The 57,671-nt window shown below is 68.5% G+C and carries 53 protein-coding genes and 1 riboswitch (1 of these 54 running past the window's edge); of the genes, 34 read left to right on the top strand and 19 right to left on the bottom strand.

The genetic code is table 11. The features are described from left to right. The 3 genes from wecB to AC1DDO_RS21900 form a co-directional block, all read right to left on the bottom strand. A protein-coding gene (gene wecB, locus AC1DDO_RS21910; RefSeq protein ID WP_476868946.1) for a non-hydrolyzing UDP-N-acetylglucosamine 2-epimerase crosses the window boundary here: on the bottom strand, positions 1–1,103 show its 5' portion. The gene continues 43 nt to the left of window position 1, outside the view; the window shows 1,103 of its 1,146 coding nt (coding positions 1–1,103); it begins with the start codon at positions 1,101–1,103; the stop codon falls past the left edge of the window. A 50-nt stretch (positions 1,104–1,153) separates the two neighbouring features. Continuing rightward, positions 1,154–1,396: a hypothetical protein gene (locus AC1DDO_RS21905; RefSeq protein ID WP_476868945.1), complete on the bottom strand. Its 243-nt coding sequence runs from the start codon at positions 1,394–1,396 to the stop codon at positions 1,154–1,156. 145 nt (positions 1,397–1,541) lie between these two features. After that, on the bottom strand, positions 1,542–2,117 hold the full coding sequence (locus AC1DDO_RS21900; RefSeq protein ID WP_476868944.1) for a YdcF family protein: 576 nt from the start codon (positions 2,115–2,117) through the stop codon (positions 1,542–1,544). Positions 2,118–2,327: 210 nt separating this feature from the next. On the opposite strand from AC1DDO_RS21900, the gene AC1DDO_RS21895 reads away from it, so the two are divergent. The 5 genes from AC1DDO_RS21895 to rsmD all read left to right on the top strand — a co-directional run bounded on the left by AC1DDO_RS21895 (position 2,328) and on the right by rsmD (position 10,205). After that, complete coding sequence (locus AC1DDO_RS21895) at positions 2,328–4,982, top strand: hypothetical protein (protein WP_476868943.1); 2,655 nt, start codon at positions 2,328–2,330, stop codon at positions 4,980–4,982. Between the two features lie 118 nt (positions 4,983–5,100). After that, the gene (gene thiL / locus AC1DDO_RS21890) at positions 5,101–6,171 is read left to right on the top strand and encodes a thiamine-phosphate kinase (protein WP_476972742.1); all 1,071 of its coding nucleotides are present in this window, start codon (positions 5,101–5,103) and stop codon (positions 6,169–6,171) included. A gap of 22 nt (positions 6,172–6,193) precedes the next feature. After that, positions 6,194–7,282, top strand: coding sequence for a DAK2 domain-containing protein (locus AC1DDO_RS21885; RefSeq protein WP_476972747.1), 1,089 nt, complete (start codon positions 6,194–6,196; stop codon positions 7,280–7,282). Then, positions 7,272–9,545, top strand: coding sequence for an ATP-dependent DNA helicase RecG (locus AC1DDO_RS21880; RefSeq protein ID WP_476972741.1), 2,274 nt, complete (start codon positions 7,272–7,274; stop codon positions 9,543–9,545). Before AC1DDO_RS21885 ends, AC1DDO_RS21880 begins: the two co-directional genes overlap by 11 nt. 24 nt (positions 9,546–9,569) lie before the next feature. Continuing rightward, the gene (gene rsmD / locus AC1DDO_RS21875; RefSeq protein ID WP_476972740.1) at positions 9,570–10,205 is read left to right on the top strand and encodes a 16S rRNA (guanine(966)-N(2))-methyltransferase RsmD; all 636 of its coding nucleotides are present in this window, start codon (positions 9,570–9,572) and stop codon (positions 10,203–10,205) included. 13 nt (positions 10,206–10,218) lie between these two features. Here the strand turns inward: rsmD and AC1DDO_RS21870 are convergent, their stop codons facing one another. After that, entirely contained in the window at positions 10,219–11,004 is a 786-nt protein-coding gene (locus tag AC1DDO_RS21870; protein WP_476972739.1) for a spermidine synthase, read from the bottom strand. Between the two features lie 2 nt (positions 11,005–11,006). Continuing rightward, positions 11,007–12,218, bottom strand: a complete 1,212-nt coding sequence (locus tag AC1DDO_RS21865; RefSeq protein WP_476972738.1) for an aminotransferase class I/II-fold pyridoxal phosphate-dependent enzyme — start codon at positions 12,216–12,218, stop codon at positions 11,007–11,009. A gap of 48 nt (positions 12,219–12,266) precedes the next feature. Between AC1DDO_RS21865 and coaD the strand changes: the two genes are divergently transcribed. The 5 genes from coaD (at position 12,267) to mutM (ending at position 15,448) form a co-directional block, all read left to right on the top strand. Further along, positions 12,267–12,767: a pantetheine-phosphate adenylyltransferase gene (gene coaD, locus AC1DDO_RS21860; RefSeq protein WP_390204783.1), complete on the top strand. Its 501-nt coding sequence runs from the start codon at positions 12,267–12,269 to the stop codon at positions 12,765–12,767. Between the two features lie 174 nt (positions 12,768–12,941). Then, entirely contained in the window at positions 12,942–13,466 is a 525-nt protein-coding gene (locus AC1DDO_RS21855) for a YceD family protein (protein ID WP_441407623.1), read from the top strand. Positions 13,467–13,502: 36 nt separating this feature from the next. Beyond that, positions 13,503–13,706 carry a 50S ribosomal protein L32 gene (gene rpmF, locus AC1DDO_RS21850; protein WP_056738282.1) on the top strand — a complete coding sequence of 68 codons (204 nt, stop codon included), beginning with the start codon at positions 13,503–13,505 and terminating at the stop codon, positions 13,704–13,706. Positions 13,707–13,727: 21 nt separating this feature from the next. After that, positions 13,728–14,450, top strand: coding sequence for a ribonuclease III (gene rnc / locus AC1DDO_RS21845; protein WP_441407624.1), 723 nt, complete (start codon positions 13,728–13,730; stop codon positions 14,448–14,450). Between the two features lie 8 nt (positions 14,451–14,458). Further along, positions 14,459–15,448 (top strand): bifunctional DNA-formamidopyrimidine glycosylase/DNA-(apurinic or apyrimidinic site) lyase, encoded by a 990-nt coding sequence (gene mutM / locus AC1DDO_RS21840; RefSeq protein WP_476972737.1) that lies wholly within the window; start codon positions 14,459–14,461, stop codon positions 15,446–15,448. Here mutM and AC1DDO_RS21835 read toward each other — a convergent pair. The 3 genes from AC1DDO_RS21835 to AC1DDO_RS21825 are packed head-to-tail and all read right to left on the bottom strand — an operon-like array spanning position 15,384 to position 20,142. Further along, positions 15,384–16,463 carry an NAD-dependent epimerase/dehydratase family protein gene (locus tag AC1DDO_RS21835; protein WP_476972736.1) on the bottom strand — a complete coding sequence of 360 codons (1,080 nt, stop codon included), beginning with the start codon at positions 16,461–16,463 and terminating at the stop codon, positions 15,384–15,386. The genes mutM and AC1DDO_RS21835 overlap by 65 nt on opposite strands. Further along, positions 16,460–19,126, bottom strand: a complete 2,667-nt coding sequence (locus tag AC1DDO_RS21830) for an alpha/beta fold hydrolase (protein WP_476868938.1) — start codon at positions 19,124–19,126, stop codon at positions 16,460–16,462. Before AC1DDO_RS21830 ends, AC1DDO_RS21835 begins: the two co-directional genes overlap by 4 nt. Beyond that, positions 19,120–20,142 (bottom strand): 3-oxoacyl-ACP synthase III, encoded by a 1,023-nt coding sequence (locus AC1DDO_RS21825; protein ID WP_476868937.1) that lies wholly within the window; start codon positions 20,140–20,142, stop codon positions 19,120–19,122. The genes AC1DDO_RS21830 and AC1DDO_RS21825 overlap by 7 nt, the downstream gene beginning before the upstream one ends. Before the next feature lie 269 nt (positions 20,143–20,411). On the opposite strand from AC1DDO_RS21825, the gene smc reads away from it, so the two are divergent. Beyond that, positions 20,412–24,026: a chromosome segregation protein SMC gene (smc, locus tag AC1DDO_RS21820; protein ID WP_476868936.1), complete on the top strand. Its 3,615-nt coding sequence runs from the start codon at positions 20,412–20,414 to the stop codon at positions 24,024–24,026. Positions 24,027–24,080: 54 nt separating this feature from the next. Continuing rightward, the gene (gene ftsY / locus AC1DDO_RS21815) at positions 24,081–25,298 is read left to right on the top strand and encodes a signal recognition particle-docking protein FtsY (RefSeq protein WP_476868935.1); all 1,218 of its coding nucleotides are present in this window, start codon (positions 24,081–24,083) and stop codon (positions 25,296–25,298) included. A gap of 98 nt (positions 25,299–25,396) precedes the next feature. Here ftsY and AC1DDO_RS21810 read toward each other — a convergent pair whose 3' ends face one another. Both AC1DDO_RS21810 and AC1DDO_RS21805 read right to left on the bottom strand, forming a co-directional pair. After that, positions 25,397–27,109 carry a hypothetical protein gene (locus AC1DDO_RS21810; protein ID WP_476868934.1) on the bottom strand — a complete coding sequence of 571 codons (1,713 nt, stop codon included), beginning with the start codon at positions 27,107–27,109 and terminating at the stop codon, positions 25,397–25,399. Between the two features lie 161 nt (positions 27,110–27,270). After that, the gene (locus AC1DDO_RS21805) at positions 27,271–28,521 is read right to left on the bottom strand and encodes an MFS transporter (protein ID WP_476972735.1); all 1,251 of its coding nucleotides are present in this window, start codon (positions 28,519–28,521) and stop codon (positions 27,271–27,273) included. Between the two features lie 248 nt (positions 28,522–28,769). On the opposite strand from AC1DDO_RS21805, the gene AC1DDO_RS21800 reads away from it, so the two are divergent. Continuing rightward, on the top strand, positions 28,770–30,140 hold the full coding sequence (locus tag AC1DDO_RS21800; protein ID WP_476868932.1) for an ammonium transporter: 1,371 nt from the start codon (positions 28,770–28,772) through the stop codon (positions 30,138–30,140). Next, positions 30,137–30,475 carry a P-II family nitrogen regulator gene (locus tag AC1DDO_RS21795; RefSeq protein WP_028276847.1) on the top strand — a complete coding sequence of 113 codons (339 nt, stop codon included), beginning with the start codon at positions 30,137–30,139 and terminating at the stop codon, positions 30,473–30,475. Before AC1DDO_RS21800 ends, AC1DDO_RS21795 begins: the two co-directional genes overlap by 4 nt. Before the next feature lie 129 nt (positions 30,476–30,604). Here the strand turns inward: AC1DDO_RS21795 and AC1DDO_RS21790 are convergent, their stop codons facing one another. Next, complete coding sequence (locus AC1DDO_RS21790) at positions 30,605–31,993, bottom strand: glucose-6-phosphate dehydrogenase (protein ID WP_476868931.1); 1,389 nt, start codon at positions 31,991–31,993, stop codon at positions 30,605–30,607. Positions 31,994–32,145: 152 nt separating this feature from the next. On the opposite strand from AC1DDO_RS21790, the gene ffh reads away from it, so the two are divergent. Next, positions 32,146–33,735 carry a signal recognition particle protein gene (gene ffh / locus AC1DDO_RS21785; protein ID WP_441407635.1) on the top strand — a complete coding sequence of 530 codons (1,590 nt, stop codon included), beginning with the start codon at positions 32,146–32,148 and terminating at the stop codon, positions 33,733–33,735. 70 nt (positions 33,736–33,805) lie between these two features. Beyond that, positions 33,806–34,540: an alpha/beta fold hydrolase gene (locus tag AC1DDO_RS21780; RefSeq protein ID WP_476868929.1), complete on the top strand. Its 735-nt coding sequence runs from the start codon at positions 33,806–33,808 to the stop codon at positions 34,538–34,540. On the opposite strand, the gene thiC is transcribed toward AC1DDO_RS21780, so the two are convergent. Further along, positions 34,537–36,357, bottom strand: coding sequence for a phosphomethylpyrimidine synthase ThiC (gene thiC / locus AC1DDO_RS21775; RefSeq protein WP_476972734.1), 1,821 nt, complete (start codon positions 36,355–36,357; stop codon positions 34,537–34,539). The two genes, AC1DDO_RS21780 and thiC, sit on opposite strands and share 4 nt — an antisense overlap. Then, positions 36,353–36,460: riboswitch (TPP riboswitch) on the bottom strand. (Overlaps the previous gene by 5 nt.) Before the next feature lie 77 nt (positions 36,461–36,537). On the opposite strand from thiC, the gene AC1DDO_RS21770 reads away from it, so the two are divergent. From AC1DDO_RS21770 to AC1DDO_RS21710, 13 genes are all read left to right on the top strand, one after another. Then, positions 36,538–37,038 carry a GNAT family N-acetyltransferase gene (locus tag AC1DDO_RS21770; RefSeq protein ID WP_476972733.1) on the top strand — a complete coding sequence of 167 codons (501 nt, stop codon included), beginning with the start codon at positions 36,538–36,540 and terminating at the stop codon, positions 37,036–37,038. Between the two features lie 3 nt (positions 37,039–37,041). After that, positions 37,042–38,124 carry an amidohydrolase family protein gene (locus AC1DDO_RS21765; RefSeq protein WP_476972732.1) on the top strand — a complete coding sequence of 361 codons (1,083 nt, stop codon included), beginning with the start codon at positions 37,042–37,044 and terminating at the stop codon, positions 38,122–38,124. An 80-nt stretch (positions 38,125–38,204) separates the two neighbouring features. After that, positions 38,205–39,080: a VOC family protein gene (locus AC1DDO_RS21760; protein WP_476972731.1), complete on the top strand. Its 876-nt coding sequence runs from the start codon at positions 38,205–38,207 to the stop codon at positions 39,078–39,080. 432 nt (positions 39,081–39,512) lie between these two features. Beyond that, positions 39,513–39,950 carry a hypothetical protein gene (locus AC1DDO_RS21755; RefSeq protein ID WP_476868924.1) on the top strand — a complete coding sequence of 146 codons (438 nt, stop codon included), beginning with the start codon at positions 39,513–39,515 and terminating at the stop codon, positions 39,948–39,950. 218 nt (positions 39,951–40,168) lie between these two features. After that, complete coding sequence (gene rpsP, locus AC1DDO_RS21750; protein WP_026266438.1) at positions 40,169–40,594, top strand: 30S ribosomal protein S16; 426 nt, start codon at positions 40,169–40,171, stop codon at positions 40,592–40,594. A 1-nt stretch (position 40,595) separates the two neighbouring features. Then, a complete protein-coding gene (locus AC1DDO_RS21745) occupies positions 40,596–40,838 on the top strand; it encodes an RNA-binding protein (protein ID WP_018773450.1) in 243 nt (80 codons plus the stop codon). A gap of 135 nt (positions 40,839–40,973) precedes the next feature. Beyond that, on the top strand, positions 40,974–41,561 hold the full coding sequence (gene rimM, locus AC1DDO_RS21740) for a ribosome maturation factor RimM (protein ID WP_476868922.1): 588 nt from the start codon (positions 40,974–40,976) through the stop codon (positions 41,559–41,561). Continuing rightward, entirely contained in the window at positions 41,562–42,431 is an 870-nt protein-coding gene (gene trmD / locus AC1DDO_RS21735) for a tRNA (guanosine(37)-N1)-methyltransferase TrmD (protein WP_476868921.1), read from the top strand. Positions 42,432–42,665: 234 nt separating this feature from the next. After that, the gene (gene rplS / locus AC1DDO_RS21730) at positions 42,666–43,025 is read left to right on the top strand and encodes a 50S ribosomal protein L19 (RefSeq protein ID WP_441407644.1); all 360 of its coding nucleotides are present in this window, start codon (positions 42,666–42,668) and stop codon (positions 43,023–43,025) included. A gap of 107 nt (positions 43,026–43,132) precedes the next feature. Beyond that, positions 43,133–43,813, top strand: coding sequence for a signal peptidase I (lepB, locus tag AC1DDO_RS21725; protein WP_476972730.1), 681 nt, complete (start codon positions 43,133–43,135; stop codon positions 43,811–43,813). Next, the gene (lepB, locus tag AC1DDO_RS21720; protein WP_476972729.1) at positions 43,814–44,842 is read left to right on the top strand and encodes a signal peptidase I; all 1,029 of its coding nucleotides are present in this window, start codon (positions 43,814–43,816) and stop codon (positions 44,840–44,842) included. It abuts the gene before it with no gap. A gap of 10 nt (positions 44,843–44,852) precedes the next feature. Further along, complete coding sequence (locus tag AC1DDO_RS21715) at positions 44,853–45,518, top strand: ribonuclease HII (protein ID WP_476972728.1); 666 nt, start codon at positions 44,853–44,855, stop codon at positions 45,516–45,518. 151 nt (positions 45,519–45,669) lie between these two features. Then, the gene (locus AC1DDO_RS21710; RefSeq protein ID WP_018773443.1) at positions 45,670–45,996 is read left to right on the top strand and encodes a DUF2469 domain-containing protein; all 327 of its coding nucleotides are present in this window, start codon (positions 45,670–45,672) and stop codon (positions 45,994–45,996) included. 100 nt (positions 45,997–46,096) lie between these two features. On the opposite strand, the gene AC1DDO_RS21705 is transcribed toward AC1DDO_RS21710, so the two are convergent. Continuing rightward, positions 46,097–46,519, bottom strand: coding sequence for an HAD domain-containing protein (locus AC1DDO_RS21705; RefSeq protein ID WP_476868917.1), 423 nt, complete (start codon positions 46,517–46,519; stop codon positions 46,097–46,099). Positions 46,520–46,773: 254 nt separating this feature from the next. On the opposite strand from AC1DDO_RS21705, the gene AC1DDO_RS21700 reads away from it, so the two are divergent. From AC1DDO_RS21700 to AC1DDO_RS21680, 5 genes are all read left to right on the top strand, one after another. Further along, positions 46,774–47,130 carry a YraN family protein gene (locus AC1DDO_RS21700; protein ID WP_476972727.1) on the top strand — a complete coding sequence of 119 codons (357 nt, stop codon included), beginning with the start codon at positions 46,774–46,776 and terminating at the stop codon, positions 47,128–47,130. Next, positions 47,131–48,675, top strand: a complete 1,545-nt coding sequence (locus AC1DDO_RS21695) for a YifB family Mg chelatase-like AAA ATPase (protein ID WP_476868915.1) — start codon at positions 47,131–47,133, stop codon at positions 48,673–48,675. 48 nt (positions 48,676–48,723) lie between these two features. Beyond that, a complete protein-coding gene (gene dprA / locus AC1DDO_RS21690) occupies positions 48,724–49,911 on the top strand; it encodes a DNA-processing protein DprA (RefSeq protein ID WP_476868914.1) in 1,188 nt (395 codons plus the stop codon). Between the two features lie 78 nt (positions 49,912–49,989). Beyond that, positions 49,990–50,916: a tyrosine recombinase XerC gene (locus AC1DDO_RS21685; RefSeq protein ID WP_476972726.1), complete on the top strand. Its 927-nt coding sequence runs from the start codon at positions 49,990–49,992 to the stop codon at positions 50,914–50,916. A 416-nt stretch (positions 50,917–51,332) separates the two neighbouring features. Next, complete coding sequence (locus AC1DDO_RS21680) at positions 51,333–51,836, top strand: DUF3145 domain-containing protein (RefSeq protein ID WP_091561164.1); 504 nt, start codon at positions 51,333–51,335, stop codon at positions 51,834–51,836. Positions 51,837–52,078: 242 nt separating this feature from the next. On the opposite strand, the gene fabF is transcribed toward AC1DDO_RS21680, so the two are convergent. From fabF to AC1DDO_RS21650, 6 genes are all read right to left on the bottom strand, one after another. Then, positions 52,079–53,314, bottom strand: coding sequence for a beta-ketoacyl-ACP synthase II (gene fabF, locus AC1DDO_RS21675; protein ID WP_476972725.1), 1,236 nt, complete (start codon positions 53,312–53,314; stop codon positions 52,079–52,081). Positions 53,315–53,481: 167 nt separating this feature from the next. Further along, positions 53,482–53,727: an acyl carrier protein gene (locus AC1DDO_RS21670; protein WP_079554778.1), complete on the bottom strand. Its 246-nt coding sequence runs from the start codon at positions 53,725–53,727 to the stop codon at positions 53,482–53,484. Between the two features lie 202 nt (positions 53,728–53,929). Beyond that, positions 53,930–54,991: a beta-ketoacyl-ACP synthase III gene (locus tag AC1DDO_RS21665; protein ID WP_476868910.1), complete on the bottom strand. Its 1,062-nt coding sequence runs from the start codon at positions 54,989–54,991 to the stop codon at positions 53,930–53,932. Next, positions 54,988–55,917 carry an ACP S-malonyltransferase gene (locus AC1DDO_RS21660; protein ID WP_476868909.1) on the bottom strand — a complete coding sequence of 310 codons (930 nt, stop codon included), beginning with the start codon at positions 55,915–55,917 and terminating at the stop codon, positions 54,988–54,990. The genes AC1DDO_RS21665 and AC1DDO_RS21660 overlap by 4 nt, the downstream gene beginning before the upstream one ends. 87 nt (positions 55,918–56,004) lie before the next feature. After that, positions 56,005–57,249, bottom strand: a complete 1,245-nt coding sequence (locus tag AC1DDO_RS21655) for a PucR family transcriptional regulator (protein ID WP_441407656.1) — start codon at positions 57,247–57,249, stop codon at positions 56,005–56,007. A gap of 199 nt (positions 57,250–57,448) precedes the next feature. Beyond that, positions 57,449–57,671 (bottom strand): hypothetical protein (locus AC1DDO_RS21650; RefSeq protein ID WP_476972724.1); only part of this gene is annotated, 223 nt, incomplete at its 5' end.

Here is a 57,671-nt window from a genome sequence, read left to right as displayed (position 1 = left end):
AGCTCCTCGATCGCTGCCACAGTGCGGGCGGCGGCCTTGCCGTCGCCGTAGGGGTTCACGGCGTTGGCCATAGTGGCAAAGTGCGAGGAATCGTGCATGAGACGAGTCACCTCGGCAAAAATCCGCTCTTCGTCGGTGCCGATCAGCTTCACGGTGCCGGCTTCAAGGGCCTCGGGCCGCTCCGTGTTCTCCCGCATCACCAGGACCGGCTTGCCGAGGCTGGGGGCCTCCTCCTGTACTCCGCCGGAGTCCGTCAGGACGATGTGGGCTCGGGACAGCAACCGGGTGAATTCGCCATAGGCCAGCGGCTCCGTCACCAGCACATTGGCCTTGCCCTCCAGCGCGGGAAGCACGGCCTCGCGCACCACCGGATTCTTGTGGGCAGGCAGCACAATCACCAGGTCCGGCTCGGCGTCGGCGATCCGGGCCAGCGCCCGCCCCACGCTGCGCATGGATTCACCCTGGTTTTCGCGCCGGTGTGTAGTGACCAGCAGGATCTGGCGGCCGCTGGCGTCCAGTTCTTCCAGCTGGGGGTCCGTGAAGGGGAGCTGCTTGTCCACGGTGGCGAGGAGGGCGTCAATCACGGTGTTCCCGGTGACCACGATGTCCTCGGCGCTGATGCCTTCTTTCAGCAGGTTCTCCCTGCTGGTGGAGGTGGGCGCCAGATGCAGCCGGGTGATCTGGCTGGTGATCTTGCGGTTGGCTTCCTCGGGGAACGGCGAGAGCAGGTCTCCACTACGCAGCCCTGCCTCGACGTGTACCACCGGAATGCCGTGGTAGAACGCCGCGATGGCGGCGGCTGTGGAAGTGGTGGTGTCACCCTGGACCACGACGGCGTCCGGGCGGGTGGAGGCGAAGAGCTTTTCCAGCCCGTCGATGGTCCGCGTCATGATGGCCGAAAGGGACTGCCCCTGCTGGAGGATGTTCAGGTCATGGTCGGGAACGATGCCGAATAGTTCGTTGACCTGGTCCAGCATTTCGCGGTGCTGGCCGGTGACCGTCACTATGCAGCGGAAGAGTGGAGACTCCTGCAATGCGCTGACAATCGGCGCCATCTTGATGGCCTCTGGCCTGGTTCCGAAGATCGGCATGATGCTGTGCATGGTTATTCCCCAAGGGTGAGCGAGCGGTTGGAATGGTTGGTGGCCCGGATTTAGGCGAGCAGCAACGCTAGCGCGATGACCGGCACCGCGATAAGGACAAAGAGAACGGCCAGAAGGGCCACCCGCCGTTTGCGCCGGTTCAGCCTGTCGCGGGCGAGTTGCTGGGACTCGTTGTCCTGGCGGTTCTTTAGGTTGGCGTCGTCGTCTGCCTGAGCCGACGCTGGCGGTGGAGCGGTGACCGGAACCGGCTCCACGCCGGGCATCAGGAGGGTGTCCGGGATCTCCGTGTGCATGCGCCGCCTGCGCAGGTGCCGGGGGGCGGCAATCAGCGGGGGAGCGCCGTCGGGAGAGTGTTCCAGCGTGTCCTCCTCGCCTCGGTCAGATGCCCGAACCGGCTGGCCGGTTCCATCGGATGAGGTTCAATTGTTACATTTCCGCTCACCGTTTCGCGCATTCCGGTCTGAGGGAAGCGTCGATCAGGCCCCCCGTTTCGATCACAAACCGCCGTATCCATTGGCCCGGGTCAAGGTCCGGATGTGAGGCAACCATCTGTACATCCGCGCCCGTGCACTGTTTGATTAGCCGGCCCGCGCGGGTGACGTGGTAGCTCGAGGTCACAACCGTGACGGACCTCCAGGCGTTGGCCTTGATCAAGCGGGAGATGGCCTGGGCCTCGCCCCGTGTGTCCATGTCCGGGGGGCGGAAGCAGATGACGCTGGGGTTCGGAAAGACTGTGGAATTGCACGTCTCATCCGCCGCACGGTTGCCGAACGTATCCGTGTGGGAGATCACCAAAACCGGGATGTTGTATTCAGCCTGGATCTGGCGGGCCACCGGAAGGCGTTCGCTGGCTGCGCCGCCGAGCATGATGACGGCGTCGGTCCGGTGGACGCTGAGCGGATCCACGTTGACGAAGAGTTGAACGGCAATGACCAGGTACAGGATGAGGCCACCGACGGCGAAGGCAAGCACCCTGCGGGTGGCGGTATTCACCGCGGTGACGGAATGAGGCACGGCTAAGAGTTTGGCACGCAGTTTTCGGGTGGCGAAATGGTGCGCAGATCCTGCGCAAGAACTTGCTAAGAAAAATGCGTGATGCAGTTGTGATTACAGGGATCAAAGTTAGTGGGGTGACAGACGTGAATTGGCGTTTATGCTGTAGGCACCTTCCGTCGCTCCCACCGCCAGGTCACCACCTGAGGTCCCACCCCTAAGCGAGCAATCTTGCGAAAACTGAACATAGCGGCAACCTTGATTGCCGCCGTGATGCTGGCAGCAGCCTTGCCCCAGACCGCTGTGGCCGCAGTGCAAGTTCCGGCCACGCAGTTGGTGGTCCCGGCGTCGACGGCTGCGCATTCCACGGGCGCTGCATCGGTGGGCGCTGTTCCGGCGGTGTCGGACCCGAGTCCCCAGGGACAGGCGGTGGATGACTTTGTCCGGCCCGAACCGCCGGCCAACCGGGCGAAGGCGGAATACACCTACGTCAGCGCTCCGCTGGCGGGCACCTTGAAGACCACCCTGGTGACGGTGCAGTTGGCCGATAAGACGGCAGCGGAAACGGACGCGGCCGTGCCGATCGCCGCGGCGAAGGCTTCCCTTAGTGCGGCCAACCGGTACTGGGCACACGCCACCGCGGGCAGGGTGGACATTGCCCTGACCTCCACCCGCGTACTTCACAAGTCCGCCGCGAGATCCACCCAGACGCCGGCGCAGATCGTGGACACGGTCTCGCAGGAACTGGGGTGGACGCAGCGCGCCTATACCGCGCTGGTGATCTTCATCCCCGGCGCTTACCTGAGCAACGGCACCGCGGGCATGACCTACAGCAACGGGACCACGGGCGGGCGCATCCTGATGCCGCAGAACAGCCGGCTGGCAACCCCGGTGCTGACGCATGAGTTCGGGCACGCCCTGGGCATGGACCACGCCAACAGCCTGCTGTGCGGCAGCGGGGCCATGGACGTCGCCGCCGGGCCTTTTGCAGGGTTCGCCGATCCCACCTGCAGCATCAAGACGTACGGGGACAACCTGGACCTCATGGGGATCTCGCACTGGGACCTGATGCCGGAAATCAGTGCCAGCCTGTGGGAAATGGGCCGGTTCGGCAACGGTAACGAGATCACCAACCTGGGCGCGGTGGCCGGACCCCGCAAGGTGACCCTGAAGCCCTGGGCCGGCGACGACGCGAACCGGGCCGTGAAGTTCACGGACCCGAAATCCGGCGAGGTCTACTACCTCGAGCTCCGGGCTCCCGTGGGCTATGACGCCGTGATCGCGCAGGCCGGAAACCGAGGCGTGAAGATCACCCAGCAGGGCGGAGGCAACTCCTCGATCCTGCTGCCGCCCGATACCCGAGCCTCCGCCTTCAACGGCTACTATTCGAACACTCAGGCCTGGCAGGCCGGGCAGACATTCACTACCCACGCCGGCACCAAGGTGAGCATCGATTCGGTGACCAACACCGCAGCCACCGTCACCATCCGTCCGCCGGGGGCGCCTGCCAAGGGCTACGTCGAATCGATGGCCATCAACCGTTCCGGCACCAAGGCCAGCCTGGACGTCGCCGGCTGGGCGTACGATTCCGCCAATTCCTCGGCATCGTCCACCGTCCACATCTACGTGACCCCGCCGGGCGGCACCGCAACGGGCTACGCCGTGGCCGCCAACCAGGCCCGCGCCGACGTCAACAAAATCATGCAGGTGACCGGCAACCACGGGTTCACCCGCTCGTTCAACCTGACCCAGGCCGGGGTATATAAGGTCTGCGTCTACGCGCTGGGCAGCGTCGAGACCGCGGACCTGGGCTGCCGGTCCCTGACCCTGGCCGGGTCGGCTCCGACCGGCGGATATCTCGAGTCGCTGGTGCTCACCCGGGCCAACGGGGTGACGGTGCTGCGGGCGACGGGCTGGAGCTATGACCCCGGGACTTCCGCGGCGTCCATCCCGGTCCACCTGTATGTGACGGACCCGGCTGGCAAGACGACATCGAAGGCCATCACAGCCAACAAGAGCCGCAGCGACGTCAACAAGGTGATGTCCGTCACCGGGAACCACGGCTTCACCTCGGACATCCCCGTGACGATGAGCGGGGCGTACAAGGTGTGCGCCTACGGCATCGCCGTCACCGCGTTCAGCCAGGGCAACAGCCTCCTGGGCTGCACAACCGTGACGACGACTGCAACCCCCGCGCCCTCCGGCTTCCTGGAGAGCACCGTGGTCAAGACAGACGCGCCAACGGCAACCATCACCGTCACGGGGTGGACCTTGGATCGCGGAACCCCGGCCGCGTCCATCCCGGTGGACTTCTACGTCACCGACCCCAAGGGAGTGACCAAGAGCTCCGCCTATACCGCCAACCAGTCCCGCGCGGACGTCAACCAGGTCATGGGAACCACGGGAAACCACGGCTACCGGGTGGCGCTGCCGGTCACCATACCGGGCAACTACAAAATCTGCGCCTACGGCATCGCGGTCAGCGTCTTCCCACTGGGCAACAGCCTCCTCGGCTGCTCCACAGTGAGTGTTGCCGCCACCCCCGCGCCGGTCGGGTACCTGGAGTCCGTCAAGGTCCAGCTCGGCGGCACGGGATCCGCGCTGGTGGCCAGCGGCTGGGCCCTGGACCCGGGAATGACGCGTGCGAACGCTCCCGTCCATCTATATGTCACCTCGCCTGACGGCACCACCAAGGGCACGGCCTACGTGGCCAGCCGGTACCGGGCCGACGTCAACTCGATTTTCCAGGTCTCCGGCAACCATGGCTACCGGATTGTCATTCCGGTGACCAAGCGCGGCGTGTACACGGTGTGCGCGTGGGGGCTGGGCGTCGCGGGGATGTCGTCCGGGAACACCCGGCTCGGCTGCCTCAAGGCGACCTTCTAGCCCGTTGCGGCCGGTGTCCTTGCCGGCCGCACAGCCGTTCGGCGGTGTCGGTGCCTCGCGGTAGCGTAGGGCTGTGCCTGAAACTCCTGTGCCTGATATTCCTGTACCTGAAATTCCTGTGCCCCAATCCGTGCCGGCGGACACCGCCTTGACCGTTGCGGACCTCTCGGAGTCCCAGCTGCTGGAGCGCATCTTCCCGCGCCTCAGGGCCGTGGATCCCGCCTTCTCGGAGTCCACCGGCGCGACGGAGCCGGCGGCGTACCTGCTGCTGGGGCCGGGGGACGACGCCGCCATTGTCGCCGCGCCGGACGGGAGGACCGTGGTGAGCATCGACACCCAGGTGGTGGACCAGGACTTCCGGCTCGAATGGAACAACGGCTACCGGACCACCGGGTACGATGTCGGCTGGAAGGCCGCCGCCCAAAACCTCAGTGACATCAATGCCATGGGAGCCCGGGCCACGTCCTTGGTGGTGAGCCTGACCATGCCGCCGGAAACCCCCGTCTCCTGGGTGGAAGATTTCGCCGACGGCCTCATGGCCGGAATCAGGGGGCTGGGTGCGGAAGCCTGCGCGGTGGCCGGGGGAGACCTGGGCCGTGGCCGCGAACTGGCGGTCAGTGTGGCGATCCTGGGGACCCTTGACGGCGGGGAAGCCGTACTGCGGTCCGGAGCCCGGCCCGGCGACACTCTGGCCCTGGCAGGAACAGTGGGCCGGGCCGCCGCCGGGCTGGCGCTGCTGGAATCCGACATCCCGGTGGGGGACCTGACCGCCGGCCAGCGCTCCCTCCTGGACACCCAGTGCAAGCCGCAGCCGCCGCTCGCGGCCGGACCCCTGGCGCGTGGAGCCGGCGCAACAGCCATGATGGACATCTCGGACGGACTGGTCCGGGACGGAAACCGCCTGGCGGCCGCCAGCCACGCAATGCTGAACCTTGACGCCGCAGCCATGAAGGAGTTGGCCGTTGCGCTGCTGCCTGCGTCGGAGCTGCTGGGAGCAGACCCGCTGTCCTGGGTCCTCGGCGGCGGCGAAGACCACGGGCTGCTGGCCACATTCCCCCAGGAGGTTCAGCTCCCTCCCGGTTTCACTGCGATAGGCTCGGTAGAGGCCCCTGCACCAACCGAAAGCACGGGAGTAACGATCGCGGGCAGGCCCGCTGACGCTGTGGGATGGGATCACTTTGCAGACTAAGATTGCCGCCAACGCGCAAGCGATGAAGCGGTGGTTGGGCAAGGCGGAGACAACGCTCGGGAACCACAGCGACCGCCTCAACGCCATCAACATCTTTCCCGTGGCAGACGGTGACACCGGCACAAACCTCTACCTCACTGTCCGTGCCGCGGCCCACGCCGCGGACGCCGTCGTCGAAGGTGGCGCAGCCCCGACGTCGGCCCCGGCCGCTGCCCAGTCCCACCACGCGGCGCCGGACCCGTCCCTGCACGACGTCGGTGCCGTCTTGGCGCGGGCCGGCCAGGTTGCCATGGAACAAGCCCGCGGCAACTCCGGAACCCTGTTTGCCGTGTTCCTCTGCGCCGCCGCCGAACCGCTGGCCGGGCACACCCGGATCAGCTCGCCGCTGCTGGCCGCAGCACTGAACCGGGCCCAGATCCGGGCCTGGTCCGCGCTGAGCGATCCGGTGCCAGGCACCATGCTTTCCGTCATGGAGGCCGCCGCCCGGGCCGCGGCCGCCGTGGATTCCGCGCACGACGGAGACGACAGCAACCAGACCCTTGGCCTGGCCCTGGATGCCGCCGTCGAGGCGGCCCTGGCCGCCGTGGTGCGCACCGAAGAGCAGCTCGATGCCCTGCAGGCCGCCCACGTGGTGGACGCCGGCGGCGTGGGCATGCTCCTGATCCTGGACTGCCTCCGCTCCGCCGTGCTGGGCGAAGAACTCCAGAGCGAGCTGCTGGACGGACTGCACGGCTATGACGTCCAGGACCCGCACATCCACGTCGGCATGCCGCGGGACGAGGGCGTCGAGGTCATGTGCACCATTTCCCTGTCCCCGCTGGACGCGGCCATGATGCGCCAACGGCTCGACGAAATGGGCGACTCGGTGATCATGAGCCAGGTCGGCGGCGGCGCGGATGAGGCCGGGCACTACCGCTGGCGCGTCCACGTCCACGTCCTGGATGCCGAACCCGCCGTCGCGCTGATCCGATCCCTGGGCGACCCCACGGACATTTCCGTGAGCGAGCTCGCAGTGCCGCGCGATCCGCAGGCAGAGCCCGCCACCGTTGCCGCCAACGTTCCCCCTGCGCTCGCCGCCGAAACCCGAAACCCCGACGGACATGCACGCTGAACTTGAACTGGGCCTGGAACGCCGGATCGGCAAGCGCTCCGCGGCCGTCATCGACAAACATCTTGGCATCACCACTGTCGGCGGGCTCCTGAACTACTTTCCCCGCCGCTACCTCAGCCGCGGCGAGCTCACCCCCATCAGTGAGGTCCCGCTGGATGAGGAAGTCACCCTGATCGCCCGGGTGGTTTCCAACAGCACCCGGCAAATGCGCGCCCGGCGGGGCTCGCTCACAGACGTCGTGATCTCCGACGACGCCGGGAGCCCCGGAACCGGGACGGACAGAGTCGCTTCCGGCCGGGCCGGCGGCGCGCTTCCGGGCACGCTCAAGGTCAGCTTTTTCAACGGGTTCCGGGCCAAGGCCGAGCTCCAGCCGGGCCGGCGCGCCATGTTCTCCGGCAAGGTCACCCGGTACGGCGGATCCCTCGGCCTGACCAACCCCGACTTCCTGCTGCTCGACGAGGACCCCGACACTCCCGGCATGGATCCGGAGAAGCTCGCCGCCATGCCGATCCCGGTGTACCCGGCCACCGCGAAACTCACCAGCTGGTCCATCCAAAAGGTCATCTCGACGCTGCTGGACACCGTGGAGCTGGAGGCCCTTGGAGACCCGCTGCCCGCCGAAGTGGCGGCGCGGGAGAAGTTCCTGCCGGTCGCGGACGCCTACCGGCTGATCCACGCCCCGCAAACCCCGGCGGACTATCAGCGCGCCCGCGACCGGTTCCGCTACCAGGAGGCCCTGGTGCTGCAGGCGGCCCTGGCGCGGCGCCGCGCCCAACTGGCCGCCGAGGAGGCAACGGCCCGCCGCCCGGCAGTGGACGGGCTGCTGCCCGCCTTCGACCGCCAGCTGCCGTTCACCCTGACCGCCGGCCAGGCCGCCGTCGGAAAGACCCTCTCCGACGAGCTCGCACAGGACTCGCCGATGAACCGGCTGCTCCAGGGCGAGGTGGGCTCCGGCAAGACAATCGTGGCACTGCGCGCCATGCTGCAGGTGGTGGACGCCGGGGGACAGGCCGCCCTGCTGGCCCCCACGGAAGTCCTTGCGGCCCAGCACGATGAATCCATCCGGCGCACGCTCGGACCGCTCTCCCGGGACGGGCTGCTCGGCGGGTTCGGCGAGGACGCCGTCCAGGTCACCCTCCTCACCGGCTCCATGCCCACCGCGGCGCGGAAGCAGGCCATGCTGGACGCGGCCTCCGGGACGGCAGGAATCGTGATCGGCACGCACGCCCTGCTCAGCGAGAACGTCTCCTTCTACGACCTCGGGCTGATCGTGGTGGACGAACAGCACCGCTTCGGCGTGGAACAGCGCGACGCCCTCCGCGCCAAGGCGAGCAAACCGCCGCACCTGCTGGTCATGACCGCCACCCCGATTCCCCGGACCGTCGCCATGACCGTGTTCGGAGACCTCGAAACCTCCGTCCTGGACGAACTCCCCGCCGGCCGCGCTCCGATCTCCACCCACGTGGTGGGGCTCGCGGAACACCCGGCCTGGGCCACCCGCATCTGGTCCCGCTCGCGGGAGGAGATCGACGCCGGCCACCAGGTCTACGTGGTCTGCCCCAAGATCGGCACGGACGACGACGGCGACTTCACACCGGGCGAGGCCGAACCGTCCGCTGCGGATCTGGAGGGCGAGAACGGCGCGCGGGAACTTGCTTCCGTCACCGGCGTCGTGGAACACCTCCGGGACGAGCCGGCGCTTGCCGGGGTGAGTGTGGCGCCGCTGCACGGCCGGCAGGACCCGGTGCTGAAGTCCGAGACCATGGCCTCCTTCACCGCCAACCAGACCAAGCTGCTGGTCTCCACCACGGTCATTGAGGTCGGCGTGGACGTGCACAACGCCACGCTCATGGTGATTCTGGACGCGGACCGCTTTGGCATCTCCCAGCTCCACCAGCTGCGCGGCCGGGTGGGCCGCGGCGGGCTGCCCGGGACCTGCCTGCTGGTCACCACGCTGGAACCGGGTCATCCGAGCCGGCGCCGGCTCGACGCCGTGGCTGCGACCACGGACGGCTTCGAACTCTCCCAGGAGGACCTCAAGCTCCGCCGGGAGGGCGACATCCTGGGCGCCTCGCAGTCCGGCGGCCGGTCCACCCTGAAGCTGCTGCGCGTGCTCGAACACGAGGACGTGATCGCCCGGGCCCGGCAGGACGCCCAGCGGATCGTGGCGGCCGATCCGTCGCTGGCGGCACAGCCCCGGCTCGCGGCGGCAATCGACGAATACTTGAACCCCGAGAAGGAGGCGTTCCTTGAACGCGGCTAGGACCACACGCCAAGGGCAGAAGCCTTGAGCCGGATCATTGCCGGCGCCGCCGGCGGCAGCCCGCTCGCCAACGTCCCCGGGAACCTGACCCGGCCCACGACGGACCGGGTCAAGGAAGCGCTGTTCTCCCGGCTGGACGCCTTCAACGTCATTGCCGCTGCCCGGGTCCTGGATCTATACGCGGGCTCCGGCTCACTCGGGGTGGAGAGCGGCAGCCGCGGCGCCGACTCCGTGGACCTGGTCGAATTCGATGCCAAGGCCAGCGCCGTCTGCCAGCGGAACGCGGACCTGGTCAATACGGTCACGGGCCGCAAGGTGGTCTCCGTGCACCGTTCCAAGGTTGAATCCTTCCTGGACCGGACCGCCGACGACGCGCGCTGGGACCTGGTGTTCCTGGACCCGCCGTATCCCCTGGAGGAACCGGCCCTTGGGGCCGTCCTGGCCAAACTGGTGCCGCACCTTTCCGAGGGGGCCGTCGTGGTGGTGGAACGCTCATCCCGGTCGCCCGAGCCCGAATGGCCCGAAAACATGGAACGGTTTGCCGAGAAGAAGTACGGCGAAACCCGGCTCTGGTTCGCCGAACCCGGCGTGGACGCCGCAGAAGCCGTGGAAGCCGCGGAAGCTGTGGGAGCGGCGGACGCCGCGGCCGAAAAGGACTAGCCGGCCAGAAGGACTAGCCGGACAGTACGTCCAGCTCGACGCCGGCGAGCAGCCTGGCCGGATGCGGGCCGCGCGCCGTGAGCGCCGCCGTCCAGACCTCCGGCCAGGGCCCCTGGGTCCCGGTCAGGATGATGTTGCCGGGGTACCGGCCGGTGAACATGCCGGCCTCCGCGAAGGCCGAGACGTCTGCCATGGCGCGGCGCATCGCCGCGACCTGGCTGCGGACCAGGGTAAGCCCGGGTTCGTCGCCCACGTTGACAACCAACACCCCGCGCGGCGTCAGCCGTGCCGCGGCCTCCTGGTAGAACTCGGTGCACGCGATGTGTTCCGGTGCCTCCGGCCCGGAGAAGATGTCCAGGATCACGACGTCGAACCGCAGTTCCGCCGCAAGTCCGGCAAGGGCGTCGCGGGCATCGCCGATTATCGTGTGCAGCTGGGTTCCCTCCGGCAGGGGCAGCTGGGCCAGCACGAAGTCCAGCAGTTCCCGCTCCAGCTCCACCGCATACTGGACCGAGCCGGGACGGGTGGCCTGGATGTAGCGGGCCAGGGTCAGGGCGCCCGCGCCCAGGTGAAGCGCGGTGATCGGCTCGCCCCAAGGAGCGGCGAGGTCCACCACATGCCCGATCCTGCGCAGGTATTCGTAGAAGATATCCGCGGGATCGGCCAGGTTGACGTGGGACTGTTCCGCGCCGCCGATGCTCAGCACGAAGCCGCCGTCGGTAAAGGGATCAGGCTCGATGGTGGCGTGCTGTCCGGTGGTCCGCAGGAAGCGCGAGGCGCCGGGGTGCTGCTCCGCCATGCTCACAGCCTGTCGCGCAGGGTCGCCAGCCGCTCGGCGGCCTCCTCCAGCACGTGGAGCTGCTTGCAGAAAGCAAAGCGGAGCAGGCTGCGGGTGCGTTCGGCGCCGTCGGGGTGGCAGAAGACCGGCACCGGGATCGCCGCGACGCCCACGAGGGCCGGGAGCCGGCGGGCCAGTTCCACGGAGTCCGTGATCCCCAGCGGTGAGGTGTCCACGTTGACGAAGTAGGTCCCTTGCGGGGTCAGGACATCGAGGCCGGCCGCGCGGAGTCCCTCGCTGAGGATGTCGCGCTTGTACCGGAGGGTGTCGGCAATCCCGGTGTAGAACTCGTCCGGGAGGCCCAGCCCCACCGCGATCGCTGCCTGAAAGGGGGTGCCGGAACTGTAGCTCAGGAACTGCTTGACCGTCCGGGCGGCGGCCACGAGGTGCTCCGGTCCGGAGACCCAGCCGATTTTCCAGCCGGTGAAGGAGAAGGTCTTGCCGGCCGAGGAAATGGTCAGCGTGCGTTCCGCCGCGCCGGGCAGGGTGGCCACCGGGATGTGCCGCACGCCGAAGGTCAGGTGCTCGTACACTTCGTCGGTGACGATCACGGCGTCGTACTTTTCGGCCAGTTCGACGACGCGCTGGAGCACCTCGCGGGGGAACACTGCGCCGGTGGGGTTGTGCGGATTGTTGATCAGCACCACCTTGGTGCGGTCGCTGAACGCGGCCTCCAGCGCGGCCAGGTCCGGCATGAAATCCGGGGCCAGGAGCGGGGCGGTGACGTGGGTGGCGCCGGAGAGCCCGATGATGGCGCCGTAGGAGTCGTAGAACGGCTCGAACGTGAGCACCTCATCTCCCGGGCCGACCAGCGCGAGCAGCGAGGCGGCGATGGCCTCTGTGGCGCCGGTGGTGACGATGATCTCGGTGTGCGGGTCCGGGGTGAGTCCGTAGAACCGCTGCTGATGGACTGCGATCGCCTCCCGCAGGGGCAGGATGCCCTTGCCGGGCGCATACTGGTTGGCTCCGGCGGCGATGGCGGCCTGGGCCGCCTCCTTGATCTCCAAGGGCCCGTCCTCGTCCGGGAAGCCCTGGCCGAGGTTGATGGCGCCCGTGCTGAGCGCCAGGGTGGTCATCTCCTCGAAGATTGTGACGCCCAGGGAACCGTCGGGGGAGAGCAGGTTGGCGCCGGTCGCGGCGCGCTGCCACGGGAATTGGGGAGGGAGCTGCGACATTCAGCCATGTTATCCCGCCCCGCTGCGCCCATACGGTAGGTTCGGAGCATGAGACGCGCTGTGTGCCCTGGCTCCTTCGACCCCATTCACAATGGACACCTGGAAGTCATCGCCCGTGCCGCGGGCCTCTTTGACGAAGTGATCGTGGCCGTGTCCACGAATTACGCCAAGAAGTACCGCTTCAGCCTTGAAGAGCGGATCGACATGGCCAAGGAAACGTTCGCCTCCTTGCGCGGGATTGTGGTGGAACCCGTGGGGGAGGGGCTCCTGGCCGAATACTGCCGGCAGCGCGGCGTTTCCGCGATCGTCAAGGGCCTGCGCTCGTCCTCGGACTTCGACTACGAGCTGCCGATGGCCACCATGAACCGGCAGCTGACCGGCGTCGAGACGGTGTTCCTGCCGGCGGAAAGCCACTACCTGCACCTGTCCTCCACCCTCATTAAAGAGGTCTTCGCCCTGGGCGGGGACATCTCGGACTTTGTGCCCCGTTCCGTGCTGAAACGGCTGGCCCCGGGCGAGCCGGTCCAGAACCGGGCGCGCAAAGTGTAAGCTTGACCGGTACTCGGCGGCCTGCTGCCGGTTGCGCGGCCCGAATCCAGGCCCGTTTGTGGTGAGAACCGCAGGCGTGCCCCCGGTTTGAGTCCGTCCGGAAGTTCAGGCTAAGATGGTACGTCGGTCATATGTTCAACAGGAGTTCTCATTAAACGAGATGCTAGTTCGCCCTTGGCGTTCGACGTCAAGGACCTCGGACGCAGTCCGGGAAGCATGCGAACGCTGACGGAACATGTACCCGCGCCAAGGGATCTTGGCGTGGCGCTCATTGGCGTGCAGGAAGGCTCGGATGTCGAGCTGGACCTGCGGCTTGAGGCCGTACACGAAGGAATTCTGGTATCAGGAACCGCGCTCGTTGAAGTAACTGGCGAATGCGGCCGATGCCTGGATCCCCTTGCGTATGACCAAGAGGTCGATGTGCAAGAACTTTTCTTCTACGAGGACGCTGTGTTCTCCGACGAGGAAGACGAAGAAGAGCAACGTCGAGTCGAGCACGATCTGATCGATCTTGAGCCGGTGTTGCGGGACGCAGTTGTCACCATACTGCCGTTCCAGCCGGTGTGCCGGGAAGACTGCCAGGGCCTTTGCTCCGAATGTGGAGTACGCCTGGAAGACGAGCCGGGGCATCACCACGAGGTCGTAGATCCTCGCTGGGCCGCCCTGGCTGACTTGGCTAAGCCTGACCGGCAAAACTGATTTGTAAGTGTTTTTCTAGAGAGAAATGAGTTAGCCGTGGCTGTCCCGAAGCGGAAAATGTCTCGCTCGAATACCCGCGCCCGCCGCTCCCAGTGGAAGGCAACTGCCCCCCACCTGGTGAAGACCGTAGAGAACGGCCAGGTTGTTTACAGCCTGCCGCACCAGGCAAAGGTCGTTACCGACTCGGCTGGCACCGCGCTGTTCCTTGAATACAAGGGCCGCAAGGTCGCAGACGTCTAATCCGCCGACAGGCTGAAAAAGATGTCTTCAACTGAAGAGCTTCTGAAGCGTCTCGGTGTCACTATTGACGCCGGGACGCTTCGTCTTGCGCTCACACACCGCTCCTACGCCTACGAAAACGGCGGCATCCCCACCAACGAACGGCTCGAGTTCCTGGGCGACTCCATCCTGGGATTCTCCGTGACGGACGCGCTGTACCGCGACAACCCCACGCTGCCCGAAGGCGACCTGGCCAAGCGCCGCTCTGCCGTCGTCAGCACCCGGGCTCTGGCCGGCATCGGCCGCAGCATCGGGCTGGGCGACTACATCTACCTCGGGCAGGGCGAGAAGCTCACCGAAGGCAAGAACAAGGCCTCCATCCTGGCGGACACCATGGAGGCGCTGATCGGCGCCACCTACCTCTCCAACGACATCGAGACGGCCCGGCAGCTGGTCATGCGGCTGGTCGGTCCGCTGTTGAAGGACGCGGCCGCCCTCGGCGCGGGAACCGACTGGAAGACCAGCATCCAGGAGCTGGCGGCCAGCCGGCAGCTCGGAACCATCAACTACGCAGTGGACGGCTCCGGACCGGACCATGCCCGCACGTTCGAGGCCGTGCTTCGGATCGGCGGCACCGATTACGGCACCGGAACCGGCAACTCCAAGAAGGAAGCCGAGCAGGAAGCCGCCGCCGACGCCTGGCGCCGGCTCACCGCACCCTCCGCGCCCGATCCCCAGCAGCTCCAGCCCCAGACCGGGAGCTAGACAGCGCCGTGCCTGAACTGCCCGAGGTCGAGGTGGTCCGGCGCGGCCTGGTGAGCTGGGTGCGGGGCCGGACCATCACGTCCGTTGACGTGCTGGATCCGCGCTCCCTGCGCCGGCATGCCCTCGGCCCGGAAGACTTTGCCGGCAACCTTGAGGGCGCGCGCGTGCTGGATGTGGTCCGCCGCGGCAAGTTCCTCTGGATGCCGCTGGCGGGCCCGCCGGCTCCGCCCGGCATGGATCTCCCGTCCGGAACGGACCTCCCGTCCTCAGGGCCTGCCCCCGCCGTCGCCCTCATGGCCCACCTTGGCATGTCCGGCCAGCTGCTCATGCAGGACCCCGGCGTCCCGGACGAAAAACACCTGAAGGTCAGGCTGCGGCTGAGCCCCTCCGAGGGCATGCCCGAGCAGCTCCGGTTCGTGGACCAGCGCATCTTCGGCGGCCTGTTCCTGACCTCTTTGGTCCCCACCGACGACGGCGGTCCGGGCGGCCTCGCCGAATCGCCGCTGCCCCTCATCGCCGAGGAAGCCTCGCACATTGCCCGGGACCCGCTGGATCCCTGTTTTTCCTTCGACGACTTCTACCGGCGGCTGCGGGCACGCAAGACCGGGCTCAAGCGGGCGCTGCTGGACCAGGGCCTGGTCTCGGGGATCGGCAACATCTACGCGGACGAGGCCCTCTGGAAGGCGCAGCTGCATTATGCCCGGCCCACGGACACCCTGCGACGGGCCGACGCGCTGCGGGTCCTCGAGGCCGCCCGTGAGGTCATGACCGATGCGCTGGCCGCCGGGGGAACCAGCTTCGATTCGCTCTACGTCAACGTCAACGGAGCCTCCGGGTACTTCGACCGCTCGCTCAACGCCTACGGCCGGGAGGGCCTCGAATGCAAGCGCTGCGCCGCCGCCGGCCGTCTCAGCCTGCTCAAGCGCGAACAGTTCATGAACCGTTCCTCCTACACCTGCCCTGTCTGCCAGCCGCGGCCGCGGAACGGCCGCTGGTAGGGGAGCCCGGGCGCTGAACCCCCGCCGCTGAAACCCCGGCCGCTGAAAGTGGACCGTAGTGCTCCGCCAGCCTGGCCAGGCCCTCGTCCAGCGAAACGGCGGGCGTCCAGTCGAGGAGCTCACGTGTCTCGCGCTGGTCGAACCAGTGGGCGGTGGAGAGCTGCTCGGCGAGGAACCGGGTCATCGGCGGCTCCCCGGCCCGGCCGGACCGGGACCAGAACTTCTCCACCACCGATCCTGCCGCCCGTGCGAGCCCGCCCGGCACCGTCCACGACGGCTCAGGGACGTTGGCCGCGGCGCAGATGCCCGCCAGCAGTTCGCCGACCGGGCGGGGTTCGCCGTTGCTGACCACGAGCGCCCGGCCGTGGACGTGCTCCATGCGGTGCAGCGCGGCGACGATGGCCGAGGCGGCATTGTCCACGTACGTGGTGTCGATCAGGGCCGCCCCGGCATCGAGCAGCGGCAGTCGGCCGCGGCTGGCACGCTCCAGCACCCGTTCCACCAGTTGCGTGTCCCCGGGGCCCCAGACGATGTGCGGGCGCACCGCCGCGACGCGGAAATCCGGCGAGTCCGCGGCCAGCGCCAGCAGTTCGGCCTCGGCCTTGGTGCGGGAGTAGTCGCCGTGCGCGCGGACCGGGTCCGCCGGCTCGGCACCCAGCCCGGCGATGGCGGCGCCGGAGTTGGCCACGGACGGGGAGGAAACGAACACCAGGTCCCGCACACCGGCCCCGCGGGCGGCACGGAGCAGGCGGCGGGTGCCTTCGACATTCACCTCATCGAAATCCGCGGCGCGGCCGGTAAAGGAGACCTTCGCGGCCAGGTGAATGACACCCTCGGCGCCCGCGACGGCGCGGCGGAGTGCGTCGTCGTCCGTGACGGAGCCCAGCACATCTGCGGCGCCGTGGACGCCCGAGGGACGGCGCTGGAACGTGGTGACGGCGTGGCCCTGCCGGACCAGCAGCCGGGCCACTTCGCCTCCGAGCAGGCCGCTCGCGCCGGTGACCAGGACCCTCACGGCGTGCCCGGACGGCCGCCGGCCAGCACCGCCGAAGCCCACCGTGACAGGCGGGTCCTGTCGATCTTGGCGTTGTGGCGGATATCGGTCGGCTGGGAGGGGACGGCCAGCACGGCCGAGACACTGACGCCTGCCTGACGGGCCGCGTCCCGTACGCGGCCGGCGAGCTGCGGCGCGGCGGGCCCGGCCCGGCGGGCCGGCGGAACAGTCTCGACGACGGCGACGACGGCCTGGGTCCCGGACGGACCGACCCCGACGACGGCGGCGAGCCCGACGTCGTCCAGGCGTTCGATGGCCTGCTCGGCGCCGACGGGCGTCACCACGGTGCCCGGCGCCGTCACGACGTGCACGAGGCGTCCTTCCACCCAAAGCCGGCCGACGGCGTCGAAGTGCCCGACGTCGCCGGTGCGGTGCCACCCGGCCGTGCGGACGCTTTCGCGCTGGGTCAGCCAGAGCCTGTCGTAGGTTTCCTTCACATGCGGGGCGCTGACGAGGATCTCGCCGGTCACTCCCGCCTCCGTGATGGGCTCGTTCCCGGGTGCGGTGCCGTCCGCGGCGAGCGGGATGACAGCCGCACGGGCCCCACGCACCGGCCAGCCCACGCACACGCCGTTGCCGGCCCCCGCCACGGTTCCGGCGGCGGCGTCGGCCTCGGCGGCACGGATCTGTTCGAGGCTGATGTCGGTGACCGGGAGCGCCTCGGTCATCCCGTACGGGGTGTGCAGCGAGGCCCGGGGCAGCAGCCTCTGCACTTCTGCGAGGAGGGGTTCGGGGACGGGTGCGCCGGCGGAGAGCAGCAGTTCCACACGGCCCAGGACTTCCTGCCCGGCCGGGCCCACCCCGCCCTGGGTGGCGAGGACGTTGCGCAGCGCCGCGGGCGAGGCGAAGATCACCGTGGCGTCGATGGCAGCCGCGGCGTCCGCCAGAGCGCGGGCCGTCAGGGTGCGGGGCACGGTGACGTCCATGGCGGGCGTCACCGAGACGGCCCCGAGCGCCGGTCCCAGCAGGGCGAACGGCGCGAAGCCCGCCACCAGGCGTGCGCCCGGGCGGATCCCCAGCGTCGCGGCCACGGTATCCCGCATCGCGGCCAACTGCCGGTGCGTGTACAGCACCCCCTTGGCGGGACCGGTGGAGCCGGAGGTGAAGAGTACCGCGGCGTCGGCTTCCGGGTCCGGGGCCGGGCCCCGGTCCGGGAGCTCCGGGTTGAGGCTGGCTCCGCGCCGGGCGAGGGCGGCGAGGGAGGTCTCGACGGCGAGGAGGCGGCGTCGGGCGGCCGGCAGGTCCCGCACACTGATGCGCCGCCCCGACCAGCCTAGGACCGAAGCAGCCGCCAGCGCCCTGTCGATCCCAATCAGGAAATCCGGGGTGGCGCCCTTCACCGCGCGGCTCAGGCCGCGGGTGCCCAGGCCGGCGTCGGCCACGACCACCACCGCGCCCAGCCGGAGGCAGGCATAGAGGACCACTGTCAGGTCCACACCTGGCGGAACCATCAGGCTCACACGGCTGCCGTGGCCTACGCCGGCTTCCGCCAGGCCCGCCGCGACGGCAGCGATATTCCGTTCCAGCTCCTGCCAGCTGAGCGAGCGGGCGACGCTGCCGTCCGCGGCCATTTCCGCGACGGCGGTGTCCCCGCCGTCGGGCCCGGCCGCCAGCGCGGTGAGCGGCGCCCACAGGGGCGGGACGTCATCGCCCGGACCATCGGTGCCGTGCCCCGGGGGCACGGTCGCGCTGTCCCGGCCGAGCCCGGCAAGCCACTCGAAGACCGGAGCGGCGATGTCCCGGTCTTCCGCGACCAGGTGGCCGGCACCCTCGAAGCGGTGCACCTTCGCCTGCGGCAGCCGGCCGGTGAGGTCCTTGAGGTACCGGTCCGAAAAGATCGGGTCCCGCGGACCCCAGAGCATCAGGGCCGGCACGCCCAGCCCGCTCAACCCAGCGGCGACGCGGCTGAGCGCCGGGAAGCTGGGGTGGGACGCGTCGGCGGGGATGTCCGCGACAAAGTTCCCCACACCTGCGCGCCGGCCGGCTCCGCGGTAGGGGGCCTTGAAGGCCGTGCGGACGTCCGTGGCCAGCGGCGGGTGGGCCAGGGAATGCGTCACCCGCAGGAAGGTGTCCGACGTCGTCGTTCCCCAGCGGTGCACGGCAGGGTGCAGGGCAAGCCGGAGCGCCGGGGGGATGCCGGCGCCGGCTGGCTGATGGACGGCTGTGTTGGTCAGCACGACACCTGCCAGCTGCTGCTGATGCGCCAACGCCCAGCCCAGGCTGATCACCCCGCCCCAGTCGTGGCCGACGGTGACCACCGGCCCGTCCAGGCCGAGGGCAGCGGTGAGATCACCGAGGTCGTTGATCCGGTCCTCGAGCCGCCGGAACGTGCCGGTGCGCTCGGAATACCCCATATCCAGCTGGTCCACGGCGACCACGCGCCACGGATGCGCGGGGTCCGAACCGGCGGCCAGCAGGGTGCGCCACAGATAAGACCACGTCGGGTTGCCGTGCACGCACAGCAGGGTGCCGGCGGGAGTCAGGCCGCGGCGCGAGAGCTGGGCGCCGTTATCGAGCACGTGCCAGCGGCGCACGGCCGCGGACCCATCCGCGGCGGAGGAGGACGCCACGTCGATTTCGCGCGACCACTCGGGGTCGACGCCGGGCCAGTCGGCGGCTACCAAGCGATTTCCACCATGGCAGTGTTCAGGCCGGAGCCGACGCCCATGCACAGCACGCGGTCCCCGGTGACGAGGGTCTGCGCTTCGGCCGCGAGTGTCATGGGAAGGGAGGCCGGGCCAACGTTGCCCCAATGCGGGAACGTGATCGGAACCTTGTCCGGGTCCAGGCCGATCGCGTCGATGATGGCCTGGGTGTAGGCGTTGCTCACCTGGTGCGTGACGTAGCGGTCCATCGAGGCCCAGTTCCACTCCGGCTGGGCCTCGTGCCAGGCGTCGAGGACGAGCTGCAGTCCACCGTCCAGAAGGCCTTTGGTGTCGGTGGCCATGCCGTCGATGCCGCCCACGCACAGTTCATGGTGCTCGGTGCCGGCACGCATCACGCCGCCAAGGATCCGGTGCGCCCCCGGGTGCTCGTCCGCCGGGCCCAGGACGGCCGCAGCGGCTCCGGAGCCGAGGGTGAGGGTGGCGAACTCGCGGTTGAAGTCCTCGCGGGTGGTCTCGGGCCGCTGCAGCCGGGCCAAGGTGGCCTCCTGCGTGGCCTGGGCGTCCTCGCCGTTGACGATCATCGCGTACTTGATCTGGCCCGAGTCGATCATGTTGGCCGCCAGCGTCATGCCGTTGACGAATCCGAGGCAGGCGTTGGCCAGATCGAAGTTCATGGCCGAGGACGGCAGGCTTAGTCCGTGATGGATCTTCACCGCGACGGACGGTTCGAGATTGCGCCGCGTGACGGAGGTGTTGATCAGGAGGCCAATCTCGGACGCTTCGATGCCGGACTCGGCCAGGGCCTTGGCGCCGGCCTCGATAGCTGCGTCGTCGAACGATGTCCCGGGTGCCCACCAGCGCCGGTGCGTGATGCCGGCGACCCGTTCGAGCAGCTTCGGGGGGACCTTAAGCCGACGCAGGGTCGAAGCCAGCCGGTGGTCGAAATCCGTGGAACTGACGATCGTCGGAGCTTCGACGCTGCTTACCGAGAGTAAGGCGGTGTTGCTGTGCCGGAATGTTGCATTCCCTACCAAAATCTGGCCCCTGTTCGTGTCCGTACTGCGCTCCCGCGGCTGGCCGCACCTTCAAGCGCAGGCCCAAGAGCTTAACTATGCCCCGTGCAGGCCAGTTCCCGCATTTTTCCGCCGCCAACTGCGGCGGCTTCGCGCGGGTTCTGCGCGGAATGACCGCCGCGGCGCAGTAGATTATAGGTATCAGGGGCCGCCCCGAACACCCGCGTCCTTTCCGAACCGGCTACGTCGAACAGCGGGCCCAGTCCGCCGAGCAGGAGACCCGAAACACCTTGCACCTCAAAAGCCTGACCGTCCGGGGATTCAAGTCGTTCGCCTCAGCGACGACCTTCGAATTCGAACCGGGCGTCACCGCCGTGGTGGGCCCCAACGGTTCGGGCAAATCCAATGTGGTGGACGCGCTGGCCTGGGTCATGGGCGAACAGGGAGCCAAAACCCTCCGCGGCGGCAAAATGGAGGACGTGATCTTCGCGGGCACCTCGGGCCGCCCGCCCCTGGGCCGCGCCCACGTCTCGCTGACCATCGACAACAGCGACGGCGCCCTCCCCATTGAGTACAGCGAGGTGACGATCTCGCGCACCCTGTTCCGGACCGGCGGCTCGGAGTACGCCATCAACGGCGCCGGCTGCCGGCTGCTTGATATCCAGGAGCTGCTCTCCGATTCGGGCCTGGGCCGCGAGATGCACGTGATCGTCGGCCAGGGCCAGCTGGACAAGGTCCTGCACGCCACCCCCGAGGACCGGCGCGGCTTCATCGAGGAGGCCGCCGGCATCCTCAAACACCGCCGCCGCAAGGAAAAAACGGTCCGCAAGCTCGAGGCCATGCAGGCCAACCTGTCCCGGCTCAGCGACCTCACCGGCGAAATCCGGCGGCAACTGACCCCGCTGGGCAAACAGGCGGAAGTGGCCCGGCGTGCCCAGAGCGTCCAGTTCGAGGTCCGCGACGCCCGCTCACGCCTCCTGGCCGACGACCTGGTCCGGCTGCAGTCCGCGCTGGCGCAGGACGTCGCGGATGAATCCGCACTCAAGGCACGCCGCGCCGTCGTCGAACGCGAGCTCGACGCCGGCCGGCAGCGCCAGGCCGCCCTGGAACGGCTCGCGGCCGAGGCGACGCCGGCGCTGAACGCCGCGCGGGAGAACTGGTATGCGCTCTCCACCGGGCGCGAACGGCTCCGCTCGCTCGGCTCCCTTGCCGAGGAACGCCGCCGGCTGCTTGGCTCCGCGGATGTGGTTCCGGACACTGGCCGGGATCCGGACCAGCTGGAGAAGCAGGCCGCCCGTGTCCGTGACGAACAGGCCGGGCTGGAACAGCAGATCCTGGACCGGACAGCAGCCCTCGACGCCGCGACAGCTACCAAGCAGGACGCCGAACAGGCCGCCGCCGCCGAGGACAAGCGGCTCGCGGCACTGCTCCGGGCCGCCGCGGACCGGCGCGAAGGCCGGGCCAAGCTCGCCGGACAGGTCGGTGCCGCACGATCCCGCGTCGAGTCTGCCCAGTCCGAGCTCGGCCGCCTCCGCGAATCGCAGAAGGCGGGCGAGGAACGCCGCCGGCAGGCGCAGAGCGAGTTCACGGCCCTGGAAACGCAGGTGGCGGGGGTCGAGGACGGCGAGGAATCGCTCGACGCCGATTACGAGGCCGCGAGCACAGCCCTGGACGCCGTGATCGCCGGGATCGCCGAACTGGAAGCGGCCGAGCGTGAGGGGGAGCGGGAACGCGGCGCCCTCGTGGCCCGCCGCGATGCCCTCCAGCTCGGCCTGAACCGCAAAGACGGTTCCGGGCACGTGCTCGGGGCGGCCTCCGGGGAACTGGGCGCCGGTGTCCTGGGATCCCTGGCGGCAATGATCACGGTGGAGGCCGGATTCGAGGCCGCAGTCGCCGCCGCACTCGGCAGTGCCTCCGATGCCGTGGTGGTCCGGGACCAGGAAACGGCCGCCGCGGCCGTGCGACTGCTGCGGGAGGACGACGCCGGCCGCGCCGCGCTGCTGCTCGCCGACGGCCCGGCGGGGACGTTGCCGCGCGCCGGGGCAACATTTCCAGCTGCGCTTCCCGCCGGCGCACGCTGGGCCGCCGAGCTGGTTACCGCCGCGGATCCGGACGCCGCCGGGCTGCCGCTTCCCGCCTTGCTGGCGGGCATCGCCGTCGTCGACGATCTGGATGCGGCGGCGCAGCTGATTGCCGCGCATCCGCAGCTCACCGCCGTGACGCGGGCGGGGGACGTCTTGACGGCCCTAGCGGTGACCGGCGGCTCCGCGTCGGCGCCGTCGCTCCTGGAGGTCCAGGCCGCCGTCGACGACGCCGCCGCGAAACTGGCCACGGTCACCGCCGGGCTCGAACGCAACCGCTTCGCCCTCTCCACCGCCCGGGCCCGGCGTGCCGAAGCTGAAGACCGCGCGGACGCGGCCCTCGCAAAACTGCACGACTCCGACGCGAAACTCGCCGCCGTTGCCGAACGCCTGGGCCATCTGAACGCGGTGCTGCGCAGCGCTGTCGGGGAGAGCGACCGGCTGGCCGCGTCCCTGGCCAGGGCCGAGGCCCAGATTGCCAGCGAGCAGGCCGCCCTGGAAGCCGTGACGGCACGGCTTGCCGCTGCCACCGAAGCCCCCGAGGAGCAGGAACCCTCCCCGGAGCACCGCGACGCCCTGGCCCTGGCCGCCTCGCTGGCCCGCACGGCCGAAATGGAGGCCAGGCTCGCCCTGCGCAGCGCCGAGGAGCAACTCACGGCCACCCGGAACCGGGCAGCATCGCTGGAACGGGCCGCCGCCACCGAGCGCCGCGCCCGTGAGGAAGCCGCGGAACGGGCCCGCCGCCGACGGCTCCAGGCCGGGCGCGCCGCCGCCGTCGCCGATGCCGCGCAGCAGGTGATCGGGTTCATCGACGTGTCCGTGGAACTGGCCCGGCGCGATCGGGACGGCGCCGAGGAACACCGGGAAGCCATGGAGCGTGACCTTGCCGGGGTCCGCAGCGGCAACGACGTCCTGGCCCGCGAGCTGGCCGAACTCACCGACTCCGTGCACCGCGACGAGCTTGCCCGCACGCAGCAGCGGCTGCGGATCGAGGCGCTGGAACTGAAGAGTGTGGAGGAGCTCGGCCTTACTGCCGAACAGCTGGTGGCCGATTACGGTCCGGACCGGCCCGTCCCGGTGCCGGCCGACGACCCGGGGGACAAGTGGGCCGCCCTGCGCACCCCGGTGGACGAGGACGGTCGCGAAATCGCCGAGGGCAAGCCCTACGTCCGGGAGGAGCAGGAGAAACGGCTCAAACGCGGCGAACGCGACCTCTCGGCCCTCGGCAAGGTCAACCCGCTGGCGCTCGAGGAGTTCGCCGCGCTCGAGGAGCGCCACCAGTTCCTCAGCACCCAACTCGAGGACCTGAAATCCAGCCGCAAGGACCTGCTGGACATCATCAAGGAAGTCGACGACCGCGTCCAGAAGGTCTTTGCCGAAGCGTTCGAGGACACCTCCCGGCAGTTTGTCCGCGTGTTCGCCCGGCTGTTCCCCGGCGGCGAGGGCCGGCTGGTCCTGACCGACCCCTCGGACATGCTCACCACCGGCATCGAAGTGGAAGCCCGCCCGGCCGGCAAGAAAATCAAGCGCCTCTCGCTGCTCTCCGGCGGAGAACGTTCCCTGACTGCCGTGGCGCTGCTGGTGGCCATCTTCAAGGCGCGGCCCTCGCCTTTCTACGTCATGGACGAGGTCGAGGCCGCCCTCGATGACACCAACCTGGGCCGGCTCATCACCATCTTCGAAGAGCTCCGCAAATCCAGCCAGCTGATCGTCATCACGCACCAGAAGCGCACCATGGAAGTCGCCGACGCGCTGTACGGCGTGACAATGCGCGGCGACGGCGTTTCCACGGTGATCAGCCAGCGGCTCGGTGCTGAGGTCTAAGCAGAACGTAATCGCTGGCCACGGCCCATTTGGGGTTTGTGAGAAGCTAGGGGAGTGAACGACATCCTCCCCATTATTCTGCCCATTCTCGCTGTCCTGGTGGTCCTCGGCCTGCTGATCCCGGTGCTTATGAAGACCCGGAAGACCACCAGGAAGTATCTCGGCACGCGGGACGAAAACGACCCCGTGCAGGCTCCGGGGGCCGGAACGCTGGTGGAGGACCGTCCCGCGCCTGCGCCGGCGGCACCGGCAAGGACCGCGCCGGACTCCGTCGGGCTGGACGAAACCGAAGTTGTCGAGGTTCCGGACGACGCCGCCGGCCTGGAAACCGTGCCCGTCGAAACCCCGCTGCCGGTGGCCGGACGCCTCGCCCGGCTGCGCGAGCGGCTGGTCAAGTCCAACAACGTCCTGGGCAAGGGACTGCTGGCCCTGCTCTCGGCGGACAAGATCGACGAAAACGTCTGGGATGAAGTCGAGGAAACCCTCCTGCTGGCCGACCTCGGTACCGAGCCGACCATGCAGCTCGTGGACGCCCTCCGCGAACGCGTCAAGGTGATCGGCACGCGGGACCCCGAGCACGTCAAGGCCCTGCTCCGCGAGGAACTGATCAAGCTCGTGGACCCCACCATGGACCGCAGCCTGAACATCGAGCGGCATGACGGCAAGCCTGCCGTCATGATGGTGGTGGGCGTCAACGGCGTCGGCAAGACCACCACCGTGGGCAAGCTCGCCCGCGTGCTGGTAGCCGAGGACAAGGACGTGCTGCTGGGCGCCGCGGACACCTTCCGGGCCGCCGCCTCCGAGCAGCTGGCCACGTGGGGCTCGCGCGTCGGCGTGCCCACCGTGAAGTCGGACATCGACGGTGCCGACCCGGCCTCGGTGGCCTACGAGGCCGTCAAGGCCGGCATCGACCAGGAAGTCGACGTGGTCATGATCGACACCGCGGGGCGCCTGCAGAACAAGGTGGGCCTCATGGACGAGCTCAGCAAGGTCAAGCGCGTCATCGAAAAGCTTGCCGAAGTCGACGAGGTGCTGCTGGTCCTGGACGCCACCACCGGCCAGAACGGGCTCAACCAGGCCCGGGTGTTCTCCGAGGTGGTCAACATCACCGGGATCGTCCTGACCAAGCTGGACGGCACCGCCAAGGGCGGCATCGTCGTCGCCATCCAGAAGTCCCTCGGCGTCCCGGTGAAGCTGATCGGCCTGGGCGAAGGCGCCGACGACCTCGCGCCGTTCGACGCCGAAGGCTTCGTGGATGCGCTGCTGAACTAGCACGCTGGGCAACAACACGCTGGGCAACAAAGAGTGCCCCGGTCCTTCAGAAGGACCGGGGCACACTTTATTTCCTTGAAGTAATTGCCTTGCAGCGGCTAGTACTTGAAGTTCAGAACCGTCACTGTTCCCGCGGTCAGCTTGAACTGCTGCGCCTGGGACTTGTACGCGAACCCGGGCACCGTGGCACGTTTGGCGAGGGGCGTCGGCTCGGTCTTGGCGCCGTCGATGACGGTCTGGTCCTCAGCCTTGTAGCTGGGGCCGCTGAGCTGGGTCATTGTTCCGGTCACCGGCTTGCCCGGCAGGTTCAGGGTGACGTCGGTCTGCGCGGCCTTTTCGGGGTCGTTTTCGTTGACGATCACCACGCTGGTGCTGCCGTCAGCGTTCTGCAGCGCATAGCTGAACGCCAGGCCGCCTCCGGAGCTGTTCAGCTTCATGAACTTGCCGGCCTCGAGCTCGGCCACCATGGAGATGCCGAAGAAGTTCGCGCGACCGGACATCTGGCCATTGCCGAACGGGTAAGCGCCGGCGCTGCAGATGGCGGACAGGGGCGGGCCGCCCTTGCACGTGAGCAGGGAGCTGTGGAAGCCAATCCGGGTGATGCCCAGCTGGGCGGCATTGAGGGAATAGTCAGCCGCCCACAGGGCCGAGGCGTGGGTGCGGGATGTCTCGTTGGAGCCGGGGCAGGCTGCGATCCCGGTTTCCGGGAGCCAGGTTTCCAGGCCCGCGGCCTGTCCGACCTTGATGGCCGACTGCTGATAGTCAGCGGCACGGTCGTGCATCAGCTGGCTCATCAGGTTGGCCATGGTGGGCGAGCCCTTGGGGTCACTGCCGTCACAGCTGTAGAGCGGGTAGTTATGGAACGACAGGATCTTTTTCTGCGGAATGTCCGCATCGATGAACGGCTGCCACCACTTCTGGTCATAGGCGCCTGGCCCGGAGATCGGCACGTTGGGGGCCACGGCATAGATGGCGTTGGCGTAGTCCTTCAGTTCCCGGACGTACTGCTCCAGGCTGTAGCCGCTGCCGGTCTTGACGTCGTTGAAGACGAAGCCGTTGGGCTCGTTGCCCACCGTGATGCTCAGCAGCCGGTCGCCGAAGATCTCCGAGGCGTTCTTGACCATGTCCGCGGCCCGGGCCGGGTTGTAATGGCCAAGGTCCACCGTGAGGCTGACCTTGGCGTCGCTGGCCTCCAGCAGGGTCTTTAGCCGGGCCAGGTCTGCCGGGCCGACGGCCTTGACCGGGTGCGTCTTGTCGCCCTTGTAGTCACCGGGGACAGCCTCGCCCGTGGAGGTCCAGAAGAAGCGCCGGTCCACGGCGTTGCCGCCGAAGCGCAGGACGGGCTGGTCGATCTCCTTGAGGAGCTTGACCATCGACGCGTTGCCGCTGCTGAGATCGGGGTCGGCCAGGTCCGTGGCCTCCAGGGAAATTCCCGTCAGGCCCTTGTTCAGGGAGGTGCCCACAAGGTCGTTGGAGACGTCGAGCTTGAGGGGCTCAACTTTTTCCAGAGGCGACCCGGCCGGCGGACCCGGCTGCTGGTAGGAGGTGACCGCGGGTCCCACCTCGGCGGGAGTGGGCGCCGGGGTGGACTGCGCCGGTTCGGAAGCGGCCGGCGGGGTGGGCGCCGGGTTGCCGAGGGCGATTGGAGCCAGCACCGCCGCTGCGGCGACGACGGCGACGATTCCGGCGCCGGCGATCAGCCGTGCGCGCTTCCTTTTCCCCGCTGTTTTTCCTGCGGATCGTCCCGCGTTCGCGGGATCGGCGGGGTTGGGGCTATCGGCTTTCCCGGGGGAAGAGTCGAATCTGGCCATGGGGGATTACCTCCGGAAGATTGTGGCACGTGCCCCCAGCTTAGCCAAGGGCGGCGGCCGCCGCTGACCGGAACGTCCGGAGCAAGGTCCAGGACAAGTATCTGGACAGGGTCGTGGACGCGGCTCCCTGCACTTCGGACCCGTGGCGGCAACGCCGCAGGTCAGGCGGGGTCCGGGGCCAGCCGGCGGAACGTTTCGCGGGCCGGCAACCACACGGCGGCGGCGGCCAACAGCATGCCGCCGGTGACCCCGAAGGCCCATCCGTAGCCCAGCCGGTCCGCCAGCAGCCCCGCCACCACTGGCCCCACAATCGCCCCGCTGTCGGAGGCCATCTGGAAGACCGCGAGGACGCGGCCGCCGGAGCGCTCGTTGCCGATCACGTCCGCGATGGCGGCCTGCTGGGCCGGGCCCAGCAGCCCGGAGCCGATCCCGGCACACGCGGAGGCGAGCAGGAACCAGGGCAACTGGTGCGTGAACCCGATGGCCGCGGTGGCCGTGCCGGTAACCAGCAGCCCGGCCAGCAGCAGCGGCTTGCGGCCCAGGGTGTCCGCGAGGCGGCCGGAGAACGTCAGGGCCACCGCGTTTCCGCCGGCAAACACGGCCAGGGCCCAGCCAGCCGATTCCGGGCCCGCGCCAAGCGCCACGACGGCGAAGAGCGGCACCGTGGCCATCCGCACGCCGAAGGTGGCCCAGCCGTTGGCGAAGCTCGAAAACAGGCCGGCCCGGTAGGCGCTGTCCCGCAGCGCGTCCTTGAGTTCCATCGCCGGGGCCTTCGCTCCGGCCTGGCGCGAGGCGGCCGGGACGTGGCTGAGCTGGGTCTGCACCACGAGGGCCGCCAGCACCAGGGCCGCCGCGTACGCAAGGAACGGCACCCGCAGGCCAAAACTGGCGAGCAGGCCGCCCACGATCGGGCCGCAGACGTTGCCGATCAGGAACGCTGAGGCGTAGGCCCCGGAGACCCGGCCGCGGCTTTCCGGCGGCGCGAGCCCGACCACGAGCGCCATCGACGCCACCGTGAACATCACCGAGCCCGCCCCGCCCAGGCCGCGGAAGACCAGCAACTGCCAGTAGTCCTGGGCGAACGCGCACGCCGCCGTCGACGCCGCCACGATCAGCAGGCCCGCGACGTAGACGGGCCGTTCGCCCAGCTTCACGATCAGGGCGCCGCCCGCCGGGGCGAAGACGAGCCGCATGAACGCGAAGATGCTCACGATCACGGCGGCCGCCGTCGCGCCGACGTCGAACGTGGTGGCGAACTGCGGGAGAACGGGTGCGACGAGGCCAAAACCGATGGCGATCAGGAACGCCGCCACCAACATCACCTTGATGTCCCGGGGCAGCCGGGAGCGCCCCGGGTCCGGGGAGGGAACCGTGGCTGCGGCTTCGCCGGCGGGGCGGGAGGTGTTGCTCATGATGCGTTCGTCCTTGGCTGATACGGGGCCGGCTGGCGGCGGGTCTTTCAAGCGCGGAATTAAACCGATGAAACATAACCGTAACAAGTGTGAGATGCACCATTTACGTCCGGGAGGTTCTTGTAACAACCCGGCAATCTAAATCCTCCGCCAGCGAAACACAGCCCCGCGAAACTCGTTGTAGAACGCAAATAATGCGTTGGGACCGGCGGACTAGTCCGCACCTATTGCAAGAGAGGACGTAGACCATGGAACTCACCGCAGGTCTCGTTTGGCTCCTGGTCGCCGCGGCACTCGTGCTGTTCATGACCCCGGGCCTGGCATTCTTCTACGGCGGCATGACTCGCGCCAAGTCGGCTTTGAACATGATGATGATGAGCTTCGTCGCCATTGGAACCGTGGGCATCATGTGGGTCCTGTGGGGCGCTTCGATGGCTACGAGCAACGAGGACAACTTCTTCCAGATCTTCGCCAACCCGTTCAGCCACTTCGGACTGCACGGGTTCACCGAACCTGCTGATCTGCTCAAGGTCGGCTACGCAGCCACCTTCGCGATCATCACGGTGGCCCTGATCTCCGGCGCCGTCGCTGACCGCGCCAAGTTCTCCGCCTGGGTGGTCTTCACCCCCATCTGGGCCACCCTCGTCTACGCACCTCTCGCGTTCATGGTGTGGGGCGGCGGGCTGTTTTCCGCCAGCGGCTGGTTCGGCCAGACGTTCGCGCCGGTCATCGACTTCGCCGGTGGCACCGTGGTCCACATCAACGCCGGCGTCGCGGGCCTGATCCTGGTCCTGATCATCGGCAACCGCAAGGGCTTCGGCAAGGACCCGAACCACCGCCCGCACAACATTCCGTTCGTCATGCTCGGCGCCGCCATCCTGTGGTTCGGCTGGTTCGGCTTCAACGCCGGTGCCGCTGCGACCGTGGAGCAGGCCGGCCTGATCTGGATCAACACCCTGGCCGCCCCGGCCGCCGCCATGCTCGGCTGGCTCGCCGTGGAACGCTACCGTGACGGTCACCCGACTTCGCTCGGTGCAGCCTCCGGCGTGGTCGCCGGCCTCGTCGCCATCACCCCGGCCTGCGCCAACGTCTCCCCGCTCGGCGCGATCGCCCTCGGCGTCGTGGCCGGTCTGGCCTCCGCCCTCGCCGTCGGCCTGAAGTTCAAGTTCGGCTACGACGACTCGCTCGACGTCGTCGGCGTCCACCTCGTCTCCGGTGTCATCGGCACCGTGGCGATCGGCTTCCTCGCCACCCCGACCCAGGGCGCTGCGGGCCTGTTCTACGGCGGCGGCACCACGCAGCTGGTTGCCCAGACCCTCGCGGCCCTGATGGCCATCGCCTTCACAGCCGTCATGACCTTCATCATCGCCTTCCCGATCCACAAGCTCATGGGCTTCCGGGTCTCCCAGGAACAGGAAGTCGTCGGTGTGGACCTGAGCCTGCACGCAGAGACCGCTTACGAGTTCGGCGTCGGCGGGCACGGCGGCAGCTTCCAGCCGCTGCACGAACTGATCACCGGCAAGCCGCAGGTGGAGGAAGACACAGTCTCCGAAACGCCGGTGGACGTCTCGTCCAACGGCAAGCACAACGCAACGGGTAAGGAAAGTGTGGGGGCATGAAACTGATCACAGCAATCGTCCGTCCGGAAAAGCTTGAGGCTATCCGCGAAGGCCTGGAAGCCTACGGTGTGCAGGGCCTCACCGTCAGCGCAGCCAGCGGCTACGGCCGGCAGCGCGGCTACACCGAGGTGTACCGCGGCGCCGAGTACAACGTGGACCTCCTGCCCAAGATCCGGGTCGAAGTCCTGGCCACCGACGAACAGGCGGACGACATCCTCGATGTCATCATCGCCAGTTCGAATACCGGCCGGGCCGGCGACGGCAAGGTCTGGACGATGGATGTGTTCGAGGCTGTCAGGGTCCGCACCGGAGAGCGCGGTTCGGCAGCGATCTAGCTGCTCCCCGCTCCGCCCCGGTACTGGGAACAGATAACGCGGCGCTGACACTGCGGGCCGGATGCCTGAGGCATCCGGCCCGCTTTGTCGTGTCCGCTGCTGGGGGTTTCTGCTAGTTGTTCCTCACTGCTAGGCCGGCCAGCCGTCCGGGCCCGCGGTCCCGGCCGGGTATTCCTCCAGCGGGACGTGCCCCGCGGTCCAGGACTTCAGCACCGGCGCCAGGATGCGCCAGCAGTCCTCGGCCGTATCGGCCCGCACCGAGAGCAGCGGGTCACCGGTCAGGACGCCCTCGAGCACTTCGCCGTAAGGGAGGAGCCCGGAGGCGCTCAGCTCGGCCTGCAGCGTGGCCCGGTCCAGGCTCAGGACATCGCCCGGGCCGTTCACGTCGACGTCGAACTGCAGGGTGTCCGGGCCAAAACCGATCCGCAGCTGGTTGGGGGCGTCCACACCGGTGAAGCCCTTGGGCAGGTGCGGCACCGGCCGGAAGGTCACCACGGCCTCCTTGCGTTTCTTGCCCAGTGCCTTGCCCGAGCGGAGGATGAACGGCACGCCCTGCCAGCGCCAGTTCCCGATCTGCACCTGAACCTCGGCCAGGGTCTCGGTGCCCCGGGCCGCGTCCACGCCGTCCTCCTTGGTGTAGTCCGGAATTTTCCGGCCGTCGATCGAACCCGCGGTGTACCGTGCCCGGCGGGTGCTTTGGCGGTACGGGGCCTGGATGCTGCTGGCCCGCAGCACCGTGGCCACGGCATCGCGGAGGTCGCGTTCGTCCACGGAGGCCGGCGGCTCGATGGCCATGAGGGCCATGATCTGCAGCAGGTGGCTCTGGATCATGTCGCGGAGGGCCCCGGCGCCGTCGTAGTAGCGGGCGCGGCCCTCGAGGGCGAGGTCCTCATCGAAAATGATCTCGATCTTTTCGATGTGCTGCCGGTTCCACACCGGCTCCAGGAAGGTGTTCGCGAAGCGCAGGCCCAGGATGTTCAGGACCGTGGCCTTGCCGAGGAAGTGGTCCACCCGGTGGATGTGGTCCTCCGGGACCAGTGCGGCCAGCGTCCTGTTCAGGTGCCGTGCGGATTGCTCGTCCGAGCCGAACGGTTTCTCCATGACCAGCCGGGTTCCCGCGGGCACGTCCTCCGGCGCGAGCGCTTCGCACGCGAGCTGGCTGACACGCGGCGGGAGGGCGAAATAGACGGCCACGGGGCCCTCCAGCCGGGCCAGCAGCCCGGCGAGCTGGCCCTCGGCCGTGACATCGAGCTGGTGGTAGGTGCTGTCCTGCCGGATCCGCTTGAGTTCCCGCTTGCCGTGGGCGTCGGCCTGGGCGTCCTCGTCCGCGAAGCAGTCCTCGACGCGGCCCAGCCACTGCTCCGGCGTCCAGGGGTCCGATCCGGCTCCGGCCAGGGTGAGGCCGTCGGCGCGGCCCCGGGCCACCAGGCGGGCCAGCCCCGGCAACAGGAGCCTGCCGGTAAGATCGCCGGAGGCGCCCAGGATGAGCAGGGTTTTTACAGTTGTTTGGCTGGTCACCTAAGCCAGCATGCCATCTTGAAGGCGCATCTTGGTACCCTAGATAGTCGAGTCCTGTTGTCGTGGCGGTTCGCCCAGGCGAACACCAGTCGCGACGCTGGCGTGCCGCACCGGCCGCCACCTGTACATCCACTGAAAGAAGTGCACGGCGCGTGTTCAATTCACTCTCTGACCGGTTGACAGCAACCTTCAAGAATCTGCGTGGCAAGGGCCGCCTGACCGAGGCGGACGTTGACGCCACAGTCCGCGAGATCCGGCGTGCCCTTCTGGACGCCGACGTCGCTGTGCCCGTGGTCCGGGAGTTCACCGGCCGCGTGCGCGAGCGTGCCCTCGGCGCCGAGGTCTCCGGGGCGCTGAACCCGAGCCAGCAGATCGTGAAGATCGTCAACGAGGAACTCGTCGAGATCCTCGGCGGCGAGACCCGCCGGATCCGCCTGGCCAAGACCGGCCCCACCATCATCATGCTGGCCGGTCTCCAGGGTGCCGGTAAGACCACCCTGGCCGGCAAGCTGTCCAAGTGGCTCAAGTCCCAGGGTCACAGCCCCATGCTGGTGGCCTGTGACCTCCAGCGCCCCAACGCCGTCACCCAGCTGCAGGTGGTCGGCCAGCGCGCCGGCGTTCCCGTGTTCGCCCCGCACCCGGGTGCCACCTCCACCGAACTGGACCACCCCGCCGGTGACCCGGTCGCCGTCGCCCGTGCCGGCGTCGAGGAAGCCAAACGCACCCTGCACGACGTCGTGATCGTGGACACCGCCGGCCGTCTCGGCGTCGACGCGGACATGATGGAGCAGGCGCGCCAGATCCGCCGCGCGATCGTCCCCAACGAAGTCCTGTTCGTGATCGACTCCATGATCGGCCAGGACGCCGTCAACACCGCCCTGGCCTTCGACGAAGGCGTCAACTTCACCGGCATCGTGCTGTCCAAGCTCGACGGCGACGCCCGCGGCGGTGCCGCGCTGTCCGTCGCATCGGTGACCGGCAAGCCGGTCATGTTCGCGTCCACCGGCGAAGGCGTGGACGACTTCGAGCTCTTCCACCCGGACCGGATGGCCTCGCGCATCCTGGACATGGGTGACGTGCTCACCCTGATCGAACAGGCCGAGAAGTCCTGGGACAAGGACGAAGCGGCCCGGATGGCGAAGAAATTCGCCGACCAGGAAGACTTCACGCTCGATGACTTCCTCGCCCAGATGCAGCAGATCCGCAACATGGGCTCCATGAAGAAAATGCTCATGATGATGCCGGGTGCGCAGAACATCCGGCAGCAGCTCGAGCAGTTCGACGAGCGCGAGATCGACCGGGTCGAGGCCATTGTCCGCTCCATGACCCCGCACGAGCGCGTGGCCCCGAAGATCATCAACGGCTCGCGCCGGGCCCGCATCGCCCGCGGCTCGGGCGTGCACGTCTCCGAGGTCAACGGCCTGCTGGAGCGCTTCGCCCAGGCCCAGAAGATGATGAAGAAGATGGCTGCCGGCGGCGGCATGCCCGGAATGCCGGGGATGCCCGGGATGGGCGGCGGGGGCGGTGCCCGCAAGGGAGCCAAATCCGCGCCCAAGAAGAAGGCACGCTCCGGCAACCCGGCCAAGGCCGCGCAGGAACTGCGCGACGCCGAGGCCCGGCGTGCCGCCGGCGCCAAGGCCCTGCCCACCGGAGCGTCGTTCGGCCAGCAGGGCGGCGACTTCGATCCGTCCCAGCTGAACCTGCCCAAGGGCTTCGACAAGTTCCTCGGCGGCAGCAAGTAGCTGCAGCTGCTGATGCCGCCGGGACTGTGTCGCCGGCGGCATCAGCACTGATGTGCCATAGGGTTAGACAATGTTCAAGCAGCGCGTAGTCTTCGTCCACGGGGATGGCAGCTTCGGCGCCGCCGCTTGGCCCAAGCAGCACGGAATGGCGCTGGACTACGACGCCCTGTTCCTGCGGAGGCACGGTTTTGATGCCGTCGCGGAACCGCTGGAAACCAACTTCGCCGCCGACGCCGCCATCGTGCTCGCCTCGCTGGCGGACGATGGCCGCGGCGAGGCCGGCGGCCATGTGGTGGCCCATTCGCAGGGCGCCATCGCCGCCATGATGGCCGCCGTCGAACGGCCCGACCTCGTCCAGTCGCTGACCCTGGTGGAGCCGGCCTGCCTGTCCTTGACCGCGGAACTCCCGGCCACCGCCGCGCACCGGGCCCTTATGCAGCCGCTCTACGATGTCCGGCACAACCTCAGCGACGAGGACTTCCAGCGCGAGTTCATCCGCCGCGCGTTCGCGGCCGAGGCCCCGGGGGCCACGACGCCGGAGGCGCTCCGCGCGGCGCGCCGGCTGCGGCTGCAGGCCCCGCCGTGGGAGGCGCCGCTGCAAATCGTGCCGGGCGTGCCGACGCTGGTCCTGACCGGCGGCTGGGAACCGCTGTATGAGGAAATCGCCGGCTACCTGCGCGAGACCGGCGCCCTGCACCGCACGGCCGCGGGCGGGCACCGGCCCCAGGATTCAACGGACGGCGACCGGACGATCCGATCGTTCATCGCCGAGGTCAGCCGGCACCAGCACGCCCGGGCCTGCTAGGACGCTGTCGGTCCGCCCACGGCAGGCTCCGGCAGGTAGACCTTGCCGCCGGAGGCGAGGAACTCGCTGCTCTTCGCCCGCATCCCGGCCGCCATCTGCGCCAGGGCAGCCTGCGAATCGACAGAACCATAGTTGCCGGTACCGTACTCATCCCGGATGTCCTGGCTGATCCGCATGGAGCAGAACTTGGGACCGCACATCGAGCAGAAGTGCGCGGTTTTGGCCGGCTCCGCGGGAAGCGTCTCGTCGTGGAAGGCCTCGGCCGTCACCGGGTCAAGGGACAGGGCGAACTGGTCCCGCCAGCGGAACTCAAACCGCGCCTTGGACAGGGCGTCGTCTCGTTCGTGGACGCCGGGGTGGCCCTTGGCGAGGTCGGCGGCATGGGCGGCGATCTTGTACGTGATCACCCCGGTCTTCACGTCATCCTTGTTCGGCAGCCCGAGATGCTCCTTGGGCGTGACGTAGCAGAGCATGGCGGTGCCAAAGCGGGCAATCTCGGTGGCGCCGATCGCCGAGGTGATGTGGTCATAACCGGGCGCAATGTCGGTGACCAGCGGCCCGAGCGTATAGAAGGGTGCGCCCTTGCAGAGTTCCTGCTGGCGTTCCACGTTTTCCCGGACCAGGTGGAAGGGCACGTGCCCGGGACCCTCCACCATGACCTGCACATCGAACTCCCAGGCCCGCTGCGTGAGCTCGGCCAGGGTGTCCAGCTCGGCGAACTGCGCCGCGTCGTTGGCATCCGCCGTCGCGCCGGGCCGCAGCCCGTCACCCAGGGAGAACGCGACGTCGTACTTCGCGAAGATTTCGCACAGCTCGTCGAAGTGGGTGTACAGGAAGTTCTCCTGGTGGTGCGCCAGGCACCAGCCGGCCATGATGGAGCCGCCGCGGGAGACGATGCCGGTGACCCGGTTGGCCGTCAGGGGCACATAGCGCAGCAGCACCCCGGCGTGGATGGTCATGTAGTCCACGCCCTGCTCGCACTGTTCGATCACGGTGTCCCGGAAGATCTCCCAGGTTAGGGCGTTGGCCTCACCGTTGACCTTCTCCAGCGCCTGGTAGATCGGGACGGTGCCGATGGGCACGGGGGAGTTGCGGATGATCCACTCGCGCGTGGTGTGGATGTCATCACCGGTGGAGAGGTCCATCACCGTGTCCGCGCCCCACTGCGTGGCCCACTGGAGTTTGTCGACCTCCTCGGCGATGGAGCTGGTCACGGCCGAGTTGCCGATGTTGGCGTTGATTTTCACCAGGAACGCCTTGCCGATGATCATCGGCTCCGATTCGGGGTGGTTGACGTTGTTAGGAATGATCGCGCGGCCCGCGGCCACCTCGCTGCGCACCAGCTCCACATCGCAGTTCTCGCGCAGCGCGACGAACCGCATTTCCTGGGTGATGACGCCGTCGCGGGCGTAGCGCATCTGCGTGACGGTCCTGCCCTCGACGGCGCGGCGCGGCACCGGGCGCCCGCCCTGCCATTCGGCCGACGCCGCACCCCGGCGGACCGCCGACTTGCCGTCATCGAGAAGCTCCCGTTCCCGGCCGGCGTAGGGTTCGGTGTCCGCCCTCGCCTCGATCCAGGGAGCCCGGAACGGCTCCAGCCCGCGGACCGGATCGCTGCCCGGGCCGGCCGTGCGGTAGACCCGGAACGGAGCGTTCGCGACACCGCCCGGGGAGGGTTCCAGGGCGATCTCGGTCACCGGGACGCGGATGCCGTGCTCCGGATCCGCGGTGAAGGCCAGCGAGTGGGACTTCAGCGACTGGGTAGTGACTGCTGGCTTCTTTTGGGCAGGGCTGTGCTGTGTTTCTGTGGTGCTCAAAGGATTACTCACTTCCTTCGCCGGCATTACCCGGACAGGTTCAACGGTCGCAGGCTGCGCTAGCCCGATCTCAGCCCCTGCAAGGGCACCCGTGTGGTCGTAGACGAAGCTACCACAGGCCCACTGGAAGCCTGCCGAGTGTGACGGCACCCGGCCAGGCGGCAGTGTTAGCGTGGAATTGTGACTCTGCCCGGGCCCGTGCCCCGCACCAGGACGGCGACGCCGGAAGACCTCGCGGCGCTGCCGGTTCTCGAGGCCGCGGCCGACCGCCTCCTTGAAGCGGCATTGGGGAACCAGGCGCTCCCGTCCCCGGAAATGACGACGCCGGTTGAGCCGCTCTTCGTACTGGTCGCCGGAAGCCCGCCTGTGGGATTCGCCCGCGTGGACGAAGTCGGCAGCCAGGCCCACCTGGAACAACTCTCCGTACATCCGGACTCTGCCGGACGGGGGATTGGGCGGTCCTTGGTTCACTCGGCCATCGACGCGGCCCGCGGCCGGGGCTATGCATGGATGACGCTGTGCACTTTCGCGGACGTTCCGTTCAATGCCCCGTTTTACGCAAGCTGCGGCTTTGAGGAACTCGCCGAGCCGGGGCCGGCATTGGGCGCCCTGCGGATCCACGAAGCGCAACTGGGCCTGGATGGGCTGGGCCGGCGGATCGTCATGCGGATTAGGCTGTAGGCCATGACCAGCATCATCGAGTTCACCGGCCCCATCCTCACCGCGGCGGACCAGGAACGCCGCGGGCTCTGGGCGGTGGACGGCCTGCTGACCTTCGACCGTCCCGCCGACGCGCCGGACCGCGTGCTGGACGGCTGGGTCATGCCCGGGCTCGTGGACGCACACTGCCACATCGGCCTTGGCCCGGGCGGGGACGTCTCCGAGGCCACCGCGGAATCCCAAGCCCTGGCGGACCGCGACGCCGGGACGCTGCTGGTCCGCGATGCCGGCGCCGTCCACGACACCCGCTGGCTCCAGCAGCGCCAGGACCTTCCCCGGATCATCCGCTCCGGCCGGCACATCGCCAGGGCCCGGCGCTACCTGCGCGGCCTGGCCGTCGAGGTCGAGCCCGGCGATCTCGTCGAGGCCGTACGGAAGCAGGCCCGTGCAGGCGATGGCTGGGTCAAGCTGGTGGGGGACTGGATCGACCGCGACGTCGGCGACCTCGCCGCCAGCTTTCCGGCCCGCACGGTCAAGGACGCCATCCAGGCCGCCCACGATGAAGGGGCCCGCGTCACCGCGCACTGCTTCGCCGAAAACACCCTGGATGACATGCTCGACGCCGGGATCGACTGCATCGAGCACGCCACCGGATTGCTGCCGCGGCACCTGCCGCGCTTCCTCGAACAGGGCGTCCCGATCGTGCCCACCCTGATCAACATCGCCACGTTCCCGGACATCGCGGCGCGGGCGGAGGCCAAGTTTCCGCGCTACGCCGCCCATATGCGCTCGCTGTGGGAGCGGCGCGCCGAGCGGGTCCTCGAAGCCTACGAGGCCGGGCTGGCCATCTATGCCGGGACCGACGCCGGCAGTGTCATCAGCCACGGCCGGATTGTCGACGAGATCCAGGCCCTGCACGCAGCCGGCCTGCCCGCCGCTGCCGCCCTCGACGCCGCGAGCTGGTCCGCGAGGACCTGGCTCGGCGCGGACTCCATCGGCGAAGCCGCAAGCGCCGATGTCCTGGTCACGCCAGAGGATCCGCGGAAAAATCCGGCGACGCTGCGGCAACTCAAGCACATTGTGTTGCGCGGCCACCTCATCCGCTAGGAATAAATTGAAGCTTCAAGTAATTTAACTCTATGACAGGTCACCGAGAGCCGGTGGCCCCAGAACACCGGAGCGTTTCAATGACCGCAGAAGCCAGCACCCAGGACCTCCTCCCTGCCGAACTCACCATGGGCACCGTGATGCTCAAGGTCGGCGACATGAAGCTCATGACCGATTACTACCAGCGCGCCCTCGGCTTGGAGGCGGTGGCCGAACAGGACGGCGGGCTCTACCTTGGCCGCCGGCAGAAACCGCTGGTCCATCTGGCCCCCGCGCCGGGCCTGAACCTGCCCTCCCGTGGCGAGGCCGGGCTGTTCCACACCGCCCTGCTCTTCGAGGACCAGCACTCCCTGGCGGCCACCATCGCCAGCGCCGCCCAGTACGAGCCCCAGTCCTTCACTGGCAGCGCGGACCACCTCGTCAGTGAGGCCTTCTACTTCAACGACCCCGAAGGCAACGGCATCGAGCTTTACTGGGACCGGCCGCGGGAGGCTTGGTCCTGGGAGGGCAAGAACGTCGTCATGGACAGCCTCGCCCTGCCGCCGCAGCGTTACCTGCAGCAGCACCTGACCGAGGCGTCCGTGGCCGGCCAGCGCGAGGCCGCCGCCGGCGTCGGGCATGTCCACCTGCAGGTGGGCGACGTCGCGTCGGCGCAAGAGTTCTATGTCGGCACGCTCGGCTTCGAGAAGACCGCGGGCTGGCACGGTCAGGCATTGTTCGTCTCGGCCGGCGGCTACCACCACCACATGGCCATGAACGTGTGGAACAGCCGCGGTGCCGGCCCCCGGCGCGACACGCTGGGCCTGGGCGAGGTGCTGATCGAAGTGCCGTCCGGCGACGACGTCGGAGCCCTGGCGGAGCGGCTCCAAGCCGCCGGCGTCGACTCGCACCACACCGGCGCCGAGCTGCGCTTCGAGGACCCCTGGCGCAACCGGATCCGCGTCGCGGTTCGCTAAGTCCGAGCCCTGAGGGACTTGCCCAGCGCAGTGGGCCAGAGGTGGACATGTCCCCATCCGGCTGGCCGGGCCGAGGGACATGTCCATTTGCCGCTGCCACCAGTGGACACAGCGCCTATATGTCCATTGGCCGGGGCGAGCGGAGGGCATATCCGCGGGAGGTGGCGGCGTGTCAGGGCCAGCCCGGGCGCGTGGCCGGGGCCAGCAGTGGGCGTGTCCCCGTGTCCCCGTGTCCCGTGTCCCCGTGTGGCTGGCCGGGCCGCGGGACATGTCCATTTGCCGTGGCCACGAGTGGACATAGTGCCGCTATGTCCATTGGCCGCGGCCAGCGGAGGGCATGTCCAGTCCAGGCGCAGCCGGGCCGAAGCGCTAGGCTGAAGTGACGTGCGAAAACAGCGGACCACGTACCGCCGAACCCTAAGGACGAGCTGCATGGGATTCACCGAAATCTTTGTGTCCACCCACGAAGGAGCCCTCAAGCGCGCCGGCGCACTCGAAGGCGGCGGCCCGGCCACGCCGGAGGCCGTTCGCATCCCGGACATCAGTGACTTTGAGGTGGAGCGGCTGGGCGACCTCGCCGGCGTGGCCGTGCACGCCCCCGGCGCGGACTACGAACTGGCGATGGTTGACGTGGCCAGCGACTCGCTGCTTGGCGTGCCCGCCGCGATGATCCGCACGCTGGCGGAGCTGCTCAGCTACGAAACCGAAGGGGAAGGGGACGTCCTCGAGGACGTCGCGGCCAACTGGGCCGCCGAGGAGGACATGCCCTTCGGTCCGGACGCGGCCCGGGGCTATGTCCGCCGGATCGCCGAGCTCGCCGCCGGAGTGGACCCCGCCACCAAGTCCGGTCTCTACGTCTGGACCTCCTGACCGGCCCGGATCGCCCCCTGCAGGACCCGTTCCGCCGGGCTGGGCCCGTGTCAAGTCGAAATCCTGCCGGTGATCTGGCACAATGAACAGGTACTCGATCTGCGTGGCCCCTCTCTCCGCGTCCGGATCTTGTCCTTTAGAACCCCCAAGTACGGCCCGCCCCACGGGTGCAGAACGCCGGGCTCGACCCCGTTTCAGAAACAGGAGTGACCACAAAAGTGGCCGTAAAGATTCGCCTTAAGCGCTTCGGTAAGATGCGCGCACCGTACTACCGCATCGTCGTCATGGACTCACGCTCCAAGCGTGATGGCCGTGCCATCGAAGAGATCGGCAAGTACCACCCGACCGAAGAGCCCTCGTACATCGAGGTCGACACGGACCGTGCCCAGTACTGGCTCGGCGTCGGCGCACAGCCGTCCGAGCAGGTTGCCGCGATCCTCAAGATCACCGGTGACTGGCAGAAGTTCAAGGGTCTGCCCGGCCAGGAGGGAACCTTGAAGACCAAGGCTCCCAAGGCTGCCTTCGTTACCCCGGAAAAGGGTTCCGTGATCATCCCGGAAGCCATCACCAAGAAGGCCAAGAAGGACGAAGCTGCCGAGGCTCCCGCCGACGCCGCCGAAGCAGAGACCACCGAGGCTGAGTAAATTGCTGGCAGAAGCGCTCGAACACCTGGTCCGCGGGATTGTTGACAGCCCCGAGGACGTCAAGGTCAGTGCGAAGAACAACCGCCGCGGGGAAACCCTCGAGGTGCGCGTTCATCAGGACGACCTCGGACGGGTGATCGGCCGGCAGGGCCGGACCGCACGCGCATTGCGCACTGTGGTTGCGGCGCTGGCGGACGGCGAGCCGGTCAGGGTCGACGTCGTCGACACCGACCGCCGCCGGTAACGCGTTCAGCAGTACTTGTCTTAAGTCCGGCCCCTTCACCAGATAACGGTGGAGGGGCCGGACTGTTTTCCCCTATTACTTTCCTGTATTTACGCACCAGCAGTACAGATTCACCAACCCCGAACAGAGGAACAGATGCAGCTCCAGGTGGCACGAATCGGCAAGCCCCACGGCATCCGCGGCGAAGTGACCGTCCAGGTGCTCACCGACGCGCCCGGCGACCGCTTTGTCCCCGGCACGAAGTTCATCGTGGAGCCTGCCTCGGCCGGGCCGCTGACGGTGTTCAGCGCCCGCTGGAACAAAGACATCCTGCTGCTGGCCTTCGATGAGATTGAGACCCGCAACGAGGCAGAGGGCCTGCGCGGGGCGAAACTTTTCATCGAAACCGAGGACATCGGCGCCGACGACGACGATGAGGGCTGGTACGAGCACGAGCTCGTGGGCCTGGAGGTCCGGGTCGGCGGCAGCGTCGTCGGCAAGGTCTCCGCGCTGCACACCTTGCCGGTCCAGGACCTGCTGGTGGTCACCACGGCCGAGGGCGCGGAAGTCCTGATCCCGTTCGTCGAGCAGATCGTCCCCGAGGTCAACGTGGGCGAAAAGTACGTCCTCGTCACCCCGCCGCCCGGACTGTTCGAGGTCAACACCGACGAGGCGCCCGAGCAGCAGAAGCCCGAAGCGCAGGGCGCATCCGCCGGGGACCTCGACGAGCAGGGCAACGCGTAGATGAGAATCGACGTCGTCAGCATCTTTCCGGAGTACCTGGCCCCGCTGGAACTGTCGCTGATCGGCAAGGCCCGCCAGGACGGCCTGCTGGACTTGAGGGTCCATGACCTGCGCGAGTTCACCACCGACCGGCACCGGACGGTGGATGACACCCCCTACGGCGGCGGAGCCGGCATGGTCATGAAGCCCGAGCCATGGGCGCAGGCGCTCACCGCCGTAGCCCTCGTGGCCGCCGGGCGCGCCGAAGGCACAGACGCTGCCGGCGAACATGCCAACGAAGCCACCGAAGCCAACGACGCCGGGGAAGTCGGGTCCGCCGGCAAGCCCGTGCTCATTGTCCCGTCGCCGGCGGGGGAGCGGTTCACCCAGGCCACAGCCCACGAACTCGCCGAGGAGGACCAGCTGGTCTTCGCCTGCGGCCGGTACGAGGGTATCGATGAGCGGGTCCTGGAATGGGCCGCGGACCACTTCACCGTCCGGCCCATGAGCCTGGGGGACTACGTGCTCAACGGCGGCGAAGTCGCCGTGCTGGCCATGGTGGAGGCCATCGGGCGGCTGCTGCCCGGCGTCGTCGGCAACCCCGAGTCCCTCGTGGAGGAGTCCCACTCGGACGGGTTGCTCGAGTACCCCGTCTACACCAAGCCCTCCAGCTGGCGGGACCGTGACGTCCCGGCGGTGTTGCTCAGTGGCAACCACGGCAAGATCGCCCAGTGGCGCCGGCACGAACAGTACCGGCGCACCGCCGAACGCCGCCCCGACCTCCTTGCGGAGTTCGACGCCGGCAAGCTGCCCCGCGCGGACCGCACGGCGTTCGCGGACCTGGGGTACGACGTCGTCGACGGCCACCTGGTGCGCCGTCCCGACGCCTAACCGCCGGGATTGGGCTAACCCGCAGAAAATGTGGCAAAATTAGGACTTGTGCCTGCTGGGTCGCGAACCTGCCACAGGGGGAGCGCTGCCAACAGCCGGGCACCCCGGTCCCGTCTATTCCTGACAGGGCCGGATCGACAAACTTTCGGCGGAATTTCCGGGCGGCCAAGGCTCCCGGGCTTGACCGCCGTAACCCAACGTGAGTGACCTGTGGCGTTCACCAGGAGTGGATCAATGCATATCCTCGATTCCGTAGATGCAGCCTCGCTGCGCACCGATGTTCCCGAGTTCCGCGCGGGTGACACCATCAAGGTTCACGTGAACATCATCGAAGGCAAGAATTCCCGCGTCCAGGTCTTCCAGGGCTTCGTCCTGGGCCGCCAGGGCGATGGCGTCCGCGAAACCTTCACCGTCCGCAAGGTCTCCTTCGGTGTCGGCGTAGAGCGTACCTTCCCGGTGCACTCCCCGATCATCGACAAGGTCGAGCTCGTCTCCAAGGGTGACGTGCGCCGCGCCAAGCTTTACTACATGCGTAACCTGCGTGGTAAGGCCGCGAAGATCAAGGAAAAGCGCGACTTCCAGACCGGCAAGTAAGTCCCTCCGGGACTTTTACCGCGGGTCCACGGACCGTCCCCGGCTTGTTGCCGGAACTATCCGCAACAGCGCACATTAGTTCACAACAGCGCCAGGGGATACGGAACATGGAACAGCCAAAACGCCAGCCCAGGAAACCGGGCTGGCGTTTTGCGTTGCTGGCCCTGGTGCTCGCCGTGGCCATCAGCGCTGTGGTCCGCTCGCTGTGGCTGGACATCTACTTCATCCCGTCCGCCTCCATGGAACCGCTGCTGCTCACCGGGGACCGGATCGTGGTGGCGCGCACCGGTTTCCAGGCTGAGCCCCTGGGCCGGGGAGACATCGTCGTCTTCGACGGCCGCGGCTCCTTCGCCCCGCTCAACAGTGGCAACGGCCCCGTCGTGGATGCCATCTCCGACGCCGGACACTGGCTTGGCCTCGCGGGCAGCGACACGACATACGTCAAGCGCGTCATTGGACTGCCCGGCGACCGCGTGGTGTGCTGCGACGCCGGCGGCCGGCTCACAGTCAACGGCCAGCAAGTTGCGGAACCCTATGTGTACCCGGGGGACACCCCGAGCGAAATGAAATTCAGTGTTGAGGTGCCGGCCGGGCGGCTTTGGCTGATGGGGGACCACCGCTCCATGTCGGCCGATTCCCGGAGCCTCCTCGGCGCCCCAGGCGGCGGGATGGTGCCGCTGGAACGCGTGATCGGCAGGCCGGTACAGATCATCTGGCCGCTTGATAGATTTGCAGCAGTAGCGCGGCCCGAACCAGCCGCGACAACGACGACGACGAACGGACAGTAGATGCCCGAAACCGAACCGCGCACTCCTGATCCGCAGGGCCAGGACGGACCCCGGGTTACCGCCTCGGCGATTCCCGGGGACGAGCCGGCGGAACACCCCACCACCCGGCTGCCGCAGGCACGGGTCGCGGACGAGCCCGCCGCCGGGGCGGAAGCCGGCCAGGGTGCAGGTGCGGTGGCAGGAAACGGTGACGGTGCTGTGCCGGCTGTTGCGCCGACGTCGCCGCCTGGGCCGTCGCAGGGCGAAAGCGCCGGAGCGCGGCGGGCTGATCGGAGCGGCAGGGAGCGGCCCTCCGGGCCCGCCCACGCCGAGCCATCCTCCCGGCGGGCACGGAGGGCGCAAGCCCGTGAAGGGCACAGCCCGTTGTTCCTGTGGCTGAAGGAGGTTGCCACAGTAGTCATCGTGGCGATCGTGCTGTCCTTCCTGATCAAGACCTTCCTGTTCCGGGCCTTCTACATCCCGTCTGAATCCATGGTCAACACCCTGGACGTGAACGACCGCATCTTCGTCAACCTCCTCGTGCCCGAGCCCATGGCGCTCCAACGCGGGGACGTCGTGGTGTTCCGGGACAGCCAGGGCTGGCTGGCCCCCGCAGCGGAGAAGACGAAGGGCCCGTTCACCTGGGTGCAGGACGGCCTGACCTTTGTCGGCCTGCTGCCGGACAACTCCGAACAGCACCTCGTCAAGCGCGTCATCGGCCTCCCCGGCGACCACGTGGTTTGCTGCGACGCCGGCGGCCAGCTCACCGTCAACGGCACGCCGCTGGACGAGACCTACATCAACGCCGCGGAGATTCCCCAGGTCAAAGACTTCGACGTCGTCGTGCCCGCGGGCAAGGTCTGGGTCATGGGCGACAACCGCAACCACTCCGCGGATTCCCGCGCCCACATGGACACCAACGGCGGCTTCGTCAACGAGTCCGACATCGAAGGCAAAGCCGCCGTCATCGCCTGGCCGCTGAACAGGATGTCCGCGCTCGACAACTATCCGAACGTCTTCCGCAGCGTGCCGGCCCCGAACGGAAAGTAAGCCTCCCGCCATGTCCGTCGCCCCCACCCTCGACTACGAACACCGCTTCCGCAGCTCCGGCGCCCGGCTCCTCGCGGGCATCGACGAGGTGGGCCGCGGTGCCCTCGCCGGGCCCGTCAGCGTGGGGATCGTCGTCGTGGACCTGCAACAGCAGAAGCTTCTGGCCGATGTCCGGGACAGCAAGCTGCTCAAGGTCGCGGACCGGGAGCGGCTGGTGCCGCTGGTCCGGGACTGGAGCGTCGCGTCCGCCGTCGGGCATGCGTCCGCGAATGAGGTTGACGAGCTCGGGATCATCGGCGCCCTCCGGCTGGCCGGCAACCGCGCCTGGTTCGCCGTCCTGGCCACGGGTGTTAGGCCCGAGGTGGTCCTGCTGGACGGCAGCCACAACTGGCTCTCGCCGGATCTGCAGCCCTCACTGTTTGACGATGCCCCCGCGGAACCCGGCTGCGACGCCCCCGTTCACACGCTGGTCAAGGCGGACATGCAGTGCCTCAGCGTCGCCGCGGCGAGCATCCTGGCGAAGGTCGAGCGCGATGCGATGATGTGCGAGCTGCACACCCAATACCCGGCCTACGGCTGGGACGAGAACAAGGGCTACGGCACCACGGCGCACAAGGAGGCCCTGCGGGCCGCCGGTCCCACGCCCTACCACAGGGTCAGCTGGCAGCTGCTCTAGCGCGCGGGTGCGGCCGGCCCGGGCAGGTGCTGCCCGGATCGGCGGGGCGCCTCGGCGGAACGCCTTGGCGGAGCGCCTCGGCGGAACGCCTTGGCGGAGCGGCGGCAGGGCCGTGGCGCGCGGCCGGCGCCGGATGGTGCAAGATGGAACCATGAGTGCCGAGGACCTTGAAAACTATGAGACCGACATGGAGCTACAGCTCTACCGCGAATACCGCGACGTCGTCGGGCTGTTCAGCTATGTGGTCGAGACCGAGCGGCGTTTCTACCTTGCCAACCACGTGGACCTGCAGGCGCGCAGCGCCGACGGCGAGGTCTACTTCGACCTGACCCTGCAGGACGCCTGGGTGTGGGACGTGTACCGCTCGGCCCGGTTCGTCAAGAGCGTCCGCGTCATCACGTTCAAGGATGTCAACGTTGAGGAACTGCCGCGCAGCGAGGAACTCGCCCTGCCCAAGGTCGAGGACCTGGGCAACTGAGCCTGGTTTCCTAACGCCCGATTGCTACGTTTCGTTGGCTGACAATCGCGTCAACACGTCCTGTCAACGCCGCTTCGGCGCAGCGTTGGTAGATGTTCCCTCACGGGTTATCTCCTCTGTTTAGAAATTCTGTTACCTGCTGCGCAACCTCGTCGGTGATTCCCGTCTGCCAGCTCGTTTTGAACAAGGGCTGACCGGCATAGAAGTCAGTGTCATCGTCGACAATTGCATACCGCGTAACTTCCGGATGCTGGTCCAGCCACATCTTCACCTCCTCGCCACGAAAACCTGTGTCTGCTGTCGGAGTGACGTCAAAGGTCTTGTAAACGTGTCGGTCGACTTCTTCACGGCCGCCTTGGAAGTGCCGCCATGTGGACGTAAGGACAATGGCTGCGTCAGTGTCGAGGATTATCTTGCCGACCTTGGATGCCAAGACAGGATCGATGCCCATGAAGCCCCGAAAGCGCTGTCTCGTACCCACGCGGTTGACGACTCCATCAATATCGAGGAAAAGTACCTTCATTCCTGTTGCTCCCACAGTTCGCCTCGCCGGCTTTGATTATGGGCCGCACTGCTGAACGCGCTTCGGACACTCGTATCATTTGGATTGTGCCCGTGTAACCACTGCTGGATGTAGTACCGGGTCTCGCCGCGTCGAACTGATCGGCCGCGCACAGCTCGTCCGTGATATGGCAGGCAGATTCCTCGGTTTGCCAGGTTTCCACATAGCCAAATTGTGCCCTGTGTTCGTCCGTGGCTGCGCTCCACGATGGAGGCATGAGAGCTAAGGATGTGCTGGGCCGGCGAGGGGAGGACCTCGCGGCGGGCTACTTGGAAGCCCAGGGCATGCGGGTGGTGGAGCGGAACTGGCGCTGTCCCGAGGGCGAGATCGACATTGTCGCGCTCGACGGCGACGCACTGGTCATCGCCGAGGTGAAAACCCGAAGATCCCTCGCGTACGGGCATCCGTTCGAGGCCGTCGGTGCGGACAAGCTGGCCCGGCTCCACCGGCTCGCGGCGGCGTGGTGCCGCGTCCAGGGGCTGCGGGCGCCGCTGTGCCGCGTGGACGTCGTCGCCGTGCTGGACGACGGCATTGGCGAGCCTGCCGTCGAGCACCTCAAGGGTGTGGGCTAGATGTCCCTGGGACGGACCTATTCCGTGGCCCTGGTAGGCCTCAACGGCTACATCGTGGAGGTCGAGGCCGACATCGGCCAGACCCTCCCGGCGTTCGTCATCCTGGGCCTGCCGGACGCGTCGCTCAACGAGGCCAAAGAACGGATCCGCTCGGCGGCCCAGAACTCGGGGATACCGCTCAGCCGCCGGAAGATCACGGCCAACCTCATCCCGGCGTCGCTGCCCAAACGCGGCTCGGGCTTCGACCTTGCCATCGCCATGGCCGTGCTGCTGGCGGCAGACGACATCCGCCCCACGGGCCGCATCGTCTTCATTGCAGAGCTCGGCCTGGACGGCCGGCTGCGGCCCGTGCGGGGCATCCTCCCGGCCGTGATGGCAGCAGTACGGGCCGGCTACCCCGAGGTCGTCGTGGCGCGGGCCAACGTCGCGGAGGCAGAGCTCGTGCCCGGAGCACGCGTCCGGGGGTATGCCACCCTGGCCCGGCTCGCCTTCGACTGCGGCGCGGACCCGCAGGACCTGGCCCTCGACTTCGCGCCCGAGCCCGAGGATGACGGCCCCGGTACTAGCCCCGGCCCTGCCCTGGCGCCGGACATGTGCGATGTTTCCGGCCAAGCCGCGGCGCGGCGTGCCTTGGAAGTGGCTGCCGCCGGGGCCCACCACCTGCTGCTGACGGGGCCGCCGGGCGCCGGGAAGACCATGCTCGCCGAGCGGCTGCCGGGCCTGCTGCCGGACCTGGGTGACACCGAGGCGATGGAGGTGACGGCCATCCATTCCCTGTGTTCGTTGCCGTCGGGCTCCGTGCAGCTGCTGCGCCGTCCGCCCTACGAGAACCCGCACCACACCGCGACCGCCGTGGCCATCATCGGCGGCGGGTCCGGGCTGCCGCGGCCAGGGGCAGCGTCCCGTGCACACCGCGGCGTGCTCTTCCTGGACGAAGCCCCAGAGTATGACCGTGGCGTCCTGGACGCCCTGCGGCAGCCGCTGGAAAGCGGCGAGCTGGTCATCCACCGTTCGGCCGGGTCCGCGGCCTATCCCGCCCGGTTCCAGCTGGTCCTCGCGGCCAACCCCTGCCCCTGCGGCAAGGCAACGGGCAAAGGGGTGGACTGCATCTGCACTCCCACCATGCGCCGCCGGTACCAGGCCCGGATGTCCGGTCCGCTGCTGGACAGGGTCGATATCCAACTCGAAGTCGAGCGGGTGTCGCTCGCCGGTTTCGGCCAGCCCGCGGAGGAGGAAGGGACCGCCAGCATCGCCGAACGCGTCCGGGCGGCCCGGAGCCGTCAGCTGGACCGGCTGCTGCCGTATGGGATGGAAACCAACGCCCAAGTCCCGGGGCGGCTGCTGCGCGGGGCCCTGCGGCTTGGCGCCCCCACCACCCGCATCCTGGACTACGCGCTGGAGCGCGGCGTGCTGACAGCACGCGGTTATGACCGTGTGCTGCGCCTCGCCTGGACCGTTGCGGATCTGTCCCTGCACGATGCACCGGACGCGGACGACGTCGGGCAGGCGCTGGGTCTCCGCCAGGCCGCGGCGGCCTCCCTGTGAACCCGCCGGCACGAATTACGCCCCCACCGCCACGCGAAAGGAACCACGATGAGGGATGACGAACGGACAGCCCGGGCCGCGCTGTCCCGACTGTTCGAACCACAGGACGCGGCGGCGCTGGCACTCGTGCAGGCCGCGGGGGCGCAGGACGCCCTCCGGATCGCCACCGGCGGACTCGCCGCCGGTCCCGGGCTCGAACAGGAGATCACCGGAATCCTGGCGGACAGCGGCCCCGGCGGCACCTGGTCAGGACTGGGCGCCGCCCTCAAGCGCTGGGCACCGCGGGTACCCGACCTCGCCCCCGAGAGGGACCTGGCCACCATGCAGCGGCTCGGCGGACGGATCATCATTCCCACCGATGCATTATGGCCCCTTCAGCTGGCGGACCTCGGCCTGCAGGAACCCCTGTGCCTATGGTGGCGGGGCATGGAGCAGGAGGTGCCGCCGGCGGCCAAGACCATAGCCCTGGTGGGCTCCCGGGACAGCACCAGCTACGGGGCGTCGGTGACCGGCGACCTCGCCTACTCACTGGCCCAACGGGGCTTCACGATCGTCTCCGGTGGCGCCTACGGGATCGACGCCCACGCCCACAGGGCGGCACTGGCCGGAAGTACAGGCGGCATGCCCACCATCGCTGTCATGGCCGGGGGAGTGGACCGCTTTTACCCTGCCGGAAATGAGGACCTGCTCCGGGCTGTGGCGGACCACGGGGCCGTCCTTGCTGAGGTTCCGCCCGGCTCCGCGCCCACCCGCTACCGTTTCCTGCAGCGTAACCGACTCATCGCGGCGTTGGCCGCCGTCACCGTCGTCGTCGAGGCCCGGTGGCGTTCCGGGGCCCTCAACACGGCCCATCATGCCGAAAGCCTGGGCCGGGCCGTCGGCGCCGTGCCCGGGTCCATCCACAGCGCCAACTCCGCCGGCTGCCACCGGCTCCTGCGGGAGGGCGGAGCGGTGTGCGTCACGGATGCGGGGGAAATCGCCGAGCTCGCCTCCCCGAGCGGCGACGCGATGCCCTCGGACAAGTCAACCCGCTCGGAAGCCCACGACGGACTGACCCTGGAGGACCTAATCTTGCTCGACGCCCTGCCGCTGCGGACCACCAGCTCCGTCGAGAAGCTCGCCACGGTGGCCGGACTGAGCCCGGAGTCGGTCCGCGCGGGGCTCGGCCGGCTGGGGCTGCTGGGCCTGGCCGAATCCCGGCACGGCGGCTGGAAACGTTCGGGGAAGGCCAACTGACATGATGAGCGCCGCCGGCATGGCGCGGCTCGCCGGAGCGCTCCTTGAATGCCCCGGGAATAATGCCAGAGTAGGAAGGTGTCTACACAGAAACTCCCTGCCCCGCTGGACGGCGCCGCCACCCGCTTCGGCCGCTACCTCGACGCCGAGCGGGGCCGCTCCGCCCACACCGTGCGGGCCTACCTCTCCGATGTCGAAAGCCTGCTGGCGCACGCTGCGACCGAGGGGGTCCAGGACCTTGCCGGGCTGGAACTCGGGACCCTGCGGCGCTGGCTGGGCGCCCAGAGCGAGTCCGGCAAGTCCCGCGCCACCCTGGCCCGCCGCGCCGCTACCGCCCGGGCCTTCACCGCCTGGGCGGTCCGCGAGGAACTGATCGAGGCCGACCCTGCCCTGCGGCTCAAGGCGCCCAAGCGGGAGAAGACCCTGCCCGGTGTCCTGCACCACCAGCAGGTCCTCCGGCTCGTGGACGACGCCGAAGCCGCCTCGGCCGAGGGAGAACCACTGGCTTTGCGCAACCGCGCTATGGTGGAGCTGCTGTACGCCACCGGTGTCCGAGTGGGCGAGCTGGCCGGCATGGACGTGGATGACCTCGACCCGGACCGCAGGACGCTGCGGGTGATCGGCAAGGGCAACAAGGAACGCACGGTCCCATACGGGCTGCCGGCGGCGCTCGCGGTGGACGACTGGCTCCGCCGCGGCCGGCCGGCCCTGGCCACCGGAACCAGCGGCCCCGCCCTCTTCCTGGGCGCACGCGGCGGCCGGGTGGACCAGCGTCAAGTCCGCAGCGTGGTCAAGGAGATGCTGGAGCGGTTGGGGGACACCGCAGCCACCGGTCCGCACGCCCTGCGGCACTCCGCCGCGACCCACCTCCTCGACGGCGGCGCAGACCTGCGCGCCGTACAGGAAATCCTCGGACACAGCAGCCTGGCCACCACCCAGATCTACACCCACGTGTCCGTCGAGAGGCTGCGGCAGAGCTACCAGCAGGCGCACCCCAGGGCCTGAGGATCGCCGGCACATCACGTCCGGCCGCCAGGGGCCCGGCAAGGGCCCGCCATCGCGTCCGACCGCCAGGGGCCCGCCATTGGACCCTGATTCCTGCACGGGAATCCGCCCATAGATCTGCCCTCCGCCAAGCGGACCAGGGTCCGCCGGGCGCCCCATGCAACCGGCCACGGCGCGCCGGGAAAAGACGCGCCGAATCGCACTGGCGTAATTAGGAGGGGTAGGGCAGAATAAAACTCACGCCCGGGAAGTTTCAAGTTGAACTTGAAGCTGGAATGCACCACGTCCCAGCTTCAAACCCGGTTGTATATTAGTAGTCTGGCAGGGACCGCCGGCATGAATTCGGATCCGCGCAACAGACAGACATCCAGGCAGAGGTCGTTGGGGAAGACGTACCTACAGCTATGGAGGATGGAATGTCTGTTGCACTGACCCGAGGTGTGTTGTTCGTTCACTCGGCCCCGACTGCCTTGTGCCCCCACGTCGAGTGGGCCATAGGGTCTGTCGTGGACAAGCGGACGGACCTGGAGTGGACCGCTCAGCCTGCCGCGCCCGGAATGTTCCGGGCCGAGCTGTCGTGGACCGGAGCGCCGGGCACGGGGGCTCAATTGGCGTCCGCTCTGCGCGGCTGGGCGCACTTGCGCTACGAAGTCACCGAGGAACCGAGCCAGGGAGTCGACGGCGGCCGCTGGTCGCACACCCCGGAGCTCGGAATCTTCCACGCCACCACCGACGTCCACGGCAACATCATGGTGTCAGAGGACCGTATCCGGTACGCCTACGAATCCGGGGCAGGCGACCCCTCCGCCGTCTATCACGAACTCTCGCTCGCCCTGGGCGAGGCCTGGGACGAGGAACTCGAGCCCTTCCGCCACGCAGCCGAAGGCGCGCCCGTGCGCTGGCTCCACCAGGTCGGCTAAGGACCGGCCAGGGGCTGCCCGCAGCAACTCCATAGCTAGGCGCCCCATGAGCGATGGCGGCAATGTTCAGGACGAGCATTGCCGCCATCGCTCATTCCGGGAGGGGCCCCGGGCGGCCGGCGCAGGATCGCGTCGTGATCAACGACTACGGCCCCAACCAGGACCCAAACGGCAGATGGCGGCAATGTTCCTTGAGAACATCGCCGCCATCTGTCATATGGGCGGGGGAGTGCGCGGAGCACTTACACGCTGCGTACCGCGATCACGGCGTTGTGGCCGCCGAAGCCGAACGAGTTGCTCAGCGCGGCGATGCTGCCGGCGGGCAGGTCCCGGGCCGTCGTGACGACGTCGAGCGGGATCTCCGGGTCCTGGTTCTCGAGGTTGATGGTCACCGGCGCCTTGCGGTCGTAGACGGCCATGACCGTCAGCACGGCCTCCACCGCACCGGAGGCGCCCAGCAGGTGACCCATCTGCGACTTGGTGGCCGAGACCGCGACGTTGTCCACGTGCTTGCCCAGGGCGGCCTTCAGGGCCGCGTACTCGGGCTTGTCGCCGACCGGGGTGGAGGTGGCGTGCGCGTTGACGTGCACGATGTCCTCGGGCTGGATGCGGCCGTCGAACATCGCGGCCTTCAGCGCGCGGGTGGCGCCGAGGCCCTCGGGGTCCGGGGCGGTGATGTGGTAAGCGTCGGCGGTCACCGAGGTGCCGGCCAGTTCGGCGTAGATCCGTGCGCCGCGGGCCAGGGCGTGTTCCTCGGCCTCGAGCACCAGAGCGCCGGCGCCCTCGCCCATGACGAAGCCGTCACGGTCGCGGTCGTAGGGACGTGAGGCGTGCTCGGGATCGTCGTTGCGGCGGGAGAGTGCCTGCATGGAGGCGAAGGCGGCGATCGGCATGGGGTGGATGGCCGCTTCGGCGCCACCGCAGACGACGACGTCTGCCTTGCCGGCGCGGATCAGGTCCAGGCCCACGTGCACGGCCTCGGTGCCGGATGCGCAGGCGGAGACAGGGGTGTGGGCGCCGGCGCGGGCGCCCAGGTCAAGGCTGACTGCCGCGGCCGGGCCGTTGGGCATCAGCATCGGCACGGTCATGGGCAGGACACGGCGGGGGCCCTTTTCGCGCAGGGTGTCCCAGGCGTCCAAGAGGGTCCAGACGCCGCCGATGCCGGTGGCGAAGGCCACTGCCAGGCGGTCGTGGTCGATTTCGGTGATGCCGGAGTCGGCCCACGCCTCACGGGACGCGACCACGGCGAACTGGGTGGACGGGTCCATGCGCTTGGCTTCGACCCGGGTCAGGACATCGAGGGCCGGGGTGGAGGCGCGTGCGGCGAAGTGGACCGGCAGCTCGTACTTGGCCACCCAGTCGTCCTCGAGCGTGTGCGCGCCGGAGACGCCCTTGAGCGCGTTCTTCCACATCGTGGGGACATCGCCGCCGATGGGTGTGGTGGCACCCAGACCGGTAATGACTACTTTGCGTGCCATGGGATCACTCTCTGTCGGTGCGCCTGCCGTATCCGGGACCGCGAACGGGATGGCCGGGGCCTGCGAGGGGAAAACTTTGGGGTCGTGCACTTGGTGGTGGTCCGGTCCGGGCACTACTGCAGCGCCCGGACCGGTCACCGGGTCCGCCGTTGCCGGCGGAAGCCAGACTAGGCCTGGGCGTTGGAGATGAAGCTGACGGCGTCGCCGACGGTCTTGAGGTTCTTGACCTCTTCGTCCGGGATGCGGACGCCGAACTTCTCTTCGGCGTTGACCACGATGGTCATCATGGAGATGGAGTCGATGTCCAGGTCCTCGGTGAAGGACTTGTCCATCTCGACGGCTTCGGTGGCCAGGCCGGTCTCTTCGTTGACGATTTCAGCCAGGCCGGCCAGGATTTCTTCGTTGCTAGCCATTGAAGGCTCCTTTTCTAGTTGTTGCCCCCGCCTGCCGGTCGAATGCCTGCATGCGGGGGCGGAAATGAATCAAACCGAGGGTTCGGCTTGGTGCGGGAATGCTTGCTGTGCACCGCATGGGGACAAGCCCTGAACGCGAAGTACATGCGGTGCAAAGGTGAAACGGGCGGAACGTATTTAGTTCGGAAAAGCGGGTGGCTGCCTAAGGAAGCACGACCACCTGGGCGCCGAAGACCAGTCCGGCTCCGAAGCCGATCTGCAGCGCCAGCCCGCCGCTGAGCTCGGGGTTTTCCTCAAGCAGGCGGTGGGTGGCCAGGGGGATGGACGCCGCCGAAGTGTTGCCGGCGTCCGCGATGTCGCGGGCGATCTTGACGGTCTCGGGCAGCTGCAGCTTCTTGGCCATCTCGTCGATGATCCGCATGTTGGCCTGGTGCGGGATGAACGCGGCGAGGTCCTCGGACCGGATGCCGGCGGCGTCCAGGGCCTGCTGGGCCACCTTGGCCATTTCCCATACGGCCCAGCGGAAGACGGTCTGGCCGTCCTGGCGCAGGGTCGGCCACAGGGACGCGTCGGTCACTGCCGCTTCTTCGTCGCTGACAGCGGCGCCGTGCTTGCCGGTCAGGGCGAGCTCGCGGATATCCAGCATCGAGTGGGTCATGCCGATCGCATCCCACTTGCTGCCGTCCGAACCCCACACCGAAGGGCCGATGCCCGGCGTGTCGGAGGGGCCGATCACGACGGCGCCCGCGCCGTCGCCGAGCAGGAAGGAGATGGTCCGTTCCGTGTTGTCGATGACGTCGGAGAGCTTTTCGGCGCCGACGACCAGGACGTAGGCGGCCGCGCCGGACCGCACCAGGGCGTCACCCTGGGCGATGCCATAGCAGTAGCCGGCGCAGGCCGCGGAGATGTCGAAGGCCGGGGCCGGGGTCGCGCCGAGGCGGTCGGCGAGGCTCGCGGCAGCCGAAGGGGTGGCATATGGGTGCGTGACCGTGGAAACGATCACGGCGCCGAGCTGGGAGGCCTCGATGCCGGCCCTCTGCAGCGCCTCGCGGGCGGCGCCCTCGGCCATGTCGATCACGCTGACATCGGCCGGTGCGCGGTGCCGGGTGATGATGCCTGTGCGCTGGCGGATCCATTCATCCGAGGAATCGATCCACTGGCACACGTCCTCGTTGGTCACGATCACGCTGGGCCGGTAGGCGCCGACACCCATGATGCGGGTGTTTTCCTGTACGGGCGCCTGCTTCAGAGTGGGAACGCTCATGCCCCTCCCTCCAATTCTGCAAATAAGGCCAGGGCCGCGGAGAGGTCGTCCGGGGTCTTGACGGTGACAGTCTTGACGCCGGGCATGCCGCGCTTGGCCAGGCCGGCCAGGGTTCCGGCGGGGGCCAGCTCGATCACGCCGGTCACGCCGCGCTGCACCATGGTCTCCATGCACAGGTCCCAGCGGACGGGGCGGGAGACCTGGGCGATCAGGCTGTCGACGGCGGCGCCGCCGTCGGTGACTTCCGCGCCGTCGAAGTTGGACAGCAGCGGCACCAGCGGGTTCTGCGGCTGCAGCGACGGGCGCAGGGCCTTCAGGGCCGCGCCGGCGGGAGCCATGTGCGAGGTGTGGAACGCGCCGGCGACCTTCAGCGGAATGACCCGGGCCTTGGCCGGCGGGTTCTCGGCCAGGGCCTTGAGCTGTTCCAGGGTCCCGGCGGCGACGGTCTGGCCGGCCCCGTTGACGTTGGCGGCGGTGGCGCCGGCTGCCTCGATGGCGGCCAGGACCTCGGCCGGGTCGCCGCCGACGACGGCGCTCATGCCGGTCGGGGTGGCGGCCGCGGCCGCGGCCATGCTGTTGGCGCGTTCGCGGACGAACGTCATGGCTTCGGTTTCCGTCAGGACACCGGCCAGCGAGGCCGCGGTGATTTCGCCGACCGAGTGACCGGCGAGGACCACCGGAAGGGTTCCGAGTTCGACGTCGAAGAGCGACTTTGCGGTCACCAGTCCGGCGGCGACGATCAGGGGCTGCGCGACGGCAGTGTCCTTGATGGTCTCCTCATCGGAGGTAGTGCCGTGGGCGGTGAGGTCGATGCCTGCTATTTCGCTGAGGGAGGCCAGGAGGCCTGCGACGGGTGGCAGTTCCAGCCAGGGGGCCAGAAAACCAGGGGTCTGGGAGCCCTGTCCAGGGCAGACGATTGCAAGCACGTAACCAGCTTTCCAAATTACGGCGTGAACATTCGTGTTTTCATGCACCAAGCTCACTGGGTCAGTTTGTAGGAAGTCTACAACGGATCAGGAGCCGTTGCGGGGAGGCTGCCGCTCCGTGGGGGCCTTCGGAGGAGCCGACAACCGGCCCACGACGAGGGCGGTTTGGAGCACGAACGCCTCCCGCGGCAGCAGGGGATCCCAGCCCGTGACGTCGCAGACGCGCTTGAGCCGGTAGCGGACCGTGTTGGCATGGACGAAGAGCTCACGGGCAGTCGCCTCGAGCGAATGGCCCAGTTCAAGGTACGTGCCGAGGGTCTCCACGAGCCCGTTGGAGGCGGCGAGCAGGGGGCGGTAGATGTTCTTGACCAGGGAGCGGCGGGCGGCGTCGTCGCCGGAGATCACCCGCTCGGGGAGCAGGTCATCGGCCGCCACCGGGCGCGGCGCGGACGGCCAGGCGCGGGCCGCCGTCAGGCCGGCAAATGCCGACTGGGCGGAGCCGCTGGCCTCGAGCAGGGACCCGGCCTCCGGGCCGTAGACCACCGGGCCGGGGGCGAAGAGTTCGCTGAGTTTCAGGTACGCGGTCTCCCGGTCGTGGACACCGCCGAGGATGAGGATGAGCCGGTCGCCCTGGATCCCCACAAGGGCGTCCTCGGCGAAACGCCCCGCGGTGCGCCGCAGTTCGCTGACGTAGCTGGCGCTTGGTTCGGACGGGGAATTTCCGACCATGACGGTGAAGCGCTCCTGCGCCTTCCAGCCCAGCGCCGCGATCCTGGACCGCAGTGCGTCCGTGTTTTCGCCGCGGAGTATGGCGTCGACGATCAGGGCTTCCAGGCGGGTGTCCCAGGATCCGCGGGATTCCGCGGCGCGGGCATAGACGTCGGCAGCCGCGAAGGCGACCTCGCGCGAGTAGCGCAGCACGGCTTCGCGGAGGGCTGACTGGTCCGCTTCCGGGGCTATGACCGGGACCTGGTCTTCGACCACTTCCACGACGATCCGGATCAGCTGGAGCGCCTTCTGGAGGCTGATGGAGCGGGTCAGTTCGGTGGGCGCGGTGCCAAAGACGTCGGAAAGGATCCACGACGGCGAGCTCGGCCGCTCATACCAGGTGACGAAAGCCGCGATGCCGTTCTGGGCCACCATGCCCAGCGCGGAGCGCTCGTCCGAGTTCAGCCGGCCGTACCACGGCAGGGACTTCTCCAACTGGCGCAGCGTCGTCGTCGACAGCTGGCCCACGCTGGCGCGGAGCTTCTTGAGGGTCTCGGCTTTCTCCGGAGTCATCGCCCTCGAGGCCGGCTTGCGTTTTTCGGGAGTGGTGATCGGCTCTGCCATGCATTGAGCATACGGGGCGCGCCGCCCAAGCTCCATTTGTGCGAAGGCTACAACTGCCGTTGTCCTGCGTCACAGCGCCCGGCGGCGTTGGGCGGAACGGCCGATAAGACGGTTAAACGCCCGACGGCGGCCCCCACCAATCGGTGGGGAGCCGCCGTCGAGTACGATGCCTGGCCTCACGGCCCGGCAGGGCGTCAGGTTAGGAGTCGCCGCCTGCGTTGCCGGTGGTGCCGGCATTCACGTTGTGCAGGCGGTACTTCTCGATGGCCTGGGCGGGCGCCTGGGCGTCGACTTCGCCGCGGCGGGCGAGCATCTGCAGGGAACGGACCACCACGGAGTGGATGTCGTTCTTGAAGAAGCGGCGTGCCGCGGCGCGGGTGTCGGAGAAGCCGAAGCCGTCGGCGCCGAGCGAGGCGAACTCG

The organism is Arthrobacter sp. 10N43, from assembly GCF_056394525.1.
Note: the sequence above shows the minus strand (reverse complement) of the source record. Positions and strands in the feature narration are given on the sequence as shown.

Coding starts and splice junctions, on each gene's coding strand:
- rimM (WP_476868922.1), top strand. CDS start 40,974: ATGCAGCTCCAGGTGGCACGAATCGGCAAGCCCCACGGCATCCGCGGC.
- AC1DDO_RS21700 (WP_476972727.1), top strand. CDS start 46,774: ATGAGAGCTAAGGATGTGCTGGGCCGGCGAGGGGAGGACCTCGCGGCG.
- AC1DDO_RS21870 (WP_476972739.1), bottom strand. CDS start 11,004: ATGGCGGAGCAGCACCCCGGCGCCTCGCGCTTCCTGCGGACCACCGGA.
- lepB (WP_476972729.1), top strand. CDS start 43,814: ATGCCCGAAACCGAACCGCGCACTCCTGATCCGCAGGGCCAGGACGGA.
- AC1DDO_RS21795 (WP_028276847.1), top strand. CDS start 30,137: ATGAAACTGATCACAGCAATCGTCCGTCCGGAAAAGCTTGAGGCTATC.
- AC1DDO_RS21695 (WP_476868915.1), top strand. CDS start 47,131: ATGTCCCTGGGACGGACCTATTCCGTGGCCCTGGTAGGCCTCAACGGC.
- trmD (WP_476868921.1), top strand. CDS start 41,562: ATGAGAATCGACGTCGTCAGCATCTTTCCGGAGTACCTGGCCCCGCTG.
- AC1DDO_RS21760 (WP_476972731.1), top strand. CDS start 38,205: ATGACCGCAGAAGCCAGCACCCAGGACCTCCTCCCTGCCGAACTCACC.
- lepB (WP_476972730.1), top strand. CDS start 43,133: ATGGAACAGCCAAAACGCCAGCCCAGGAAACCGGGCTGGCGTTTTGCG.
- AC1DDO_RS21710 (WP_018773443.1), top strand. CDS start 45,670: ATGAGTGCCGAGGACCTTGAAAACTATGAGACCGACATGGAGCTACAG.
- AC1DDO_RS21670 (WP_079554778.1), bottom strand. CDS start 53,727: ATGGCTAGCAACGAAGAAATCCTGGCCGGCCTGGCTGAAATCGTCAAC.
- AC1DDO_RS21885 (WP_476972747.1), top strand. CDS start 6,194: ATGAAGCGGTGGTTGGGCAAGGCGGAGACAACGCTCGGGAACCACAGC.
- fabF (WP_476972725.1), bottom strand. CDS start 53,314: ATGGCACGCAAAGTAGTCATTACCGGTCTGGGTGCCACCACACCCATC.
- AC1DDO_RS21715 (WP_476972728.1), top strand. CDS start 44,853: ATGTCCGTCGCCCCCACCCTCGACTACGAACACCGCTTCCGCAGCTCC.
- AC1DDO_RS21805 (WP_476972735.1), bottom strand. CDS start 28,521: ATGAGCAACACCTCCCGCCCCGCCGGCGAAGCCGCAGCCACGGTTCCC.
- AC1DDO_RS21665 (WP_476868910.1), bottom strand. CDS start 54,991: ATGAGCGTTCCCACTCTGAAGCAGGCGCCCGTACAGGAAAACACCCGC.
- AC1DDO_RS21800 (WP_476868932.1), top strand. CDS start 28,770: ATGGAACTCACCGCAGGTCTCGTTTGGCTCCTGGTCGCCGCGGCACTC.
- coaD (WP_390204783.1), top strand. CDS start 12,267: ATGAGACGCGCTGTGTGCCCTGGCTCCTTCGACCCCATTCACAATGGA.
- rplS (WP_441407644.1), top strand. CDS start 42,666: ATGCATATCCTCGATTCCGTAGATGCAGCCTCGCTGCGCACCGATGTT.
- AC1DDO_RS21810 (WP_476868934.1), bottom strand. CDS start 27,109: ATGGCCAGATTCGACTCTTCCCCCGGGAAAGCCGATAGCCCCAACCCC.
- dprA (WP_476868914.1), top strand. CDS start 48,724: ATGAGGGATGACGAACGGACAGCCCGGGCCGCGCTGTCCCGACTGTTC.
- AC1DDO_RS21680 (WP_091561164.1), top strand. CDS start 51,333: ATGTCTGTTGCACTGACCCGAGGTGTGTTGTTCGTTCACTCGGCCCCG.
- AC1DDO_RS21705 (WP_476868917.1), bottom strand. CDS start 46,519: ATGAAGGTACTTTTCCTCGATATTGATGGAGTCGTCAACCGCGTGGGT.
- rnc (WP_441407624.1), top strand. CDS start 13,728: ATGTCTTCAACTGAAGAGCTTCTGAAGCGTCTCGGTGTCACTATTGAC.
- AC1DDO_RS21780 (WP_476868929.1), top strand. CDS start 33,806: ATGTTCAAGCAGCGCGTAGTCTTCGTCCACGGGGATGGCAGCTTCGGC.
- AC1DDO_RS21905 (WP_476868945.1), bottom strand. CDS start 1,396: ATGCACACGGAGATCCCGGACACCCTCCTGATGCCCGGCGTGGAGCCG.
- AC1DDO_RS21655 (WP_441407656.1), bottom strand. CDS start 57,249: ATGGCAGAGCCGATCACCACTCCCGAAAAACGCAAGCCGGCCTCGAGG.
- AC1DDO_RS21765 (WP_476972732.1), top strand. CDS start 37,042: ATGACCAGCATCATCGAGTTCACCGGCCCCATCCTCACCGCGGCGGAC.
- AC1DDO_RS21865 (WP_476972738.1), bottom strand. CDS start 12,218: ATGTCGCAGCTCCCTCCCCAATTCCCGTGGCAGCGCGCCGCGACCGGC.
- AC1DDO_RS21880 (WP_476972741.1), top strand. CDS start 7,272: ATGCACGCTGAACTTGAACTGGGCCTGGAACGCCGGATCGGCAAGCGC.
- AC1DDO_RS21755 (WP_476868924.1), top strand. CDS start 39,513: ATGGGATTCACCGAAATCTTTGTGTCCACCCACGAAGGAGCCCTCAAG.